Origin of the sequence: Leclercia sp. EC_58 (genome assembly GCF_019584355.1) — a bacterium.
Lineage (GTDB): Bacteria > Pseudomonadota > Gammaproteobacteria > Enterobacterales > Enterobacteriaceae > Enterobacter.
The window spans coordinates 1,666,280-1,721,840 of record NZ_VDAM01000001.1; the positions used below are offsets into that span (position 1 = coordinate 1,666,280).

Here is a 55,561-nt window from a genome sequence, read left to right on the forward strand (position 1 = left end):
AGCAGATGCCAGCCTATCCACAGCAGATACAGCCCGCCCAGGAGTTCAATGGCGTTAAACAGTAGCGTGTACTGGCGCAGCGCGCTGGCGCCAACGATCACCAGCAGGATATAGAGCCCGTTGCCCAGGGCTATCCCCACGCACAGCCCGGCGCTGCCGCGCAGGCGATGACGGGCAGCGAATCCCATCAGCAAAAAGAAGTCCGGGCCAGGGCTGAGCAGGGCGACGAAGTGCGCCAGCGCGAGCGCCAGAAAAGCGGGCGGGAAGAGAGCGGTAGTCAGTTCCATAGTGACCTCATCAATAAAACTGAGGTCAGGCTACGCCGGTGCGAGCGCTAATTATTGTCGGATATTGATCGCCCGGTGGCGTACTGGCGCGGCGTGGCGGCGGTGTAGCTGACAAAGGTTTTATGGAAGTGGCTCTGATCGGCAAAGCCGCTCTGGTAGCTGACGTCGGCGATGTTGTCCCCGGCACGCAGCCGGGCTTTGGCGAACTCTACCCTTGAGATGGCAAGGAAGGTGCCGGGCGTCAGGCCGGTATCCTGCTTAAAGGTTCTGATTAGCGTCTCTTTGCGCAGGGAAAAGCGCCGGGCTAAAACATCCAGCGAGGGCGGTTCCAGCAGGCTTTGGCGTAGGGTCTGTAACAGCGCAAGGCTGGAAGGGCGAAGAGGCTCAGGCGTCGCGCTGCTTTCAGCCAGAGCAGATAGCAGGACGTTGATCGCCCCGGGCGACAGTGTGTCAACCACAGCCAGATACTGGCGGAAAAGCGCTTCGCTGCGGATCACCTGCATGGCGGGCTGAAGGTCAGTCTCCAGATAGAGCATGTGGTAGCTGCGGGGTTGTCCCGCAACGGGGTTACAGCTGTGCGGCATATGAGCGGGGATCACAATCAGATCGCCAGGATGGAGGGTGAACGGCTCGCTGTTGCAGGTGCAGCAGGTTTGCCCCTCGAGAATGGCGCCAATAGAAAGCTGGGCATGGCTGTGACGCTTATAGGCCTGCATGCTCTGCCAGGTGCTGCGCAGTTCCACGCCGGGCTGGCGTATGAAGGTCTGATTGATTTGGCTGGTATGGGGCATAGCGGTCACCGGTGTGAGGGGTAAAGAGGTTATAGCATGAGACATTGTCAGTGTCTCCTGTAAGAATTTAGGTAAATATCATTATGAATTAAAAATAGTGATATAGTTTTGGGGATAAATAAAATAACGTACCTGCATTATGGAATTGCAAAGGAAAATTATCAAAGGAATGAATATATGGCTGTTATCCCATTGCTACCAAATGAGGGTAGGGAACTTATCCATAAGAATATGCGTGAAGCGCGTATAAATGGAATGTCGAGAGACATGGCTTTGCCGCAAACGTATTACTGGTTCTACCAAAAAGTCAGAAATGATGGCCCTTGGGATTACAAACAACAAGACAGAAAATTGGCTGATTTTGGCAATTTCAATTATGGCTCTGCAGGATTTGCAGCGGGTATTCCCGAAAAAAACACTTTATATGGGGGCTGGTTTCACCCAATCGAGAGCCAAAACCTCGCGTCCGCAGTGGGGCGCATGGTATGGAAAATTTCCTTATGGCGACGATCCACGCGACCAGTTTTGGATAAAACAAGGAATTGATTATGCGCGTCAACACGGTTATTAAATGGCTTCATCGGTTTACCACCATCCTGCTGATTATTATTGTTGGAGGATATTTATCTTATGAATATCTTATGAATAGTCGAAACGATGATCGTTTAATCCTTAAAAAGGATATTTCAAAAAACGTAACCCTTTACGTCACGCAATATGAAGGTGGTGGTGCGACGGTTTCAGATGTATGTCGTTATTATCTTGATGATAACACACAGACGATAGAGCAAATCAGGGAAAGTGTGCCTTTTCTGACTTCAGATAATTGCCGTGCGGAAATTAGCGGTTACGGTAATACCGTCAACGTTAAGCTAACTGGCCGTATTTATTCTTTCAGTAACCTGACAATGTTTTATGCTCAAGGGGAATTAATTATCCCTGTTATTAATATAAATGCTACAGGCGTACGTTAAGGTAATATGGACATGCATTCAAAAAAGTTGAGGAGATTTAAACGCGATGAAATGCCTTCGTCAGGCGTTAATGACAGTAATGAACTACAGGCTCTGGCAGAGAAATCTGATAATGAAATCGATGTCAGCGATATACCTGAAGCAATGGTCAGGCGCGGTACGCGGCAGGTTTCTCAGAAAATAATTATCTGCCCCATCTCCGGATAGCGCACGCCATATACCTATCTTTACCCCCATACCCAGCCATTTTGACTACCCTTAATACCCCAAGCGGTAAAAAAGGAGGCAACAATGGCCTATCAGACAGTGAATCCTGCCAACAACAAACTCATCAAAGAATATCCTTCTCATACTGATGCTGACGTCGAAGCGGCGCTGAATACGGCTGATGCGCTCTACCATTCCGACTGGTCAAAGGGCAGTATCGACAAGCGCCTGGCGGTGCTGCATAAGCTGGCGGATCTTATTGATTCCCGCACTGAAGAGCTGGCAAAAATCGCCAGCGAGGAGATGGGTAAACTGATTGCCCAGAGCCGTGGCGAGGTAAAACTCTGCGCGCAGATCGCCCGCTACTACGCCGACAATGCGAAGCAGTTCCTTGCGCCGGTGAAATACCCCTCGGAGCTCGGCGAGGCGTGGGTGGAGCATCACCCTATCGGCGTGGTGATGGCCGTAGAGCCGTGGAACTTCCCTTACTATCAGCTGATGCGCGTGCTGGCGCCGAATCTGGCGGCGGGTAACCCTGTTATCGCCAAACATGCCAGCATCGTGCCGCACTGTGCAGAGGCTTTCGCCCATCTGGTGCGTGAAGCCGGTGCCCCGGACGGGGCGTGGACCAACCTGTTTATCTCTTCAGATCAGGTGGCAAATATCATCGCTGACGATCGTGTGCAGGGCGCGGCGCTGACCGGGTCTGAGAAGGCCGGTAGCGTTGTGGCGGCCCAGGCGGCGAAGCACATCAAAAAATCGACCCTTGAGCTGGGCGGTAACGACGTCTTCGTGGTGCTGGATGATGCCGATCTGGAGAAGGCGGTAAAAATTGGCGTCAATGCGCGACTGGCCAATGCCGGACAGGTCTGTACCGCAGCCAAACGCTTTATTATCCACGAGAAAGTGGCGGAGGAGTTCCTGGCGAAGTACACCGAAGCCTTTAAGCAGGTGAAGATTGGCGATCCGCTGGACGAAAGCACCACGCTTGGGCCGCTCTCCTCTAAAGACGCGCTGGAAACCCTGACAAAGCAGGTCGATGAGGCGGTGAAAAATGGCGCGACCCTGCATTACGGCGGTAAACCGGTGCAGCGCGAGGGCAGCTTCTTTGAGCCGACCATCCTGACCAATATCACCCGCGATAACCCGGCGTACTTCGAAGAGTTCTTCGGCCCGGTGGCGCAGATTTATGTGGTGAAAAATGATGAGGAGGCGGTGAAGCTCGCCAACGACTCGCACTACGGTCTGGGCGGCGCGATCTTCAGTAAAGATACCGATCGTGCCAAAAAGATGGCCTCGAAGATCGAAACCGGGATGGTGTGGATCAACTGGCTCACCGATACCGCAGCAGAGTTGCCATTTGGCGGGGTGAAGCGTTCCGGTTACGGGCGTGAGCTGTCGGATCTGGGGATCAAAGAGTTTGTGAACCAGAAGCTGGTGGTGATTCGCCGGTAAAAGTCTTACCGGTACAAAGGCGGCAGCGGATGCCGCCTTTTTTATGCTTGGCCTGGCTTTATCAGAAGGTGACGCCGCCGCCAACGTAGGCGCCGTCAATCAGGGTGTGGCCCGGACGGCCATCTTTGCCGTCAACGCTGACGTGACGGTAACCCACCTTCAGGGTAACGGGGGTAACCGGCGTCCAGCTCACGCCGCCGTTGGCTTCAACGTAGTTTTTCACGCTGTTGTTCAGTCCTTCCGGCGCGACATAGCCTTCACCGTAAACGTGGATGCTGTCGGTCAGGGCCAGGTTGACGCCGCCACCGATAGGGAATGCCACGCCGTTATCGCCTTTTTTCGGCCCGAGATAGATGGCTTTCGCACCGGCATTGAGCATCACCGGCCCCACTTCCAGGTTATAACCCGCGCCAACACCGCCGGTCTGGGTGCCGTCATCGGTGTTTTTCAGCCAGTTACCTTCGGCATACAGACCTGAGGAGGATTTACCCATCTCGAGGTTCAGGTTGGTGAAGTTTTTGCTCTGCTCAATGCTGCCGCCCATGGCCATTGCGGAGCCGGAAATCGCGGTCAATGCAGCAAGGATGAAGATATTAAGCTTTTTCATGTTTTATGCCTCGTCATCTAATTTGTCTGCGCACACCCTAACAGGCGAGGTTTACGGCTGCAAATTTGCTCAGGCGCGCGGTTTTATGCTGTTTTTGTGTGGATTTCGTTCAGATGATGTGAGCGAAAGGTGTAAATGGTGCCGGGTCAATCGTTAAATTTTTCACGTTGAGCGGAGGTTTAGATTAGCGCCTAAACAGAAACTGAACGGGGCGGGAAAAGTAATTAGTTAAGTATTAATTGAGTTTCTTATAATTTCCGAAAATGTTTCTGAAGTAACAGATAAAAACGTGGATTTACATTTTCAACGGTAAGCTACTGCATTTCCCATTCCCACCAACATTAATTCCATTTCTGCCAGACGCTCAGAAAAAGTGCAAACCACCGTTTTTGTGGCTACAATGTAGCTACGAAAATTAGGAGGAGCTATGGATTCCGTTATTCGATCACGTATTGACAGTGAACTAAAAGCTCGCGCGGGCGATGTGCTTGAAAGCTGTGGCCTTAACTGGAGCACGGCGATACGCCTGTTTGCAGAACAGATTGTTAAAAATGAAGGGATTCCTTTTGAGGTAACCCGCAAACCTACTACACGGTTACGCAATGCGATGCGCGAAGCCGAAGAGATTTCCACACACCAGAATGGACGCTTCGATGGTGTTGAACAGCTCATGGAGAGCTTAAAAAATGGGAAAGAGTAAACGCGCCCCGCTACCGTTCCGATCTGATTACACCAAAACCTTTGTTAAGGCATGGGAACGCTACAACAAAGCAGGCCGGAGAGATATGCACGATACAGCAGCGATCATGTCGTTAGTGCTTTCCGGCAATCCCATTCCCGCCGAGTACAGCGACCACGCCCTGACTGGTGATATGCAAGGATTTCGGGAATTGCATATTGGGGGTGATTATCTTCTCATTTATCGCGTCGATGATAAAAAGCATTTAGTGGTGTTTACCGACCTGGGGACACATGCAGAGCTGTTTGAGTAGCCACCTCCCCGGCGGCGCTGCGCTTGCCGGGGCTACCTGTTCCGTAGGCCTGTAAGCGAAGCGCCATCAGGCTTTACTTCTTCAATCCCGCAAACCCCGCCCGAATCTCTTCTTCTGGCAGTTCAATGCCAATAAACACCATGACGCTGTGCGGCTGCTCGTCGCCCCAGGGGCGATCCCAGTCGGCGCTGTAGAGGCGCTGCACGCCCTGGAACAGCAGGCGGTTCGGTTCGCCGTCGATCCAGAGCATCCCTTTGTAGCGCAGCAGTTTGTCGGCAAATGACAGCAGCAGGTTCTCCATTACCCGGGAGACTTCGCTGATATCCACCGGGTAATCCAGCTCCACCACAATCGACGCCACGTCGTTCTGCTTGTCCGCCATAAAGTGGAAGCGCGGTTTAGTGGTGACATTCTCTTCCAGCATAAAGCCGTTGGTGTTGAACAGCTGAGACAGGTCGATATCGCCATGGGTGACGGTATAGATGGGTGCTCGGGAGTTGATGCGCATCAGGCGCTCGCGCAGTTTTTCACTCTCGCCCGCCACATCGGTTTTGGTCAGCAGGATGCGGTCGGCGTAGCCCACCTGCGACTGGGCGATAGTGAACTGGTTCATCTGCTCGTCAGCGTGGACCGCATCGACCAGGGCGATCACGCCATCCAGCAGATAGCGCTGGCAGAGGATCTCATGGGAGAAAAAGGTCTGAATAATCGGGCCGGGGTCGGCCATGCCGGTGCACTCAATCACCAGGCGGTCGAAGTCGATCTCACCGCGATCGCGGCTGTCGAGCAGGTCGAGCAGGGCATCTTCGAGTTCGTTGGAGCGGGTGCAGCAGATGCAGCCGTTGGTCAGGGTTTTGATCTGGGTGGCGCGATCGCCAATCAGCTGGTCGTCCACCGAGACTTCACCGAACTCGTTTTCGATGACGGCGATTTTAAAGCCGTGTTGTTCGTTGAGGATGTGACGCAGCAGGGTGGTTTTGCCCGCGCCGAGAAAGCCGGTGAGTAGGGTAACGGCAATCGGTGTCATGGTTTCTCCTTCAGCAGCAGCGTACGCCGCCTTCTCCTCCTCCGCCGTAGCGCGCTTCCTGACGCTCGCGGAAGAATTCGTTGTAGGTCATGTACGGCTTATCCGGATGGTTGGTCTTCATATGCTCAACGTAGTTGTCATAGTCCGGAATGCCAATCAGCATCTTCGCCGCCTGACCGAGGTATTTTTTTGCTTCGCCTAAGTTACCAAACATTGTGCCATCCAGATAGAAAAAGCCCGGTAGCGCGCAGCGATCCGGGCCTATATAGAGGTTACTGACTTAATGGTGTGAAGAGGTCTTCACGCCGCCTTCCGGCACCGGTACGTACGGCGTCTCTTTATCGGTACGACCCTCGGCGTTACGCACTTTCATCCAGGTTTTGATGCCGTAGAAGATGATGCTGTAGACCACCACCAGGAACAGAATGCTCAGACCCGCGTTGGTGTAGTTGTTCACCACGATATGGTTCATGTTGGCAATCTGCTGGGCAGTTAGCTCACTGCCGCCTGCGGCAATCTTCTCTTTGTACTGGTTAGCCATAAAGAAGAAGCCTTCCAGCTGCGGGTTGGAGCTGAACAGTTTCAGACCCAGCGCCCAGGTGGTGCAGAGCAGCAGCCACAGGGCCGGTACCACGGTCACCCAGATGTATTTGGTGCGCTTCATCTTCACCAGTACCACGGTGCCGAGCACCAGAGCGACAGCCGCCAGCATCTGGTTAGAGATACCGAACAGCGGCCACAGGCTCTTCACGCCGCCCAGCGGGTCGACTACGCCCTGATACAGCAGATAACCCCACAGACCTACGCAACCCGCGGTTCCCAGTACGCCCGCCACCAGCGAGTCGGTCTTCTTCAGGAACGGCACGAAGTTACCCAGCAGATCCTGGAGCATAAAGCGGCCTGCACGGGTACCGGCATCCAGCGCGGTAAGGATGAACAGCGCTTCGAACAGAATACCGAAGTGGTACCAGAAGCCCATGTCCGCCCACGGCAGCACTTTGTGGAACACGTGGGCGATACCGACCGCCAGGGTTGGTGCGCCACCGGCACGGTTCAGCACCGACGGTTCGCCGATGTCTTTGGCTGTCTGCATGATCTGCTCAGGGGAGATCACAAAGCCCCAGGAGCTAACGGTCGCCGCCGCGTGGGCGCTTACGTCTTTCAGCTGCGCCATGATCAGCGCTGCGTTGTCACCGCCCATCTCATGCAGGTTCGGCATGGTAATGCCAAGGCCCGCTGGTGGGGTGTTCATCGCGAAGTAGAGACCCGGCTCGATGATGGACGCCGCCACCAGGGCCATGACCGCCACGAAGGATTCCATCAGCATCGCGCCGTAACCGATAAAGCGCGCATCGGTTTCGTTCGCCAGCAGTTTTGGCGTAGTGCCGGAGGCGATCAGGGCGTGGAAGCCAGAGACCGCACCACAGGCAATGGTGATAAACAGGAACGGGAACAGCGCGCCTTTCCACAGTGGACCGGTACCGTCGATGTACTGGGTCACCGCAGGCATTTTCAGCTCAGGGTTGATGATCACGATGCCGATCGCCAGACCGACGATCACGCCGATTTTCAGGAAGGTCGCCAGGTAATCGCGCGGCGCCAGAATCAGCCATACCGGCAGCAGGGCAGAGATAAAGGCGTAACCAATCAGCGCAAAGGTGATGGTGGTGTCTTTAAAGGTCAGCGCCGGGCCCCAGTACGGGTCGTGCGCAATCACGCCGCCAAAGTAAATGGAGGCCACCAGCAGTACAATACCAATCACTGACACTTCGCCCACGCGGCCCGGACGCAGGAATCGCATGTAGATCCCCATGAACAGCGCAATCGGCACGGTAGAGCAGACGGTGAATACGCCCCACGGACTTTCCGCCAGCGCTTTCACCACGATCAGCGCCAGCACCGCAAGGATGATGATCATGATCAGGAAGCAGCCGAACAGGGCGATGGTGCCTGGGACGCGGCCCATCTCTTCTTTGATCATCTCACCCAGAGAAGCGCCGTTACGGCGAGAAGAGATAAACAGCACCATAAAGTCCTGCACCGCACCCGCCAGCACCACGCCCGCCAGCAGCCACAGGGTACCCGGCAGGTAGCCCATCTGCGCCGCCAGGACCGGCCCAACCAGCGGACCCGCGCCTGCGATAGCCGCAAAGTGGTGGCCAAACAGCACATAGCGGTTGGTTGGCACGTAGTTAAGGCCGTCATTGTTAATGACCGCCGGGGTGGCGCGCGTCGGGTCGAGCTTCATGACCTTTTGCGCGATGTAGAGGCTGTAGTAGCGGTACGCCACCAGATAGACCGACACGGAGGCCACGACGATCCACAGGGCGCTGATGTGCTCGCCGCGACGCAGGGCGACGACGGCAAGGCAACATGCCCCGAGTATCCCAAGCAGCAGCCAGGGGACGTGCTTAAGTAGTTTTTTGATATCCATAATAAGACCTGGTTTTTAGATGAAAAAAGCGTCAGGGTTCGCTGTAGAGAGAGTGATTAATGCTGCGGCGATCTTGCCAGAGCCTTGCGCGTGTAAAGGAAGGTAAATCGGTGAGTGGTTGTATGACGGGATGAGCGGTCAACTGCGAGGGCGAGTGGTTCAGGCTCGCCGTCAGAGGAGGGGATTGTGTGAAGGGGATCACGATGTCAGAAGCGGATCACTCCACGTCCGCCAGATAGTTCTCCAGAGTGGCAACGAATTTCTGCTTCAGCCATGCCGGTTCCAGCACCTCGATGTTAGGCAGCCAGTAGAAGAGCAGCGGCAGGATCTGGTTTTCATGTGCGGCATGGCAGCGCAGGGTGATGCCGTTTTTATCTTCCGCCAGAATTTCCTGGCCGGGCAGCAGATCGCGGCGTTTAAAATAGTGCGCAATGGTGGTGGGAATAAGCACATCCACTTCGAATGTCTCTTCGCTGACCCACGGGTCGGGATTTTTTTCCAGTAATTCGAGGGTGTCGTTATCTGGCGTGAAGGTTTCGCTGCGAATATCCAGCCACTGAATAAGGCTTAAAGAAAACGATTTCAATCTGCCGCCTTCGGTGGCTTGTAAATACCATATATTTTTTTTGTTAATTACTTTATAAGGGTTAACCTGCCGCGATTTTCCTTTATAGAGGATCTGGCAAATCTGCTGGCCCTTAATCGCCTTCTCAAAGGCCGCAAGCTGCGCGTGAATATCCCATTTTTCTTTTCGCTCGGCCTCGTTACCGAGGATCATAATATGGTTTTCCTCCACCCGAGACTCCAGTTTCTGCCAGAATTCACGGCCTTTGTCAGGAAAATAGTCATCCACATTCAGGAAGTTAGCAATGACGTGATGCAGCCCCGGGCCGGTGTGTCCCTGCGGGGAATGAATAAGCCGGTACAGCCCGTTTCCGGTGTACTCCACAATCGGCGAGAGTGCATTCAGATCGCGATAGACGGTGCGCTCAGTAATATTAAATTTATGCATCAATGCCTGGCGGTTAACCACGCCGTGTAAATGAAGCTCCAGCAGAATATCTACCAACCTTTCAGCCGAGCGACTCCTGGTCGGAATTGTCATATAGCTTTCCCGTGATCTAAAACATTGCTGTGAATTACGCCGGTGCGGGCTGACAAAATATGTCAGTGCAAAAAACGGCGTGAAAATTTGTCTTAGGTTATAACGGCCAGATTAGGGATAAACATTAGTTATTTTTACAACGAGGGGATAAAAGCGAGGGGCAGATCGGATCCGCCGGGGCAATCTCCCCGGCGGAGTGGTGAATTAGCGTTCGAGTTCGGAATCGGTAATAGAATCCGGCAGGGGGAGTTCGGTCGGGACGTTAAGCCAGTCGGACTTACCGTAAAACACGGCGTTGATCTGCGTGTTGTAGAGCAGGTGGGTACGAAAACGCTGGAAGAGCTGTTTGTCAGGCGCGAAATCCGTTTGCCAGAACTGGTTCAACGGCCCCTGCCAGGTTAAGCCTTCGATGTCATACAGCGCTTTGCCCATCACCTTGAGCGGCTTGTTGTGGATCAGCGCCGACAGCCCCGCGGTGCTGTTAACGGTGATCACTCCCCGGGTGTGGGTCAGCAGGGCGGGCAGGGAGAGATCGTGGATATAGATCACCCGGTCAGTCGTAATGCCGTACTTCTCGCACAGCGTATTAATCAGCACGCCATAATAGCGGTGACCACGATCCATCGGGTGATGCTTGAACACCAGATGGTGTTCTTTCGGCGCATGGCGGGCGAACGAGCGGATCACGGTTTCGATATAGTCACGCACATCTTTATACGGGCTGTGGTGAATGATCTGGCTGTCGTTGTAGACCTGCAAAATCGCCAGGTAGTACGCGTTGTCCAGCGTTTCGGTGATATGGCTCAGCATATGGCGCTGCTTCCAGCGATACCACAGCTTACGGCGGCCGGCACGGACCCAGCAGCGCATCTCATACCACGGGGAAAACGATTTATGGTGGCGGTAGCCGCGATAGCGATGGCGACCAAACCAGCCCGCCGCGTAATAAAGCATGGCGTGGGCGGCACGGTTAAAGGCGCTGGGCTTCCATGGCGTCGGGGTTTTCAGCTCCGGCAGCGGCTGCTCGCGATAGTATTTCGCATCGATGGGCATCGAGGAGAAGGCGTTCACGCCGCCTTTTTCCAGGGTGATATAAAATGGCCGGAAATACCCCTCCTCAAAGGCGAGAAAGTCGATGGCTTTACCGCGCGCCCACTTCTTCGCTTCGACATGCATCGGGCGGCAATCCCCGAAACAGACGATGGTGTCGAAGGCGTACTCTTTGTGCAGATCGCGCAGCCAGAAGGCAAAATTTTTCACCGGGCCGGTGTAGTGCAGCGACGTCTCTTTTGCGGCATACCAGGCGTCTCCGGCATTAAAGCAGACCTGCTTCACTTCGCGGTGGCTGTGCTGCAGCCAGGTCGCCAGACGTGCAAAGCAGGGGCCCATCGGTCCTTGTAATAAAAGATATCGGCGGCCATTTAATAAATGGCGTATGGCTTGCTCTTCCATTTCTTTTCCCAGATCCGTTCCGTTGATGAGACAGGTGATTAACGGCTTGATGACCGCTTTTCTTTAATACATCAGGATAAATCGTTCGCTAGCGAAGCGTCTGCGCGAGATAGCTCAGTTTTAACTGCCAGCGCTGCCAGCGGCTGGCTTTTTGCGATGAGGAGTTGCCCTGCGTGGCCAACTGGCGGATCAACTGCTCCGGGCTCATCCACAGCCCGCTCTGCCAGTCGATATAGCGCGGATAGGCCACCAGGGTCAGGTAGACCAGCGCCGCCAGTGGCAGAGGGCGCTGACGACGCGGGGCAGGATGTCTGTCTTCGGTCAGTCCCCAGCCGCTGTAGAACGGCTGGCCCCAGGTGGTGACGTTCACCCCCTGCACCAGCGCTTCAAAGCCGCTCAGCGACGTCATGGTGTGCAGCTCATCCACATGGGGATAAAGACTGGTCAGGCCGAGATCCAGCACCTGGCTGTCGACGCAGTGGGCCAGACATTCGGCAGAGATAGCCCCGGCCCGGTTGCCCGCCACCACGTCCGGGTGCGGTTTAAAGAGGATGTGCGCCTCCGGTCTGGCGTCACGTACCGCCCATAGCAGCGCTTCGTTGCTGCGGATAACCGGACTGCCGGTGAGGATCGAGGCATCGCCATCCACCTGGCCCACCACCAGCACCAGCGAACGGCCATCAGCAGGTGGGGTGAACGGTTTGACGGTGCCAACGTTATATTTGCTCACCCCGTGCTGGCGGAGTAGATCCACCAGCGTCTCGCCGCGAGCCAGCTCCTGGTCGGTAAGCTCATGCTGATTTAGCAACTGCTCCAGCCCGCTTGGACGGCGACTGTCGAAGTAGATCCCTACCGGGTCGATGGAGAGCGACGAAGGGCGGCACAGGTTCGAGCCCAGCCCCCGGGAGCGGATAAAACCATCTTCCACCCGGATGGCGCTTTTAAGTTCAGGATGGCGGCTGCCCCACACCAGCACCTGCTCGTCGGGGGCCAGCGTTTCAGGCAGCTTGCGCACAAAGCGCAGCTCTTCGGCCAGCGGCTGGCAGAAGGCGCGCATAAAGGCGCGCTTCCACAGCGAGAAGCCCACCATATAGAGGCGGCGATAGCGCGGGGCTGGGCTCTGCTGACCGGCAATAATCTCGAGCACCTGTTCCACTTCGCAGCGCTGGCCCAGGATCGGGTCCAGATAGCGCGGGTAGAGGATCAGCGCCGCTGCCACCAGCTGGGGCAGGGCGATCGGCCCCTGACGGCGCGGGCAGGTTTTGCTGTCGTGGGTCAGCCCCCAGCCCGCGTAAAACGGCATGCCGAAGCAGTAGACCGCTTTCCCAAGCAGCAGCGCTTCAAAGCCCATCTGGGAAGAGACGGTGTAGACCGCCTCTACGCTGTTCAGCAGGGCATGGGGATGGCAGTGTTCGGCCACTACCTCCACGTCGTCCAGCGCCAGCCGCGCCAGCACGCCGCTTTTTTTACCCAGCCGGGTATCCGGGTGAGTGCGCAGCAGCAGGCGGGCATCGGGGTGATTACGTCGGGCCGCCGCCACCATTGCGACAAAATCGTCTTCGCTTGCCAGCGCACCCGGGATGGAGAGATCCCCCGCCACCTGGTCAATCAGCAGCACTTTCGGGCGCGGGTCGCTATGCAGACGGGCCGCCAGCGTATCCGGCAGGCCGCTGCCTGCGGCATAGCAGTTGTACTTGGTGATACCAAGACGCAGCAGTTCAGCTATGAGCGCTTCGGCACGCGCCAGCATGCTGTCATCGCAGGGGGTCGCGATCAGCTCTTCAAGGCGGCTCGGCTGGCGGGCATCGTAGTAAATTCCCACAGGATCGGCGATCAGGGAGACGGACTTGCCCCCCCGGGCGGGATGGCCAATATACCCGATAAAGCCATCCTCAAGCTGCCAGTACGGCAGGCCGAGATCGTGGGCTTTTTGTTTGATTTGGCGGGTATTGGCTTTTTGGCCCCAGCCGACCAGGACATCGTCTTGCGCCAGTTCTGTGTTGGTTTTAAAGGCGTGTAACGGGCGGCCCAGCATCGGCTCAAGCTGCGCTTTTCGGGCCAGGATCCCGGCTGAACCTGTATAGAATTTCATGTGCGCTCTGTGCATCAGAAAACGCCCCGCGTCACTGCGGGGCGTGGGACTCAGAAGTACTCTGCGTCAGGGAAGGATTTGGCAACGCTGTCTTTGGCGGAGGTGAGGATCTCGCTGTCGATTTCTGGCCAGGTAATACCAATGGTTTCATCGTTCCAGCGGATGCCGCGGTCGCTCTCCGGCGCGTAGTAGTTGGTGGTTTTGTAAAGGAATTCTGCGGTGTCGCTCAGGGTCATAAAGCCGTGGGCGAAACCTTCCGGGATCCACAGTTGGCGCTTGTTTTCGCCAGACAGATGCACGCCCACCCACTGACCAAAGGTCGGGGAGCTTTTACGGATATCCACCGCCACGTCGAACACTTCACCAGCCACACAGCGCACCAGTTTGCCCTGCGCATGCGGCGCCAGCTGGTAGTGCAGGCCACGCAGAACGCCTTTTGAGGATTTGGAGTGGTTGTCCTGCACGAAGTTTACGCTGCGGCCAATGGCGGCTTCGAACTGCTTGTGGTTAAAGCTTTCGAAGAAGAAGCCACGGTCATCGCCAAACACTTTTGGCTCAAAGATAAAGACGTCGGGGATTGCGGTCTGAATTACGTTCATGATTACGGCCTGATTGATAAATGGGGCATGACGCCCCAGGTGTTAATGGTGACTACTTGAGCATTTTCAGCAGATATTGCCCGTAAGCATTCTTCGCCAGTGGCGCGGCTAACTTGCGCACCTGGTCGGCATCGATAAACTTCAGACGGTAAGCAATCTCTTCAGGACAGGCCACTTTCAGCCCCTGACGGGTTTCGATGGTCTGGATGAAGTTGCTGGCCTCAATCAGGCTCTCATGGGTGCCGGTATCAAGCCAGGCATAACCACGGCCCATCATGGCGACCGACAGATCGCCCTGCTCAAGGTAGATGCGGTTCACGTCAGTGATTTCCAGCTCGCCGCGCGGGGACGGTTTCAGGCTTTTGGCAATCTCAACCACGCGGTTGTCATAGAAGTAGAGACCAGTTACCGCATAGTTGCTCTTCGGTTGCAGCGGTTTCTCTTCCAGGGAGATCGCGGTGCCTTCACGGTCGAACTCCACCACGCCATAACGCTCAGGATCGTGTACATGATAGGCAAAGACGGTAGCGCCCGCAGGTTTGGCTGCGGCGGCTTCCAGCTGTTTTTGCAGGTCGTGGCCGTAGAAGATGTTGTCGCCCAGCACCAGCGCACAGTCGTCGTCGCCGATAAACTCTTCGCCGAGGATAAAGGCCTGCGCCAGGCCGTCCGGGCTTGGCTGCACTTTATACTGCAGGTTCAGGCCCCACTGGCTGCCGTCGCCCAGCAGTTGCTCAAAGCGCGGCGTATCCTGCGGGGTGCTGATGATCAGGATGTCGCGGATACCGGCCAGCATCAGGGTGCTCAGCGGGTAGTAGATCATCGGCTTGTCGTAGATTGGCAGCAGCTGTTTGCTCACCGCCATGGTGACCGGATAGAGACGAGTCCCTGACCCACCGGCCAGAATAATACCTTTACGCTTGTTCATAATCCTTCATTTCTTCTGTTTTGCTCCGGATGACGGCGAACCGCCACCCGGCATCTGTTTGATTGCTGTAGAGGGAGCTAAACGTGCCGCTCCCTGACAAAGGTCCGTGTCGATAAAACAAGGCATGCATAGCATACCCTGATGCATTTACTTTCCAAGGATTTCGGCAAGCATGCGATCGACGCCGAGGGTCCAGTCTGGCAGCGTCAGCCCGAAGGTGCGCTGGAACTTGCTGGTATCGAGGCGTGAGTTATGCGGACGTTTCGCCGGCGTTGGGAACGCGCTGGTCGGCACTGCATTCACCTGGGTGACCGCCAGCTCAACGCCTGCCGCGCGTGCAGTCGCGAAGACCCGCTGGGCATACTCGAACCAGGTGGTGGTGCCGGAGGCGATCAGATGATAAAGGCCGGCGACTTCCGGCTTATCCTGGGCGATACGGATCGCATGCGCCGTGCAGTCGGCCAGCAGCTCTGCTCCGGTCGGCGCGCCAAACTGATCGTTGATCACCGACATTTCGCTGCGCTCTTTGCCAAAGCGCAGCATGGTTTTGGCGAAGTTAGCGCCACGGGCGGCATAGACCCAGCTGGTGCGGAACACCAGATGACGGGAGCAGAGCGCGGCAGCCTGCTCGCCCGCCAGCTTGGTTTCGCCGTAGACGTTCAGCGGTGCAGTCTGGTCTGTCTCGACCCAGGGTTTTTCACCGCTGCCATCGAAGACGTAGTCGGTGGAGTAGTGCGCCAGCCAGGCGCCTAGCGCCTCGGCTTCTTTAGCGATGGCGGCTACGCTGGTGGCGTTGAGCAGCTCGGCAAAGTCGCGCTCGCTCTCAGCTTTATCCACCGCGGTATGGGCGGCGGCATTGACGATCACGTCCGGCTTTAGCAGACGCACGGTCTCAGCCACGCCTTCCGGGTTGCTGAAATCACCACAGTAGTCGGTGGAGTCAAAATCCACCGCCGTAATACGACCTAGCGGCAACAGCGCGCGCTGCAGCTCCCAGCCCACCTGGCCATTTTTGCCGAACAGCAGAATATGCATCAGTTACGCTCCTGATAGTTCTTTGCGATCCAGTCCTGATAACTGCCGCTTTTCACGTTGTTAACCCACTGCTGGTTATCCAGATACCACTGCACGGTTTTGCGGATACCGGACTCGAAAGTCTCCTGCGGCTGCCAGTTCAGCTCGTGGCTCATTTTGCTGGCATCGATCGCGTAGCGACGGTCGTGGCCCGGGCGGTCAGTCACGTAGGTGATCTGGTCGCGGTAGGAACCGGCCTTCGGCACCATCTCGTCGAGCAGGTCGCAGATGGTGTGGACCACCTCCAGGTTCTGCTTCTCGTTGTGCCCGCCGATGTTGTAAGTCTCGCCCACCACGCCGGTAGTAACCACGGTGTAGAGCGCACGGGCGTGATCTTCCACGTAGAGCCAGTCGCGGATCTGATCGCCTTTGCCGTAGATGGGCAGCGCTTTGCCGTCCAGCGCATTGAGGATCACCAGCGGGATCAGCTTCTCAGGGAAGTGATACGGGCCGTAGTTGTTGGAGCAGTTGGTGACGATGGTCGGTAGACCATAGGTACGACGCCACGCGCGCACCAGTTGATCGCTGGAGGCTTTCGACGCGGAGTACGGGCTGCTTGGCGCGTACGGCGTGGTCTCGGTAAAGAGCGGCAGCTCACTACCCTCACTCACTTCATCCGGGTGCGGCAGGTCGCCATACACTTCGTCGGTGGAGATGTGGTGGAAACGGAACGCCTGCTTGCGGGATTCATCCAGCTCGCTCCAGTAAGCGCGAGCCGCTTCCAGCAGCGTGTAAGTGCCGACGATATTGGTTTCGATAAAATCAGCCGGGCCGGTAATGGAGCGATCCACATGGCTCTCGGCGGCCAGATGCATCACCGCATCCGGTTGATGGGTGGCAAAGACCCGATCCAGCTCTGCACGATTGCAGATATCCACCTGTTCGAAGGCGTAACGGTCGCTCGCTGCGACCTCGGCCAGCGATTCCAGATTGCCCGCGTAGGTAAGCTTATCAAGGTTGATCACCGCATCCTGCGTATCCCGGATGATATGGCGAACAACAGCAGAACCGATAAAACCGGCTCCACCGGTTACAAGGATTTTCATAAGCGATTTTTTTTGATAGGTGAAAAGTCACAAAATGATAATTAAATATCTTATTTAACGAAAGGGAATGCGATGGGGCAAAACTGTAAAAGTGTAGCTTTCTCATTCTCGTTCGCTGTGCGTTAACCATTCATAACGTGCTTTTTGTCGCTTATTGGGTAAGGACAACCGCTTTTTCTAATCCTTATAAGTCAGGCTCTACATTTATCTTGCATCTATGGAGAGATTTTAATAATTACAAAATTGGGACAATTCGGTCTTTAAGGTAGGGGTATATACCTTTGAAATTTGATGTTAGTAGGTATATATCCCCTTGTTTGAGGCGCTCTATTATCAGTACGTTGTTTGAATCTCAGACTCAAAATGTTGCTGGATACGCGCCAAATCTTCTGAAGTATCAACCCCATGTGGAGGCGCTTGCTCGACACGAGCAACGGCAATCTTAATGCCATGCCAGAGTGCTCTAAGTTGCTCCAGTGACTCCAGTTGTTCTACAGGAGAGACTGGCAGATCGCTGAGAGACATGAGGGTACTGACTTTATAAGCATATAAACCGATGTGACGTAACCAGCTCGTGGTTGTGCTGGTAAAGGCGACTTCTGCATTAGTGCTTTGCAACTGGGCGAATTTGTCCCGATCCCATGGAATTGGTGCGCGAGAAAAATAGAGTGCCTGGCCTGCAGCGTTTGTTACTACTTTGACGCATTGGGGAGCCATGACTTGTTCGAAATCCACAATAGGGCATGCCAGTGTGGCAATCCCACTTTCCCTGTCAGCCGCTAAAGTATCAGCCGCCAACTGGATTAGATGAGCGGGAAGCAAGGGTTCGTCGCCCTGAACATTGACCACAATCTCTTTGTCAGCCCAACCTTGCAGCTTAGCGACTTCAGCAAGCCTGTCTGTACCACAACTGTGATTAACATCAGTCATTACCACATTGGCACCGAAAGCCGTAGCTGCGTCATAGATGCGTTGGTCATCGGTTGCAACCCAGATATCCACGGACGGAATTCCGGTTTCCAGTGCTCGTTGCCAGACATGCCAAACCATAGGACGACCATTAATCAGGGCCAGGGGCTTACCCGGTAAACGACTAGAACCATAACGGGCTGGAATCACGATTTTGTAAGACATAAAAAAGTCCATAAATTTATCGGCAGGGCGGATAAAGCAAAGGCGTATTACTTAATACGCCTTTTTCCTAGATTTCGAAGGGAAGGTAATTAAACCAATGTATCTTCGAGGAAACGGTGGGAGCGAGTAACGTGATCGATTTCTGCTAATACGGTCAGCATCTCTTCCATGACAGTCAGAGGCAGCATGTTTGGACCATCACTCAATGCTTTTGCTGGCTCTGGATGCGTTTCCATAAAGAGGCCATCAACACCGACCGCCACGGCAGCACGAGCCAGAACCGGGACAAATTCACGCTGGCCGCCACTGGTAGCACCCTGTCCACCTGGTTGCTGTACAGAGTGCGTTGCATCAAAGACCACTTTACAGCCGGTACGACGCATAACCGGCAGGCCGCGCATATCAGAGATCAGGGTGTTGTAACCGAAGGACGTGCCACGGTCGCACAGCCAGATGTCCTGGTTGCCAACTTCATGGCATTTCTTAACGACCTGCTCCATATCCCATGGTGCCTGGAACTGACCTTTTTTAATATTTACAGGCTTGCCACAACGAGCGACACGCTGGATAAAGTTAGTCTGACGAACCAGGAAGGCTGGAGTTTGCAGAACATCAACCACTGAAGCCACTTCTTCTACTGGCGTGTCTTCGTGTACATCGGTTAGTACACGTAAGCCATAGGTCTCCTTCACCTTTTGCAAAATTTGCAGACCGCGTTCCATACCAGGGCCACGGAAGCTGTCGGTGGAGCTACGGTTAGCTTTGTCAAAACTGGATTTGAAGATGTAATCCATACCCAATTTGTCGGTGATTTCTTTAATGCGTCCGGCAACGTCCATTACGAGTTGTTCGGATTCGATGACGCAAGGTCCTGCGATTAAAAACATATATGTTGTCCTTTATATAACTTAAGATAGCTAAATGTTTTACTAAATACTCGTATCAGCAAGATCTGCGTTCTTTTCTGCCTCGTGAATACTTATTGAGTCCGATTCAAAAAAATTAATCAATGTATCGACTTGTTCTTTGCTTGGGCTAATAGTTACATGCTTTTTTGAATTGTGTGGGTTTAAAAGCAATAGGTTATTGTTTCGAGCGGAATTAATGATTATATCATTAAGGTCAAAAATATCAGCTGGATAAGTTCCACATTCTAAATAAAGTTTCGTACCTTGATTGTTTTTTATTATTTCTGAAGCTGATATGAATCGCTCATCGCATTTTGTTATACAGTCATACCAAGAAGTATCATTATGGAGTCTGGCTGCTTCTTTAGATGTCTGAGGGTTGATAGAAATAATTCCTCTCAGGTTCATTTCATAACCTAATCGTAATGCGCCATATCCCCCCATAGAACCGCCGATAATAAAGGTGTTATGGGTTTCTAAATTAAATTCAATTTGAACCGATTTAATTATTTCTTTATATTGAGAAATTTTATCTAACTCATGGCCGCAATACCATGTATTTTCTACATCATTCATAAATAAACAAACATTGTCGCTTTCCCATAGTTCATTTTCATCCCAATACCAAGAATATCGGTTATAAGTTTTACGTTGAGAGTAGCCGCTTAGTAAAATAATTAATCGCTTAGGGTTTTTAGATGGATAGACAAGATGTTCTAAATCATTTTTTGTACGTTCATAATGTTTGAGAATATAGTCTCTATCAAAAGGCATCTTATGGCAAATTTTTTTGTAAATTAATTTTACAATTGGTTCTCGTAGAGGAACTAATTTTAAAATTTGCTCTTCTGTAATAATTTTATTGTTTACTTCCCAAGTGCGGTAAATAGCTAACCATTTTTGATATGGTAGGTCAAAATCACCATTATCTTGCTTGAAGTATTTTGCTATGAGCTCAATTATTTCTTGCGTATTCATAGATCGCATATACCACTTTAATATAAATTATAAGGTTATAATTTTTTTGGAATATTAGTATGTTTTTATTATAGCCATGGGTTAGCGCTATTTGTTTTGCTAAAGAATAATCTAATTTATTATGAAATAAAATTATTCTAAATTTTTCATAATGTAAAGTTCTATATATATTTTCTATCAGGATCGATAAGTTGTAATTAGTAAAGGAATCATTACCCTCGTTAGAGTATTTTTTTAATTGTATAGTCCTATAAGAGGTGTTCTGCATTGAATGAAGGGGGATTACAATTTTATTACCATCTTCATCGTTAGAAAATCTCTTTAATCCATATATTATTATATTGCGAAGTATGGAATATAGGGTTTTAATAATGATTGATTTGAACAATTGTAAAGGTTCACTCCACGTTTTCTTAGTTGATGATATGCATCCCGTATATTTTTTATCTGTACACAAGTAAAATTATCAATCGGAGCCGGATTTTTCTCTTTATAAAATCTTGGTTTGTCTTTTGGGTAGCTCAAGTCGACACCTAATAGATAAATGTTTTTTGCCCCTAGATAAGCAGCCAATTGAATCGAGAACATCGTGGTTGTGCAACCAAAATAGAAGCCTTGGCTAAGATTAAAGCTGAAACCGTCGCGACCAATAGCATTTATATAATAAGTTTCATCTATCAAAACAGGCGAGTCATGTTTTTTTAATTCACTACGGAAGACTCGCACTGTAGATTTTGAAATGATTTCAGTAGCTATTTTATACTTTTCAACATCTTTAATAAAACGCTCGTCACTTACAGTATAATACTTCAAATCGAAAGAGTATTCATGGCAAAGGAGAGGAGTTGCATTCATACCTATAACGATTTTGTCAGATAACAGATTCAGCGTCTTTTTATTAAGTACGGAAGGGCCATTTGCAACAATATAAATATCTTTACCATTTTCAATGTTTTTTAAATTGCTGATCTTCATAATTTTCCCTTATAGATATCAATTAAACGGTTTGCTGTTTTTTGCGGGGAAAGATATTTTTTATAGAATTTTGCGGATTGCTTTTGCATAGAGTAGATTTCTTCAGGTCTGGATAAAAGCTCAGGAAGTTTTCTGGACACGTTTTTATTGTTCATTCTGACGAAAGGAACATGTTCGGATGAGCTTGATAATGTTTCAAGAAAAATGTTGCTGAAAAAATCACTATTATTTATAACTACATTTCCAGCAGCTAAACCTTCTAATGAAATCTGATGATATGAGCCTGTAGTTATTTCATCAATAGTAATATTACATGTTTTGCGTAATTCAAACAGGGCTGAGGGCGAAATCTTACTAGGAGTAATTATTTCAAAACGTTTATCTTTAGCTATTAACTTTAATGTTCTATCAAGCTCAGCGGATACTTTATCATTCCATCTTCCACCCGTACGTGTATGGCTTGGACTGAATAATATACGGATTTTATCATCAACATTTTTAACACTAGAAGTCGCTTTAAAAGGTACTATATTTAATAGTGGAATAAAATCAGAGTAATGTCTAGGATGATACTGGCCTACTACTATTTTTTTATAGAAATCTATCCCTAATGTCTTATAAACTTCGAAAAATAATGGACCCTCACGGAGAGGTGAATGAACATGATAAACAAATTTTGATGTAGGGTTTTGATTCAAGATCAAGTGCAAACATTCTGTACTAACATCATTATGAATGTGGATAATATCAGCCGATTTAACAGAATATTTTAAAAGATCCCATGAACTTAAGCAGTCTAGCACAACACTGTTATAAATAAATTTACCCGATAGTTCACCTGGATAATCTTTTTCGATGAAGGCCAGCGAGGAAATTTCATTCTGTTTGTTTATTTCATCTGATAGGCGACCTGGACTTCCAGCTAATGGTGTCTTGCTAATATGTACTATATTCATTGCTCACTCACCTCAACGCGTAAACCATCTTTAGTTGTCGCCAAAATAAACTGTTGCAAGTCCCCCCTAATAATCACGTCTTCATACCTCTGGTATACAGACTCTCGACATAAAACAAAAGATGTACTTTGAGATAGCGCCATTGCGATTTCTTCAAAAGTACATGTTTTGGAAATAGCATTCATTTTTTTATTGATTTTGATATAAATATCATGCGTTTCTTCATTAAGTTCGTCGATATTTTCTAAAAATGGAGTATCTCCAAAACAAGGTATTAAAAGATCGTAAGGTTTTGAGCCATTGATTAATATTAAATCAGCGATTCCTTTAAGTAATTGTATGGTAGATGAGAAAACATGAGAACGGTTAAATGCGTATGCAAAATTATCGTGGCTCGAATGCAATATTGCGCTATCTATTTTGCCACTCCATTTTATGCATCGTTCTATACTATCTTTGGACGATTTCTCAGTAAAAATACAATGTACAAATACAAAGGGTGAAGTGGATTTTATTAACTGCGGAAGGTTGTTTTTAGGATCAACTATAAAAATATTTTTATAAGAAGAAAATGGTGCTGAAATCCAGTTTTTATTTTGAAATGCTTCTCTTACATCAATAAATTTGTCTAAGATAAGATTACCTGCATCGCAAAGGAAAATATTATTTTCTCTGAACCCAATAAAATTATTAGGGTTTTTTAATATGTTAGCATAAATTGGTTCATTTTTAGGTAAGCTACTTTTCCTTTCTTTAATTATAACAGATGAAAATGAAAAATTGTTTGGTTTTATGTTACCTAAAATATCATAATTTATTACACTGTTTTCATTGAAAAAAACTTTCCCAATGGAATGGTTATTCATTTCACGAATGATTTTATTGGTTTGATTTATTTCTTTTGTAGCTATTCGAGACATTACTTTTGAATCTTTAAAAAAATTCTTAGGATCTCTAAACAGTTTTTTGCATTTTCGCTGTAGTGTATTAATACTCATAAAATCATTCCATAAATATGATGATAAGAAGAAGCAATTTCTTCCCAAAGTTGTGGTTTTTTTCTAAATGATTGTTTGATATCGCCATTAATATGGGAAATATGACTAAGTATAAGATTTATGTCTTTTTCTAAATCAAAAGAAAGCATATCTTTTTCATAAATGAATTCGTTAACCATGCCACAATTAGAGGATATCACTCTACATCCAGCGGAGATTGCTTCCGGAAGTGACGCTGGTCCCCCTTCGTATGGGCTGCAGATTAAGACCACGTCAATAATGCTATATATACGCACGAGAGATTTATAATTTTTAGGATTCAGTATTGTGACATTATTAAAACTATTAAGTGAGGAATGTTCCCAATCTCGGCCAATCAAGAAAAAATGCACCTTTTCAGAGGGCATTTTGTCAATTAATTTTCTAAGATAAACATTTCCTTTTCGACCATCTTGATAGTTCTTTGAGAAAATGGCTATGTTCGATTTATTATGTGGATACTTTTGTTTTCTTAGTAAAAGTGAAGCATCGTACCCGTGATTGATTAAATGTTTTTCTGCATGTTTGAATTCCCATCTTAAATATTCGTTTTTATTTATAAACACTAAATGGTTAAAGCAATCCAATCGCTCTAAAGTAGTGTTTATATCATCATGCTGCCTAAGATCTAATAAATCAAAATGTATCGTGCAAAGGGAATTTTTACGAACTTCGTTACATTTATTTGGGCGATGATAATGATAAATATGACTATCATTAATTGGATCGATAGAAACAATATGTTTATAATTTATCGGATCAAACATTGAGAGTCTACTTATAAAATCTTCGAATATTGAGGATTTTGTATCAACACTCATTACGTGGTTAATTGTGATCATTTTTATAATCAAAAATTATTAGGACAAATGATTTTATAAAACGTTATGTTTACTATATAAAAAATGGGTTTTAAGTTATCGACCATAAAACCCATGAATTGATATTAATAACTATTAAAGTATAATAAGGTTTTATTTCACAAATAAAAAATGACCTGTTAAGATTTTGTTTGAAGCAAAAGTTTTTTATGATTGAGTGAATCATAAATTAATGTATTTATCTTTTATTTTAGCGTATGGTAAACTTTGGTTTTGTGGATATAAATTGCCATATGTTTATTGGAGAAAATTTTTAATGAGATTGCCCAAAATGCAATTAATCATAAAAATCGATTATCCCAACTGGATAATTAATATCATTCAATACTAACAGTTGTTTAATTTGATGTTCGCGCATTAATTCTTCAGCATCGTTTAACATTGAATGCTGAGAGGCTGTGATAGGACTATGGGTCATAATATCTTTAGCCTTAAATGTATTCAAATCAAAATCATCTAATGTCATTGCCCGGCGTAAATCCCCGTCAGTAATTACCCCTAGCAAAACATCATCATTCATCACCAATGCTATGCCATGCTGATCTTGAGTCATATCAACTATAACCTCTTTCAAGGCTGCATCAGGAACCACCCTTGTTAGTCGTTCACTCATTACATCTTTTAAACGAGTTAGCAAACGACGACCCAAACTACCACCGGGATGGAATCTTGCAAAATCATTGGGCATAAAGCGGCGTTTACTTATCAGTGCTGATGCCAACGCATCACCAATCGCCATAGTCAAGGTAGTTGAAGTAGTAGGGGCTAAGTTGTTGGGGCAGGATTCACTTTGCATTTTTATTTCTAGTACTGCATCAGCGTTCTTAGCAAGTGTGGATTGTAATCCGCCCGTGATAGCGATAATACGGTTACCAAAATTTTTCAGTGAAGGGATGAGTTTTAAAATCTCATCAGTTTCGCCACTATTTGATATTAAAATAACCACATCATCACAAGTGATCATTCCCAGATCACCATGAAACGCTTCCGCAGGATGTACAAAAAAACTAGGCGTACCGGTGGAAGCAAGCGTTGCAGACATTTTACGCCCTACGTGGCCGGATTTTCCCATACCACAGATAATGACATGGCCCTTGCATTGAAGCATCAACGAAAGGGCTAGCTTATATTGCGCTTTGTTAAAATGTTCCGACAACGTCAGCAACGTCTCACCCTGTTGCTTTAATGTCTGTTTAATGCTTTCAGTAATGTCCCCATCAAATGGAACTTCATCATAAAAACTGCGAACATCCACTGTCTGTTGGTTTTTCATAATGTTAATTTCTCGGATAAGCTACATTAAAATAAGGATATAAATTTTTTTCTAAAGATGGGTTAGTCCTGGTGCTCACGCAGCGTAGCAAGGCCCATCACAATCAGCCCATACATTAAACACAGTAGTACTCCGATGGTTGCGAGGTTATAAAGACGTCGAGGGTACTCTGCATCTTGAGCAAGGGTAGGCTGGCTCACCACAAGCAAGTGTTTAAGCTTGCGGTACGCCTCAACCCGAGCTTGTTCCAAGCTGATAAGACCACTTTTATAAAGGTCCGCCGCTAAAGTTGCCTGCGTTTGAACATCCATATAGCGAGCGGTTACTTCGTTCATTGCATCTTGATCGGTACCAGTAAGTCTGGCTTTTTCCTGCGCCAGCTGCTCAGTTAAGGCTTCCGCTCTGGCCTTAACAGAAATGACAGCGGGGGCCGTATCCTTCATATAACTCTGCAATTGTTTCAGCTGCGCCTGTTGGCTTGCCAGTTCGCTTTCGATCTGGCTGACCACCCCCAGACGGGCAGTACTGGTTGATTCAGGACTAATCAGGTTATGTTTATTCTGGAAATCAAGAACCTTCGCTTTTTCATCCTGAACACGCTGATAGGCACGATCGACTTCCTTTTCAACAAAGGCCAGTTGTTCCAGCGCTACCTGATGGCCGAGTTTATTGATAAAGCCCTCTGATTCTTTAAGCATCAGGTTTACTACGCGTTGACCATAAGCAGGATCAAATGCTTGCAGTTCAACCGTTAGCACCCCCGAAAGATCATCGAGACGTAATGACAGATGATCCCGATAATATTTAAGGAAATCCTCCTGGCTTACATCACCTGATAAGCGAGAAAAATAATCAATGTCATGGCTTTGATAATGTGCTTTCAGACCTAACTCTTTATCCAGTTTTGCAAGCATATCTGGAGAGTTAAGATAATCTTGAACCAGCAATACATCTTCATGATTGCTTCCACCGAGGCCCAGCATTGACAGTGTGTCAGGCAACATTTTTATTTGATCTGCTTGTTTAATGACTAATTGCGCCCGGCTCACATACCGATCTGACGCAATTAAACCAAAATAGAGAACAGCGATTGCAAAACAGGCGACAACCCACATAAAACTGCCGAGCTTAAGGCTCTGTTTCCATGATTGCTGAGCAAGACGGAACCCGCTGGAGTCGACAATAAAATGTTTTGGTTTGGTTTTTAACTTGCGCAGCTTACGCATCATTCCTGATGCTTTATTGGAACGAATTGGTTGGGTCATGATTTTATCGGTTGATTACAAATTCTGATAAATGCGGATGGCGTCGTCAATTTTATCAAACACCTCGAGAGCGCTGTTGCGCAGTAAAATTCCCATATCGCATTGTTGGCGTAAGTTATTCATATCGTGCGATACCATGATTAAGCTGGCGGTCTCGCGTTTTTGATTAAATATATCAATACATTTCTGCTTGAAGCGGGCATCACCCACCGACATGATTTCGTCGGTCAGGTAGATTTCGAAATCAAAGGCCATGCTTACGGCAAAAGAGAATTTCGATTTCATACCGCTGGAGTAGCCCTTAATCGGCAGTTCAAAATGCTGACCGATTTCAGAGAACTCTTTTACCCACTCCTCGATAGCCTGAGTGTCACGTACGCCATGAATACGGCAAACAAAGCGGGTATTTTCCCGCCCGGTCATACTGCCCTGAAATCCCCCGTTCAGAGCAAGAGGCCACGAGACGCGACAATGGCGGGTCACTTTGCCCTTATTAGGCATATCCATGCCGCCCAGCAGACGTAAGAGGGTGGATTTACCCGCGCCGTTGACGCCCAAAATACCGATATTGCGATCGCGTGGAAGCGTAATACTTACGTCTCGCAAAACATAATTTCGGCCAAACTTAGTGGGGTAATACTTGGAAACGTTATCCAGAACAATCATGCTATCCCCTTAGCTGGCAATCAGGCGGCGATGGCTCAGGCGATAGCTGCTCATAGCAAACGTCAGCAGTATCAATGTCACCCCGAAAAGATACGTCCAGCTGACATTCGGGCTGGCGTAGCCAGCGATCCAGCCAGATCGTATCAACTCAAGGGCGTGTACCAGCGGGTTCCATAAAAACCAATGCTGATATTGTGCCGGGATGCTTGCGAGGGGATACATAACGCAGGAGATAAACATTAACGGCATCATCAACAAACCGAGGAATTTTTCAGCCTCATTCACTAAGTTGCCCGTAATGCAAAAGACGATGCCCAATGAAAACGAAAAAATCATCAACATCATATAAACCAGAATAACTTGCAATGGGTCAGCTGGTACGGCATCAAACCCAAACCACAATAATCCCAGTATCAGGATGCCGCCGACCATCATGCCAACAATGGTTTCGAGGATAAACCGGGCGATAAAGGTAGAGAACGGCGTCACCTGGCGGTAGCAGAACAAACCTTTGTTAGCATTGACCGCTGACTGGAGTTTGCTCACTACATTTTTAAAAAAGATGAACGGTAAATAGCCGGCTGTAATGAAGAGGGGGGCAGGTGCGCCACCAAAACCGCTGTGCCCACGCATCCCAAAAATCGCGCTAAACAGAGCGATCATCAACAACGGATCCAACAACGCCCAGGCATACCCCAGCCGATAACTCCCAAATCTCGTTTTCAGTTCACGAATAAGCAGGCCAAACGTCACATCCCTCAGCACCTGGAACGAGCTGCGGGGCGTCTGGTTGATAACAGGTTTAAGCATAAGAAGGCCGATATCACAGAACGGGCCCGCGATGGGGCGAGCCCGCATTGAGGTTTAGTTCAGGACCACGTTGGCCGCCACGGCAACTTGATAGATGACCTGGGTGATGTCCTTGATGGACTGCATCATTTTGCTGTCCACTTTCGGCATGACCAGAATCTGATCGCCTGGCATAACATCACCGCCGTCTTTAAACTCCATCAGCCCGTTAGCATGTACCACGGCAATGCGCTTGTCGTTCGCACGGTCGGTATAGCCGCCCGCCCAGGCTACGTAGTCTTCCAGACTGGCGCTTTTGTTGTAGACCACCGCCTGCGGCATCATCACTTCGCCACCCACCTGAATCAGGTCGGTTTTGTTCGGGATCACAATCTGGTCGCCCTGTTCCAGCAGGATGTTGGCGATCACGCCCTTATCCGCCACCACCACTTTACCCAGCGGCTGAACCTTGCGGGCTTTTTCCACAAAGCGCATCACCAGCTCGGCTTCTTTGGTCCGGATAGAGGCTTCACCGTCAGAATTGGCTGGCGCGGTAAACACGCTGCGCTCCAGGCGGTTGAGGGAATCTTCCAGCATCTCTTTCTGCCGCGCGGCCACGCTCTTACGCATGATGTAGATCGAGCCGTAATCCGCCATGTTCGGATCAATCGGGATGTGGTTCAGCAGATCGTGCAGACGGGTCTCTTTACGCACGGTGAAGTAAGATGGCCCGCGATAGCTGCCCATCACCTGCACATCGTACACCTGCGCATGCATATCGTCGTTGAACAACACCTTGTCGCCGTCGCTCAGCTGAACGCGGTCGAAATCTTTATATGGCATATAGACCGAGAACGGGCCGTTGGAGCGATCGCCAATCACGCCCACGTGGCTCACTTTGGCGAGGGGCAGGGCGTAATCGATCAGTTCCGAGCCGAGCGCGGTGCTGTTCTTCAGCTCAAAGCGGAACGGGTTACGCACTTTACCGGCCACGTTGATCATCGGCCCCTGCGGTTCCACCAGGATCACGTCCTGATCTTTGAGGGACAGCTTCGGCATTTTTCCCTGCTGCATAAACTCATACAGGTCGATCTGCTGGATCACACGGTTCTGACGTAACACCTTAATGTGACGATAGCTTCCGCGGTCGGAGTCGATGCCGCCAGCGCGTTTCAGGAAATATAAAACGCTGTCGGAAGATTGTCCGGCATATTGTCCAGGGCGGATCACTGGCCCGGTGACATATACACTGACCGGCGTCGCGGTAAGTAAATTAACGTAAACATTTACGTTATTGGTGAAGACTTCGCTGATATGGCTGGTGACTAAGTTATTGACTTTACTCGCCGCCACATTTTTGACATTAATCGGCCCGACATCGGGAATAAAAATATTCCCCTGATTATCAACAGTTACCACGTTGGAGAAATTAACCGCGCCCCAGATCCAGATATTCAGCTTATCGCCGGGAGCGATCAGATAATTATCGTTTAAGCCGTCACTGCGCTCGGTTTCATAACCACCGGCAAACAGGTTGGCACCGTACGGAGGGGGAAGGCCGGACTCGGACTGCGGCAGTAATTTACGCACGTCGGACTCGCCCGGCAGTAACATGCCCTGGCGGTTTTGCTGCGCGAAAGTACCGGTAGTGGAGGAGGTATTGGCCTGGCCGCTCATCGCTTGCTCACCGCCAAGCTGCAGTCGGCCATCGCCGTTATCTGCCGGGGCGTTCATCCCAAATGCCTGGGCTTCTTGCTGAGTGGGGGCGGCTAAAGATGCGCAGGAGACGCAGGCCAGTAACAGGACGGCACTCAATTGCCGTAAATTCGTTATCTTCACAACATTTCTCTTCAAAATTATTGCACTGCAAGCAGGTTACTGGCGGAAGCCTGTTCCAGCTGCGGTACCAGATACCAGGTATCACCGTTCTTGCAGGTCACACCGCGCTGGGACTGGTTGTAGTTGCGGTTACGCAGCAGTTCAATGCATTCCAGCCCAAGGGCAGAGACATAGCGCTGGCCTAACGTGTACGTATTGCCATTGGCGCTGAGCGATGCGCCCTGCGGCAGCGTGTTCAGAGGTTGTTGCAGGTTAGCTGCCATAGCATGCAGGTCGGTAGAAGCGTTCTGATTCACAAGCGGTCGGGATGCTTCAACCTGCTTCGGAGAATATGCGCAGCCACTCAGCATGAGGGCGAGCGAAATCACCACAAGGCGAGTTACGTTCTTCATAAATCAATATTTTCCAACAAATCAATAACTGGCATGTGAAATAAAATGTTGATGGCATACAACCGCTTCTAATAGCTAAGCAGTTGATAAATCTTGCAGGTGCAGGAGCAGCAAAAAAACGCAGGCGTTAAGTCAGAACAGCCAAAAAAAGGGTAGGCTACCGCACGGAAAAGTACCATTCCGGTTAAAAAACGTGCAGATTTTGTTGTGGTGACGCAGGTGTACTATTCAGTAAACAACTAATTTGAACTTTATTATTCACGAAAATGTTTCCGTGTCGGAGATTACATAATTAGGAACATTCTGTCATTTGAATTTCATTCAAACTGGACACGAGACACGCAAAAATAGCAAAAGACTATTAACTCTGGTGGGGGCAGGAAAATTATTTATCGACTATATGAATGTATTGCGGTGAACTATTTCTAAGGTAAATCAAATTGACTAAAAAACAGCCAGTCACGGAGGCGGCTGGCTGTTGAAAAGAGTGTTAAATTGTTACTTCTTGTTCAATTAACACCGGATGAAATCTGCGCTTAAAGTAAATCAGCCCGTGTCCCTCCTGGCTCAGGTGGATGTTTTTGACCTCCACCAGGTAGACCAGATGGGTGCCGATGGTCTGCACCTGGCTAATCTCACCTTCCAGACTTGCCAGCGCCCCCTTTAATACCGGCTGGGCCAGCACGCCTTTCTGCCAGCAGGAGAGGGTGAACCGCTCCTCCATGGTCATGCCGGTCATCCCGGCAAAATGGCGCGCCATCAGCTCCTGTTCATGGTTGAGCACGTTAATGCACAGCTTGCCGTTACCCTGAAAAACCGGGTTCATGGCGCTGCTGGTATTCAGGCACACCATCACCGAGGGGGGCGTATCCGTTACCGAGCAGACGGCGGTAGCGGTGATGCCGCAGCGTCCGGCTTCGCCATCGGTGGTAATCACATTGACCGCCGCAGAGAGGCTGGCCATCGCGTCACGAAAACGCAGGCGTTGTTCATCATGTTGCATATTGACCTCCCGCTGCCTTATTTCAGCAGCTTGTCCAGCAGGTTGATATCGGTGTTGTTGTGCAGGTGCGGAACCGTCCAGCCGTTCTGGTCGTACTCAGACAGGCAGCGATCGACCATCGCCATCATTTTGTCCATGTTGCCGGAGGTCTGCGCCTGGCGCAGGCACTGCAGGCGGATTTCATCCTGGCTACCGGAGTAGTTGATCTCGTACAGCTCATGACGACCGCCAAACTCGCTGCCGATGGCATCCCACATCAGTTTTAAAATCTTGATGCGCTCCACGTGGTCCATGCCGTTGGAGCCACGCACATATTTCGCCAGGTATTTGTCGATCTGCGGATTGTTCAAGTCGCGGGCGCTGGACGGCAGGTAGATCAGGCCGCTGGTGACGTTGCGCTCGATGATGTTTTTGATCTTCGCGTAGGCCATCGGGGCCATCACGCGGTAGGTTTGCAGCGCCGCGTGGTCCGGCAGGTAGGCGCCGTTTACCCACGGTGTGGCTTCTGAGCACATGGAGTCGCTGAGCGCCCAGAACATGTTGCGCCAGGCCACCACTTCACCAAGATCGGCCTGCACGCCGCGGAACTCAGAAGTGCCGGTACATTCCAGCGATTTTTTCAGCAGAGCGGTAATGAAGTCGAGCTTCACTGCCAGACGCACACACGCCTGTAGCGGATACATGCGGGCGAAACCGCCTTCCATGGTCCAGCGGCGGCAGCGGTCGAAATCGCGGTAGATCAGCACGTTCTCCCACGGGATCAGCACATTATCCATCACTAGAATGGCATCGTTTTCGTCGAAGCGGCTGGTGAGCGGGTAGTCGTAAGGGGAGCCGGTCGCGCCAGCCACCAGCTCGTAGGAGGCGCGGGAGATCAGCTTCACCCCTTCGGCGTCCATCGGGGCGACAAACATCAGGGCGAAGTCGGGGTTATCCCCCATCACCTGTGCCGAGCCAAAACCGATCATGTTGTAGTGGGTCAGCGCCGAGTTGGTAGCAACCACTTTCGCGCCGCTGACGATGATCCCGGCGTCGGTCTCTTTCTCCAGCTTGATGTAGACATCTTTCACTTCGTCAGCCGGTTTATGGCGATCGATCGGTGGGTTGACGATGGCGTGGTTAAAGTACAGGCCGGTTTCCTGGATACGGGTGTACCAGTTGCGGGCGTTCTGCTCGAACTGACCATAAAAGGCCGGATTCGCCCCCAGCGCGCAGCCGAAGGCCGCTTTGTAATCCGGGGTGCGCCCCATCCAGCCGTAGCTCAGACGTGACCACTCGGCGATGGCATCGCGCTGCTGACGCAGATCGTCGGCACTTTTCGCCACGCGGAAGAACTTATGGGTGTATCCGCCGTTGCCGGTATCGGTGTTCCAGCAGAGCGTGTCCTGCATGTCAGGTTTGTGCAGCGCATCGTAGAGCTGCGCGACCGAGGCGGCCGCATTGCGAAACGCCGGATGGGTGGTCACATCTTTCACGCGCTCGCCGTAGATATAGATCTCACGGCCATCTTGCAGGCTTTTCAGATACTCTTCGCCGGTTAACGGGCGGGTGGTGCTCGCGCGGAAATCTTCAGGTTTCATAGGGACCTCGTATCGGAATAGGTTTGTTAAATTTATGTTTTGTTTTTGTTGTTTAATTGAAGCGTGAGAGCGGCAGGACGTGAAGGGACGAATAGGTCAACGACGGGTACTTTTCAGGCGGGTGCAAGATTTGTGATCGGGGTGGGTTTCGCCGGGTGGCGCTAACACTTACCCGGCCTACAATCCGTAGCCCCGGTAAGCGCAGCGCCACCGGGGAAATTCACGACACTGGCACTTTCTGTGCCCGATACTTGCTTGGCGAACACCCTACTAAGCGGTTAAAAAACCGGGCGAAATAGGCCGGGTCTTTGAATCCCAGCTGCCAGGCAATCTCATTCACGGCGCTGTCGGAGAAGACCAGCAGCCGCCTTGCTTCGCGCAACTGTCGGTCGAAGATGAGCCGTTTCGGCGGCCGGTTGGCGAAACGGCGGCAGATGTCAGTCAGTCGCGATTCGGTGAGGTGCAGTTCGCTGGCATATTCCGGCACTGTCCAGTGCTGGTGGAAGTGCGCGTCAACCAGCTGAGTAAAGCGCTGGAACAGTTTCAGTTCGCCGCGCATGCCGTAGGCCTCGTGATCGTCGAGCTTTGCGTTGCGCAGCAGCAGGGTGAATACCGCCTGCGCCAGCAGTGCCAGGGTGTGCTCCCGTGCGGGAAGCTGGGCGATGGATTCGCGTTCAATCAGCCGCCAGTAATGAGAAAGCGCCGCCAGCTCATCGGGTTTATCGGCCAGCGACAGGCAAATCCCCGGCAGCCCGAAGGTCTCCCGGGTGCCGGGGTAGAGCACTTCCAGCAGCGGCCAGATCAGATCCTCATGCACCGTCAGCACGTGCCCGTCGCTGTCCGATTCGGTGAAAAATGCGTGCGGCACCGAGGGCGGGGTGAGGACAAACAGCGGGGCCTGCACCGAGTAACGGTGATCGTCCAGCTGCAGCTCAATCTGCCCGGTATCAAGAAAGTGCATCTGAAAATAGCGGTCGTGGCGATGGGCCTGCATATCGCGGCCAAAAAAGGCCGCCATACGCGCAAAGGACTGGTAATGCACATCGTCCGTCCCCAGGCTCTCGTCGTACTCTTTGCTGATGTCGATATTGGTAATCGGGCTCTGGCACATAACCTCTCCTCAGTGGATCTTCTGCGTCGCCATGTCCGGCACGTTTGCACGGCTCTCCTGCCGGGACATCGGAATACGCGTCAGCACCAGCGCACCCACCACCAGCAGCCCGGCCACGAACCACAGCCCGGAGCTGAAGCTGCCGGTGGCATCGCGCAAAATGCCGATCAACAGCGGGCTGACGGCGGAGCCGACGTTGCCGATAGCATTGATCACCGCCAGCGCCACCGCCCGGGATTGCAGGCTAATAACCTGATCTGGCGTGGTCCAGAAGATCGCCATGGCGGTAAACGATCCGGTTGAGGCCATGATGATGCCAAGCAGCTGGATCAGGCTGTGATCGGTCGCCGACGCCAGCAGCCATCCCGCCGCCGCAAAAAGGTACGGCAGGATGGTGTGCTTTTTTCGTTCTTTCAGCCTGTCGGAGCGACGGCTCCACCAGATCATCCCGAGGATGGTGCAAAACTGCGGGATCGCCGCCAGCAGGCCGATCACGATATTGCTGCTGCCGGTGTTGAAGCTTTGCAGGATCTGCGGCGTCCAGATGTTGATGGCGCTGAGCGTGTTGGTCAGGCAGAAGTAGGCCAGGGTGTAGAGCAGCACCGCCGGGGTCAGCACTTCACGCAGCGTCGAGCGCGGCGTGGCGGCATGTGCCACGGCGTTCTCCTGCTCGCGGGCGATCATCGTTTTCAGGGTCTGCTTCTCTTCGTCGTCCAGCCAGGTGGCCTGATCCGGCGTGTCGTTCAGGAAGAACCAGGTCACCACCCCAAGCACCACCGACGGCAGACCTTCCAGCAGGAACAGCCACTGCCAGCCCTTCAGGTTCCACAGCCCGTCCAGCGCCAGAATGTAGCCGGAGAGGATCGAGCCCAGCATCATGGTCACCGGCATGGCGATCATAAAGAGCGCGTTGGCGCGGGCGCGGTGATAGGCGGGGAACCACCAGGTGAGATAGACCAGAATGCCCGGCAGGAAACCGGCTTCGGCAATGCCCACCAGCATACGCAGCACGTAGAGGGTTTCGGGGCTGGTGGCGAACATGGTGCAGGTCGAGGCGATGCCCCACACCACCATGATTCCGGCGATCCAGCGGCGCGCGCCAATCTTCGCCAGCATGATATTGCTGGGGATCCCGCACAGCACGTAGGTGACGTAAAAGAGCGTTGCGGCCAGGCCAAACATGGTGGAGGTGAGGCCCAGATCTTTGCCCATCGTCAGCCCGGCAAAGCCGATATTGATGCGGTCAAGGAACGAGAAGACAAAGAGAATAAAGAGAAACACGATCAAACGACGAAACAGCTTATTGATGACGCGATGTTCAACGGCTTTTTTATTATCAGGGTGCAGGGTAGAGGTCGTGATGTTGCGCTCCACAGTGTCCGTTCAATAGACGGATTTATTGTTATTAACTGACGTAACCGGTTTATCGATAAAGCGTGCCGCCAGCGCTTCGGCGCCGCGGGCGAGCAGGGTGGTGTCCACGCCGACGGCGACAAACAGCGCCCCGAGTTCGAGATAGCGTTTCGCCAGCTGCTCGTTCGCCATCAGGATGCCGGGCGCTTTGCCCGCAGCCCGGATCTGCGCGATCGCCTGTTCGATGGCGGCCTGCACCTCCGGATGCTGTGGATTACCAGCAAAGCCCATATCGGCGCTGAGGTCCGCCGGGCCGATAAACACCCCGTCGACGCCCTCCACATCCAGGATCTGCGGCAGGTTTTTCAGCGCCTCGCGGGTTTCAATCTGTACCAGCACGCACATGGCGTCGTTGGCCTGATGCAGGTAATCGGGAATGCGATTCCAGCGTGACGCGCGGGCCAGCGCACTGCCGACGCCACGAATACCCGCCGGCGGGTAGCGGGTTGCGCGTACCGCCAGCCGGGCCTCGTCGGCGTTCTGCACCATCGGCACCAGCAAGGTTTGCGCGCCCACGTCCAGCAGCTGTTTGATCTGCACCGGATCGTTCCACGACGGGCGCACCACCGGCTGGCTGGGGTAGGGGGCGATGGCCTGGAGTTGGGTCAGAACGGTCTGCACGTTGTTAGGGGCGTGCTCGCCGTCGATCAGCAGCCAGTCGAAGCCGGCCCCCGCCAGCAGTTCGGCGCTGTAGCTGCTGGTCAGCCCCAGCCATAAGCCGATCTGGGGTTTGCCCGCTTGCAGTGCCGCTTTGAATGCGTTTTCCATGGTCGTCTCCTTACACAAAGCGGCAGCTGATAGAGCCCATGTTGCCGTAGTCCACATGGAAGGTATCGCCCTTGCTCGCCGCGACCGGGCGGGTAAAGGAGCCGCCGAGAATGATCTGGCCGGGTTCCAGCTGCACGTCGTAGGGCGCCAGCTTGTTCGCCAGCCACGCCACGCCGTTGGCCGGGTGGTTGAGCACGCCAGCGGCAACGCCGGTCTCTTCGATCACGCCGTTGCGGTAGAGCAGGGCAGAGATCCAGCGCAGATCCAGCTCGTCCGGGCGGATCGGGCGGCCACCGAGGATCACCCCGGCGTTGGCGGCGTTATCGGAGATGGTGTCGAACACTTTGCGCGGGCGCTGGGTTTCCGGATCGATGTTGTGGCAGCGGGCGTCGATCAGCTCCAGCGCGGGGATGACGTAGTCTGTGGCGTTGTAGACGTCGAACATCGTGCAGTTCGGGCCCCGCAGCGGTTTCGCCAGCACGAAGGCCAGCTCCACCTCAATGCGTGGGACGATAAAGCGGTCGGTAGGGATATCGCTGCCGTCGTGGAAGAACATGTCGTCCAGCAGGGCGCCGTAGTCCGGCTCGCTGATCTGCGAGCTGGCCTGCATTGCTTTTGAGGTGAGGCCGATCTTGTGGCCTTTCAGCACGCGGCCTTCGGCGATTTTCAGGCTCACCCATTCGCGCTGGACGGCGTAGGCGTCGTCGATGGTGATCTGCGGGTAATCCAGCGAGATCGCACGGATCTGCTCCCGGGTCTGTTCCGCCTGATGCAGGCGATGGGCAATCAGGGTATGGGTCTGTTTGTCGAGCATGGCGATATCCTGTTTTGCCGGGTGGCGCTACGCTTACCCGGCCTACGGTTGATGCTGCTGTTTGCCGGGTGGCGCAGCGCCACCGGGCATGAGGGCGCGCTACTTAAACAAGGCGTGCACGTTGTTCTGTTTGAAGTTCAGCGTCGGGTGCAGCTCGTCGATTTCAAACGACAGCGCCAGGTAACGAGCGTCCATCAGCCCGGCGAAGTGGTCTTTAATCAACGTAAATAGCATCTCCCCCACCTGCTGACGGCTCTCAAGGCTGCGGCCCGCGCCGATCTTCAGCGTCATATGCACAAAGGCGTAGTCGTGCTTACCGTCGGCCATCTGCCAGGTGTCCAGCCAGTGCGCGCGGCTGCGGATGCCGCCGAGGGGGAAGATACCCGTGGCGGCCAGCGCCTCGTTGACTTTGGCGAACAGGCCCGGCAGGTCGGCCTGGTCGCGGATGTTGTCGGTGCATTCAGCAATAAAGTGCGGCATGGGACATCCTTATGCGGGCAGAGGGAAAACGGCGTTAACCTGACCGGTGCCGGAGCTGGGGAACAGCTCGGTGAGAAACTCCACCTTGCCGTCGTATTTGTCCCAGCCGAGCATGCCCAGCAGCATCACCGTGTCGTGCATGTTGCCTTCGCCGTAGCAGCAGTCGGCGTACTCCGGCAGCATGCTGCAAAACTCTTTGAACTGACCTTCACGCCACAGCTTTACCACCCGCTCGTCCATCTGGCGATCAAACTCGCGGGTGTAGCTGTTCATCCCCTCTTCGGCGCGCTGGTCGTCAATAAAGCGGTGTGAGAGCGAGCCGCTGGCGAGCACCGCCACGGTGCCGTCATATTTCTCGATGGCGCTCAGGATGGCCTCGCCCAGCCTGCGGCTGTCGGCGAAATCATGCACCGTACAGAAGGCCGAGATGGAGACCACCTTGAAATGCTTGTCGACGTTCATGTAGCGCATCGGCACCAGGGTGCCGTACTCCAGCTTCAGGCTCGGAATGTTGTGCGCTTTAGCGCGCACGCCAAGCTTCACCGCCTCGTCGGCAATCAGCTGGCCCAGCGCCGGGTTGCCGTTGTAGTCGTAGGTCATGTCGCGGATAAAGTGCGGCAGCTCATTGCTGGTGTAGACGCCCGAAAAATGGTCCGCACAGTTGATGTGATAGGCGCTGTTCACCAGCCAGTGGGTGTCGAAGACGATAATGGTGTCCACACCCATCTCGCGGCAGCGTCTACCGATCTCTTTATGCCCGTCGATGGCCCCCTGACGGCAGCCAAAGTTTTTACCCGGGATCTCAGAGAGATACATCGACGGAACGTGGGTGATTTTTGCTGCTAACGCTAACTTGCCCATTTCATACCCCCCATTTCGGGATCGGATGGTCGCCCATGGAGATGCAGACGTTCTTCATCTCGGCGAAGACTTCAAAGCTGTACTCGCCGCCTTCGCGTCCGGTGCCGGAGGCCTTCACGCCGCCAAACGGCTGGCGCAGATCGCGCACGTTCTGGGTGTTCACAAACACCATGCCCGCTTCGATATTGCGCGCCAGACGCAGCACCTTGCTGACATCCTGGGTCCAGATGTAGGACGCCAGGCCGTACTCCACGTCGTTGGCCAGGCGCAGCCCTTCCGCTTCGTCCTTAAACGGCAGCAGGCAGGCCACTGGCCCAAAGATCTCCTCTTGGGCCACGCGCATGCGGTTGTCGACATCCGCCAGCACTGTTGGGCGCAGGAAGTTGCCGCCTTTCAGATGGGCAGGCAGATCGGTTGGTTTGTCCGGGCCGCCCGCCAGCAGGGTCGCCCCCTCCTCAATGCCGAGGCGGATATAGCCGGAGACTTTCTCCCAGTGCTGCTGGCTGATGAGCGCCCCAATCTGGGTGTTCGGATCGGTCGGGTCACCCACCCGCAGGCGGTTGGCGCGCTCGGCGAAGCGTTTGACGAATTCCGGGTAGATGCTCTGCTGGATGAAGATGCGCGAGCCCGCGGTGCAGCGTTCGCCGTTGATAGAGAAGATGGTGAACAGGGCGGCGTCCAGCGCGCGTTCGATATCGGCATCTTCAAAAATCAGTACCGGCGATTTACCCCCCAGCTCCATGGAGTATTTTTTCAGCCCGGCGCTCTGCATGATGCGCCGTCCGGTGGCGGTACCGCCGGTGAACGACACGGCCCGCACGTCCTGATGGCGTACCAGCGCATCGCCAGCCGTGGCACCATAGCCCTGCACCACATTCAGCACCCCCGCCGGAATACCCGCCTCCAGCGCCAGCTCGCCCAGACGGTCGGCGGTCAGCGGGGAGAGTTCAGACATCTTCAGTACCGCGGTGTTACCCAGCGCCAGGCAAGGCGCAACCTTCCAGGTGGCGGTCATAAAGGGTACGTTCCACGGCGAGACCAGGGCGCAAACCCCCACCGGCTGTACCAGGGTGTAATTGAGCATCTTGTCGTCGACCGGGTAGGTTTTGCCGTTCATCTGCTGGCACACCTCGGCGAAGAATTCGAAGTTGTGCGAGGCGCGCGGGATCAGCACGTTTTTAGTCTGGTGGATCGGCAGGCCGGTGTCGGCAGTCTCCATCGCGGCAATTTCCGGCACGTTCTGGTCGATCAGATCGCCCAGGCGACGCATCAGGCGCGCGCGCTCCTTCATCGGCAGGTTGGCCCATTTCGGGAAGGCTTCTTTGGCGGCGGCGACGGCCTGATGAATTTCCGCTTCTCCGCCGGAGGCGACTTCTGCCAGCACCTCGCCGGAGGCCGGGTTGGTGGTGTGGAAATAGTCGTTACCCGCGACGTTCTTACCGTTGATCCAGTGGTTAATCTTTTTCATTATTTGGCCTCCTCGCTGACAATCCGGTTGACCAGACGGCCAACGCCTTCCACTTCCACCACCACTTCATCCCCCGGGCGCACGTCGGCGAGCCCTTTCGGCGTGCCGGTAGCGATCATGTCCCCCGGCTGCAGGGTCATAAATTCACTTAAGTACGCAATCAGGAACGGGATGCTGAAGATCAGATCGGCCGTGGTCCCTTGCTGGCGCAGCTCGCCATTGACGAAGGTGCGCAGGGTTAAGTTATGCGGGTCAGGAATGGCCGCTTTTGGCACGATGTTGGGGCTGATGGGGGTTAACCCGTCGCGGCTTTTGACCCGCAGGTTGGGGCGATAGTAGTTTTCCAGGTAGTCGCGGATGGCGTAGTCGTTGCAGACCGTATAGCCCGCGACATAGTCCATCGCCTCGGCTTCGCTGACCTTACGCGCGGTTTTGCCGATCACCACCACCAGCTCCGCTTCGTAGTGCATGTACTCAACGTTGTCCGGACGCACCGAAGTCTGGTTGTCACCGTTAAAGGTGTTCGGCGCTTTGATAAACACCAGCGGCTCGGTCGGCGGCTTGAAGTCCAGCTCGCTGGCGTGATCGGCGTAGTTCAGGCCGAGGGCAAACAGCGTGGGGTGAGGGTTTGCACCCTGAGCGATGGCGACGTCGCGTTCATTGACAACCGGGTTTTCCAGCGTCGGGAAGCCTTCCGCCAGAATGCGCACGCGGTCGCCTGGCTGGAGCGGCACGCGCGAGTGCGGAGTGCCGAGCAGAATCGCGTCGCCGGGGTTGAGCGTTGCAAACTCACTCAGGGCGCTCAGCAGTTCAGCGGCGTTACGCTGCAAATCGGCGGTATTCCAGTGGTCTGCTTCGCGGCCGTTGATCTCGGTGATGATGGTCAGGTTATCCACGTTGTCGACGGCGGCGAGTTCACCCAGCGGGCAAAAGCCGTCCCGGCATTTGGCTTTGATCGCCGGGCGGTAGAAGCTCTTTTCCGGCAGGCTTACCTCGTTTGCCAGCGCGTACCCGGCAATGTAGTCGGCGGCCTCTTCCGGGCTGACTTTGCTCGCGGTCTTGCCGACAATCAGCGCCACCGTGGCACCGCTCAGTACCTGTTCCCCTTCAGGATGCGGGATGGCATCACCGGCGCGGATCAGGGTATTGCGCGGTTTAATAAACCAGACGGCGGTTTTCGGTGGCGTGTTGTATGGGGGCTGGTTAAATGCGTCACGCCAGGCATCAAGCTGGCTACGGTGATTGAGTGCCACCGCGAAAACAGTACCTTTCATCACTTTCTCCTCTGGCCCGGGTTACGGGTTTTGAGTTCATTAATATGTTAATGATTAGGTTTTAGCCCCTCACTGTGTGTTTGGCAAACAGAAGTGAATATTTTGTGATATTGATAACAATAAATTTACATTTACGATATATTAGTCATATATATCAGTTAGTTAATATTTTAATGTGATATCTGTTAGACTTTTCAGTCGCGCCGCTGGTGCGCAGAGAGAGCGTTATGCATTGATTGTTTCGTTATTAATGATGTTGAGGTGGGAGCGCCATGCACGATTCGTTAACTATCGCACTACTCCAGGCGCGGGAAACCGCGATGACCTTTTTTCGCCCGATTATCAAGCAGCAGAATCTGACGGAGCAGCAGTGGCGGATCGTGCGCGTACTGGCGGAACATCCGTCGATGGATTTTCATGACCTGGCCTTCCGCACCTGTATTCTGCGCCCAAGCCTGACCGGGATCCTGACGCGTATGGAGCGTGACGGGCTGGTGCTGCGCTTAAAGCCGCTCAACGACCAGCGCAAGCTCTATGTTTCGCTCACCAAAGAGGGGAACGCCCTGTATGAACGCGCCCAGGCGCAGGTGGAAGAGGCCTATCAGCAGATTGAGGCGCGGTACACGCCGGAGAAAATGCAGCAGCTGACGGCCCTGCTACAGGAGTTTATTGCGCTGGGCGATGGGCAGGTTAACAGCCAGGAAGAGGAGTAGATCGCTGCGGTCATCAACACAATTTCCGTAAAGTTTTCCCATTCCAGGCCGAAAATTCTGTACCTGTCTGGTGGAATGAGAAATCATGTTAAATCGTATCAAGATTGTTACTAGCTTATTGCTGGTATTAGTTATTTTTGGCTTATTACAGCTCACATCCGGTGGCCTTTTCTTTAATGCCCTGAAGCATGACAAAGAAAACTTCACCGTCCTGCAAACCATTCGTCAGCAACAGTCCACGCTTAACAGCAGCTGGGTAGCGTTGCTGCAAACCCGTAACACCCTGAACCGCGCGGGCATCCGCTACATGATGGATCAGAACAACATCGGTAGCGGTGCCACCGTGAACGATCTGATGCAGATTGCGGCTGCTTCACTGAAGCAGGCGGAAAAAAGCTGGGCGGAGTACGAAGCCCTGCCGCGTGACCCGCGTCAGAGTGAAGGCGCCGCGCTGGAAATCAAACGTAACTACGATATCTATCATGGTGCGCTGGCCGAACTGATCCAGCTGCTGGGCGCAGGCAAGATCAATGAGTTCTTCGATCAGCCGACCCAGAGCTACCAGGATGGCTTTGAGAAGCAGTACGTTAACTATCTGCAGCAGAACGATCATCTGTATCAGACCGCCGTGGACGACAGCAACAGCTCTTACAGCCAGGCCCTCTGGATCCTGCTCAGCGTGCTGATCCTGGTGCTGGTGGTAATTGTCGGCGTGTGGCTGGGTATCCGTCACGCCCTGATCTCTCCGCTGAACCGTCTGACTGACAGCATTCGTCATATCGCCAGCGGCGATCTGGTGAAACGCATCGAAGTGGAAGGTTCTAACGAGATGGGCCAGCTGGCCGATACGCTGCGTCACATGCAGGCTGAACTGATGCGTACCGTCGGCGACGTACGTAATGGCGCTAACGCCATCTACAGCGGCGCGAGCGAAATCTCCATGGGCAACAACGATCTCTCCTCCCGTACCGAGCAGCAGGCGGCCTCGCTGGAAGAGACCGCAGCCAGCATGGAAGAGCTGACCGCCACCGTGAAGCAGAACGCCGAGAACGCCCGTCAGGCGAGCCATCTGGCGCTGAGCGCATCCGAAACCGCGCAGAAAGGCGGCAAAGTGGTGGATAACGTGGTGCAAACCATGCGTGACATCGCCGGAAGTTCCCAGAAGATTGCTGACATCATCAGCGTGATCGACGGTATTGCCTTCCAGACCAACATCCTGGCGCTGAACGCGGCGGTAGAAGCGGCGCGTGCCGGTGAGCAGGGTCGTGGCTTTGCGGTGGTAGCGGGTGAAGTCCGTAACCTGGCCCAGCGCAGCGCCCAGGCGGCACGTGAGATCAAGAGCCTGATTGAAGACTCCGTGGGTCGCGTCGAAGTGGGTTCCACGCTGGTGGAAAGCGCCGGTGAGACCATGGGTGAAATCGTCAGCGCGGTGACCCGCGTGACCGACATCATGGGTGAGATCGCCTCTGCCTCTGACGAGCAGAGCCGCGGGATCGACCAGGTGGGTCTGGCGGTGGCCGAGATGGATCGCGTCACCCAGCAGAACGCCTCGCTGGTGCAGGAATCTGCGGCGGCAGCGGCGGCACTGGAAGAGCAGGCGAGCCGTCTGACTCAGGCAGTGGCGGTGTTCCGCATTCAGCAGGAGCAGCAGAAAGCCCATTCACACGCGGCGGTGAAAACCGTGATGTCGCCGGTGACGACGCGCAAAGCGGCCGTTACCGACAGCGGTGACAACTGGGAAACCTTCTGATGTAAAAAAGCGCCCTGTTCAGGCAGGGCGCTTTTTATGCCCGGCGGCGCCTGGCTTGCACGGGCCTACGGTTTCCCATGCCGGGTAAGCGCAGCGCTACCCGGCACTCTCCTTCGATTACCCTTCCGCGTTCACCACTTTGATCTCCACCATACCGATCCCCAGCTGGCGCGGAGAGTGGCCGAGAATATTCCCCTCGTTGGTGGATTCCGGTGCAGGCGGAACAATCACCAGCGTGCTGCTGTGCGACGGGTTGTCGAAATGCAGCGTCGTGGTAGTAACCTCATTCCCCAGCGTCAGGGTCTGCTCTTTATCACCAATGCGTACCGGAATCGGTTTGTTGGCGTTCGGCCCCCAGGCTTTGGCGGTGATCACCAGATCGAATTTCGCCGGCAGCGGCTGGTTGTATTCGATCTTCACTTCATCACCCAGTTGGGCGTTGGACCAGCGTCCCCAGGATTCCGGGCGCGAAATGCCACTGAACTTCTTCACCTCTTCGGGCGCACCGGCCACGTTAAAGACGAAGCTGTCAGCCTTGTAGCGAATGTCGTTGTCGGACACCTTGAGCATATCGACGTTGCGCTGGTAGCGATCGGTGCTGATCACCGTATCTTTAAAGGCCGTTTTGCCCTTCCACTGCGCTTTATCGACATGCTGCACGGTCTGCTCGCCGCCTAACTGGCCCTGAGAAACACACCAGTCAGTGGAGAGCGCCAGCGGTTGCGACCAGAGCTGACCCATCTTGTAGCAGCGGTCAACCCAGACGAAGTTATCCCGCGGGGCAAAGTCCGCCAGCTGGTAGCGCAGCGGAGCGGAGTATTCGCTTTCCGGCAGCGGTTCGACCCGCTTATCGGAAACGCGCAGCAGCAGCGGCAGGCGGAAGTGGCTGCCGGAGAAGGCCATCATATTTTTCTGGCTGTCGATGGTGAACTCTTTCAGCTCTTTCGGGAAATTCCACAGGCGAATGACGTCCGGTTTCCACGCCAGCACTTTTTCCTTCATGTTGAGGAACACTTCAGACAGCGACTGCCCGGAGAGGCTGCTGCGGCCCAGGCCGATAAAGTTATCCCCGCCGAGAATATCCAGCACCGTCGCGCCGTTATCCATGGTGTTGCGCTTCACGGCCATCACCTCCTGCTGCGGCTTATCGCCACGCAGGATAAAGAACAGGTTGCTGCGGTCGTGCTTGTTCAGCGCATCCCAGGCGGTGTTTTTCATCGCCAGATGATCGGAGGAAACCACGATCACCGTGTTTTTGAAGTACGGCGAGGCTTTGATTTTTTCGATCAGCGCCGCAATGTGCTCCTGGCTACAGCCCACCGCGCTGAAGGATTGATTGGGTTTGCCCTCAAGGGCATAGCTCTTGCGCTGGCAGGTACGGGAGATAAAGCCATCCGGGTGGTGGGTGTCCACCGTCAGGGCAAACAGTGAGAAACGTTTGCCGGACTGTGACAGCGCCTCGAACTTTTTCCAGGTTTCATCCAGCACCGTATCGTCATAGAAGCCCCAGTCGTTACGGTAGGTCGGATCCGCGACGGTGGTTTTTAACTCTTCTGCACCGTACAGATGGTCAAAACCGTGGGACTTCAGGAACACATCTTTCCCGGCAAAACGCAGGTTGGCACCCTGCATGAAATAGTTCTCGTACCCGGAGTTTTTCAGGATATCGCCGAGACAGATATTCTGCGGGAAGAAGCTCGACACCGATGCCGAGGCGTTGCCTTCAAACGGGGCGAACAGCGGAATGCCACACTGGGAGGCGACCATGCCGGCGATGGTGTAATCGGTGCCGGGCAGCTGCGCGGTGTGGCTGAAATCGATCCCTTCGTTTTTGATAGCACCCAGCTCCGGCGCGAGATCCGGGAAGGCGTCATTATCAAAGTAGGTGCGCTCCAGGCTTTCGCCATAGATATAGACCAGGTTGAGTTTCGGGTTCGGAATGGTTTTACCCGGCTCTTTGTAATAAGCCGTAAAGTCGGGATCGCCATCGCGAGATTGCGATTTCACCAGCTCGGTGATCTGGTGAAACGCCGGGCTGGCATCCACCGAGGCGAGGGCCAACACCAGCGCCAGCAGGCTGTAGCCGAGGTGATGCGGATGATGACGGCGGCGGCGCAGGATCCAGCCCAGCAGGCCAAATACCGCCACCAGCGCAACCACCACGCCAATACCAGGAAGTATGTACTTACTAACCCCGGCGCCGGTCAGACTGTTGGTCAGGGTATAGAGGACGGCATCGTTAATGCCATCGCCGGTAAAGTAGTCACTGGCGTAGAGAGTAATGTTCAGTACGACAAAAAGCCCCAGCACCAGAAGGGTGACGGCAAACCACCAGGGGTTACGACCCGCTTTGCGGGAATAGATAACAACCGAGGCGATAAACAGGGCAATAGAAATGAACTCTGACAACAGCTTATCCTCAACAAAGGCATCCGCCGATCGGCGGATTAACTGTTTAATTTTTGGGTGATCCAATGTAATGGCGATGCCATCAAGCTGCAATTGTAGTGTCACGCAATTGTGCTGTTGTTAGGATTTGGTTTAGAAAATCGAATGTTTGACGGGCGTCGCTTTCTGCGGGGAAGGGGAGAAACGCCGCGGCAGTCGTCGCGGCGTATCGGGGATTAAGAGATAAAGCTCATGCCCTGTTTCAGGACAAAATCACAGGCCTGGGCTTTGACCTTCTTCGCCAGCGGCGAGTTGCCGATGGTTTCCAGGTTCAGCTGCTCACCGTTATTGGCATTCAGCAGACCCTGGATCCCTTCCAGATAGTTGGTGTCCTGCTGCTGCTCTTCCTGGGTGTCGAGACCCAGCTTACCCAGCACCTGATTTTTAATGTTGGTCGCGTCGGTCATCGAGGCCAGCTTCTCTTTCGCGCAGTACTCGAGGATCCCGGCTGCGTTATTCATGTTGCTGGCAGAGAGCGACTGGCCGCCATTGTTGAGCAGACCGGTGAGCGAGGAGAGGGAGAGGCCACCGTTCTGGGAGGTTGTGGTGGTGCTGTTGCTGCTACTGCCCGCGCTGAGCTGGCTGGCGGCGCTGTTGAGCGTATCCTGCCAGGAGGAGGCCGCCTGGGCTGCACCCGTCATCAGGAGGGCGCTGACTGCGGCGCTAAGAAGAAAATGTGTTTTCATAAGACCTACTCTGTCGATTGCCCGCCGGGGCGGAGTGGCAGCCAGTATAAACCTCGCGACAGCGCAGGACTTGGGTAAATATCCTAATACTCTTTACCGGTAACGCGGCTGCGATAGCTTTCCCAGTCAAAAATCACATACAGGCTGTTACCGAGTTTCATGCGATCCATCACCCGCTCGCCCAGCAGACGGGTCATCTCTTCAACGTTATGGTTGGTCAGCATACCGGTCGGGCGCTTGGAGGAGGAGCGGCGATCAACAATCTGGTTGATGATCACTTTTTCATAGCGTGATTCGGTCTGCACGCCGATTTCGTCGATCACCAGCAGATCGACATTACTCAGATCGTTCAAAAGCTGTTCTTCGCTGGTCTCCCGGTTGCTGAAGGTATCTTTCATCGCCGACATGATGTCAGCCACGGTGATGATCAGCACCGATTTACCGCGCAGCAGCAGTTCGTTGCAGATGGCCGCCGCGAGATGGTTTTTGCCGGTGCCCGGCTTGCCGCTGAAGATAAAGCTGGCGATGTTGCCGTCGAACTCTTCTACGTACTGGCGCGCCTGTTGCAGCGCCTGGAGTTGTCCCTGGGTCTCGACGTTATAATTGTCGAAGGAGCAGTTCTGATGCAGAGGACGAATGCCGGAGCGGTTAAAGGTGCGCTGCATCTTCATGGCGCGGTTCTCCCGTGCCAGCGCCGCCGCGCGGATCTTACCCTGCTCTTTTTGCCACGCCAGCAGCTCTTCACCGGTGGTAAAGGCCGGTTTGACGTTAGCGGGCATGATCTTCTGCAGACGTTTCATCAGTTCGCCGAACTCTTTCATTTGGCACCTCGGAATCCGTGGGGGATCTGTTTATCCGGTTCTGAAAAGGTATTCACATCGCGTCTGGCCTGGTTGCCGCTGCTGGCCCGGTTGATCTGTACGCTGCGCGCCAGCTTCTGCTGCCACTGAATATGGTGAAAGACTTTCCCTTCCGCCTGCCAGTACGCGGTAAAGGCGGCCAGCTCTTCCGGGGCGACGGGCTGGGTGAGGGCAATGCCCCACAGCGCCGCCTGACGCTGGAAGTCGGGATCCGGCTGCCAGCCGTTATACATGGCGAATTTGCCCATCGGCACCGCCACCGGCGCGCTGGTGGGTTCCTCGAAGAATTGGGTATCCAGAGTGACGTCACTGGCCGGGCGCGACAGGCGCGCTTCCAGCTCCAGCAGCTCGGCCAGACGCTGCGGCGTGATGGCGTAAAAAGCCGGTGCATTGTCGGCGAAAACGGCGACAGTACCGCCTTGCGCCCTGGACAGCACGCCGCGGGGATCGTGCATAAAGGCATCAATGCCAGTGACGCTGGTGGTCAGGATTCTGGAGGACATAATACTTCTCTACTGAGTTACTGCGGACGAGATATGGGCTTATGGTAGCACAGAGAGGAGGGGGCAGGCAGGGGTCTGAAACCCGCTCCCTGACCCCCTGAAAAATCAGGAGATAATATTCAGCGTCACATCGATATTGTTGCGGGTGGCGTTAGAGTACGGGCAGACAATGTGCGCCGCATCCACCAGCTTTTTCGCCTCATCGGCGTCCATTCCCGGCAGGTGAATATTCAGTTTCGCTTCGATGCCAAACCCGGTTGGCAGCGGACCGATCCCCACTTCGCCCTCAATAAAGGCGTCCTGCGGCATAGTGATTTTGTCGCGGTTAGCCACAAATTTCATGGCGCCGAGAAAACAGGCTGAGTAGCCCGCCGCGAACAGTTGTTCCGGGTTGGTCACTTCACCGCCCGCGCCGCCCATCTCTTTGGGGACGCCCAGTTTGACATCCAGTACGCCGTCGGACGAAGTGGCGCGGCCATCACGGCCTCCGGTGGCTTTGGCTTTGGCGGTATAGACAACTTTTTCTAAAGACATGGTGGGTTCCTTATCTCAGGGTTGTTTGCGCTAAGGACAGGTATAACGCAAGGCAACCTGAACCGCCATTTTTCGATAGTGTTGCCGCTGGGCCTGCTCATCGGCGCCATCCTCAAACAGCAGGGTGAAGGTGTAACTGTTAGCCACATAGTGAAAGCTGAAACTGCTGATGAGGCGGTGCAGATCCCGGGCGTTCACCGTCTGGTTAAAGAGTTGCTTCTCTTTGCCGCGTTTGAGGATGGTTTCCAGCAGATCCAGCGCGCTGCGGTTCACCTGTCGCAGCAAGGCCGACTGCTGCATAAACCGGCCCCGCTGCATGTTCTCCATGCAGATAATGCGAATGTAGTCCGGATGGTCGGCATGATAGTCAAAGGTGGTTTCCACCAGCTGCACCAGCGCTTCTACCGGCGGCATCGCATCCAGACTGAGCTGTTTTTCACTGGCGCGGATCTGGGTGTAGACATATTCCAGCACCAGCAGGTAGAGGTTCTCTTTGGTCTTAAAGTGATACACCACCATCCGTTTGGTGGTGCCCGCTTTCTCGGCGATCTGCTCCATGCGTGCGCCGTTAAGCCCGTACTCGGCAAACAGCGAGAGGGCGCTGAGGAAGATTTTGTCTTTCAGGCGGGAGCCGTCGCCGTTTTCCGCGTTTTCGCTGCCGGGGTTAGACACATCTGCTCCTTACTTAGCCACATGAGAGCAGAGGATTATCACCACGGCAGCGGGAGAACACAACTCTCAAACCCGGGGGCGTTTGCGGTAGAGCCACAGGCCGGGGATCGACAGCCCGATTGAGAGGGCGCCGACGATGGACGAGGCTTTCAGGAAGTTGGTCAGCAGCATAATCATCTGCGCTTCGCTGTAGCCAAAGTGGCTAATTTTCACTGCCGAAATCATCGCGGTATAGGCAGAGATGCCCGGAAACATCGGAATCACCGCCGCAACGGTAAAGACCTTCGGATGGGCCAGATACCAGCGCGACCACTGGATCCCAATGCTGCCCACCAGCATCGAGGCCATAAAGGTCGACCATTCGATATTCAGCCCGGCGGTCATCATCGTCATGCGCGAGCCGTGGCCAATGGCCCCCAGCAGCGCGCACCACGGCAGGGCGCGATGGGGAACGTTAAACACCATGGCAAAGCCCACTGCCGGAATGGCCGACAGCATCATGTCCTGGGCCAGCGCCCAGAGAAAATCGATTACGCCCATCCGCGAAGCCCCCATAACGTCATGGCCATCACCACCCCAATACAGGTGGCGAGGGTGAGTAAACTGGCTATCGCCCAGCGGGCAAGGCCGGTATTGATGTGACCTTTGAACATATCGGCCACGGCATTAATCAGTGGAAACCCCGGCACCAGCAGCAGTACGCTGGCGGCCATGGCGATGGTCGGGGTGGTGGCAAAGCCCGGCAGCCGCAGCAGCAGGCCGGAGACCGTGGTGGCGACAAAGGCGGTGATGCAGAAGTTAATTTGTGGGTGCAGATGCCGGCCTGTCAGCACCTGACGCACGTACATGGCGAGGGTGCTGGCGATAAAGGTCACCATCGCGCCGTCCCAGCCGCCGTTGTTAAGTTTGCAGAAGCAGGCGCAGGAGAGGCCCACCATCAGCGCCACCAGCCAGCGTGGATAGCGCAGCGGCTTGATCTGGCTGAACCGTTTTTCGACGCCCTGCGCATCCAGCAGCTTGTGTTCCGCCATGATCACAATGTGTTGCACCTCGGTGACGACGTGCATGTTGATCCCACGATCGTGGTTTTTACGCGTTGAGGTCAGACACTGGCCCGCTTTAATGGTGGTCAACACAATTGCGTTAGAGGAGATGGAGCTCTCTACGCTGTCCATACCCAGGGCCAGCCCCAGTCGGGTAGAAAGCTCCTCGACCAGGGCGCTTTCGGCGCCATGTTGCAATAAAAAAAGGCCGCACTGAATACACAGTCGCGTGACGGCGCGTTGTGAGGATTGATCTGCCTGCATCTGTTGCCCTGAGGAGAGAGTGACGAGTGGATAGCCGGAATGTCTACTTTTAGCACACAACCCGGTGGCGTTTGCTCTGGGCCAGATCAAGGTTTAAGCAGATTAGGGCTGTAAACAGGCGTTACGTTCAGCCAATTAATTATTAATTTCTATGCATTTTATATTTACATATTTATTTAATTTATATTTAGAATATCTAATTTGCTCTTTTTAAAAATATCGCGCGCCAGGGGTTAACATTGCGGCGTTATTTTGCGATATTAATGCCGTTTTGGCGGTGTATACATTTGTGATGCTGATTCTTATCGCAATCTCATTTCGTTCAGCTAATAGAAAAGGAAAGACATTACATTTTTACGTCGCCCTGTTAGACAAACAGGTATTTCAATTGGATGAAAGACGTGGAATGAACGTATGAATGGATTCGGAGCGAAAATGCCGTCATTGATCTGTAAGAGTGTAATAATAATTGGAAAGTCACCCATAATGCAGACCGGCCTCGGCAGCATTATGTCTCGCTATTTCCCGGACTACGATCGTTCATACTGTCGGACCCATGAAGAGCTGACGCTTCTTCAATTGCGTCGTGCAGGCGTGGTCATCGTTGATATTTCAGATGAACAGCGTAATTCGCGTAATATTTGCAATCAGTATCACGTATTACAAAATCAGTATCGGGATATTCACTGGATATTTTTGGTTTCTCGGGCAATTTACCCCCTCTCTGTTGAGCACTTAATGCGTCCAGAAAGCACTTTGCTATCCAACATGGAGCCCATCGAAAGCGTGGTTAAAGCTATCCGGGCGGGTAGTGAAAACGCTGAACGTATTAGCCAGACGCTATTAATCCCCGATCCAGATGATTTATATGACAATCAGGACGAAGTCATGTTGACCTTCTCAGAGCGTAAAGTATTACGCTTACTGGGAAAAGGTTGGGGTATTAATCAAATCGCCGCATTGCTGAAAAAGAGTAATAAAACGGTAAGCGCGCAAAAAAACAGTGCCATGAGAAGACTTGCTTTAACGAGTAATGCCGAAATGTACGCGTGGATTAACAGCACTAAGGGAATGAAAGAGCTGAGTTTATTCTCTGCCTATGGAGAGCAAGACGAATGGAAAAGAGCGCGCCAAAAAGACATATCGCTATCGTCGAAAAGTGCATGATGAGTGCTATGGGGCTGAAGCATCTTTTTGCCAGTCCCTCACTTAAAGGTTATGAAGTCCACCTTTTTAATAATATTAATAGTTTCCAGTCATCACTTAGTTTTGTTCCATACACGTCGTTAATTTATTCACTCTCGGATGAGCGGGAAGAACGGCGTAATTGCCTGGTCTGTATTAAGGAAGTGGCCACCACGTACGGCATGATTCAGCGAATTGTGCTCGCATCAGATGAGGCAGAAGCGAGCCTGATTAATCAGCTTTCGCCGTCACGCCTGCATGGCGTCATTCTCAAATCTGAGCCACTCGCCGAACTGCAGGAGCAACTCAGCAAAATATTGAGTGAGAACCGACGGGTCAATGACAGTCATAATAACCACTGGAATATCCATCGTGGGAGACTGCTGAGCCCAACCGAGCGCGCCATTTTGCAGTTTATGTCGTGCGGCTTCTCCATCCCGGAAATCGCCACCCGGCTCGATCGCAACATCAAAACCATTCGTGCGCATAAATTTAATGCCATGATTAAGCTCGGTGTGCGTTCCGACGTGGGATTACTGCACGCGGCGGACATCCTGACGCATTTTCCCGTCCCGGATCCCCGCAACTCGCGCTTCATGTCCCAGCACTTTTCATAGCCCATGCGAAAGTCTGCGCCAGAACGGTTTCTGGCGCGGGACTTACAGGCAAACGTCTACCCATGTTGCCTGAGTAAGTTCGGCCATTCTTTCCGGAGAAATACGGACCGCGCTGTGGATCGCACCGGCAGCGGGCAGCACTTCCGCATACTGTTTTAGCGAGATGTCACAATAGACCGCCAGCGGCGTTTCCAGTCCGAAAGGGCAGACGCCACCCACAGGATGCCCTGTGATTGTCACCACCTCGTCACTGCTTAGCATCCTGGCCTTTGCGCCAAACGTCTGCTTCAGCTTTTTGTTATCAAGACGCGCATCGCCTTTGGCAACCACGAGGATCACCTCATCTTTAATTTTTAGCGACAGCGTTTTCGCTATCTGACCCGGCGCGACATTGTGGGCCTCGGCAGCCAGCGCAACGGTAGCGGTACTCTGACCCAGTTCGATGACTTCAACATCCGGGGCGTGGTCAGCAAAAAACTGGCGCACAGACTGCAAACTCATTGTTTCCTCCAGAAAATACTCTGTGTAGTCGGTCATAAGAAATTATGCTCTGTAAATATTTACCAGGTCACACACTTCTTATATCAGCGATTTCTGGATCCTCTTCACAATCACGGAAACCGGTTACAGTAACCGGTTGCAGACCATGATGTGGAGATTAATACTGATTACGTCACTTCCCCTGTATCCAATAATAAGAGTCGATTATGAAACCTATCCGTTTGAGCAGTACCGCTGGTAAGCGAACCAGCAAGGTGGTGAAAGTGGTATATGGAACACCGTGCGGCGTCACAGCGCCCGAAACGATCGTCTGACAGGAGAGCCGTTATGTCTGCCAACCATGCTGCGTTTAACCTGATATTCCGATTTGTTGAAAACTATGTCAGCCCCATTGCCGGACGCATCTCCTCCCAGCGTCACGTGATGGCGATCCGCGACGGCTTTATCTCCGCAATGCCGTTTATGATTGTTGGCTCGTTCTTATTAGTGTTTGCTTACCCGCCGTTTTCGCCGGACACCACATGGGGCTTTGCCCGCGCCTGGCTGGATATGGCAAAACAGTTTGAAGGCCAGATCCTCACCCCCTTCGATATGACGATGGGCGTGATGTCCCTCTATATCTGTGCCGCTATCGCCTACAACCTCGGCAAGCACTACGTTAAGTCGCATCAGCTCGACCCCTTCATGTGCGCCATGCTGTCGCTGATGGCCTTCCTGCTGATCGCCGCGCCAAAAACTAAAGGCGCATTGCCGGTGGATAGCCTCGGTGGGACGGGGATCTTCACCGCCATTCTGGTGGCAATCTACTGTGTGGAGATGATGCGTTTTCTGAAGGCGCACAACATCGGTATTCGCCTGCCCGACCAGGTGCCGCCGATGATCAAGAACTCCTTCGATCTGCTGATCCCGGTGCTGGTGGTGGTGTTAACCCTCTATCCGCTGAGCCTGTTCATTCAGTCTGAGTTTGGCATGCTGATCCCGCAGGCGATCATGGCCATCTTTAAGCCGCTGGTCTCCGCGGCGGACTCGCTGCCGGCGATCCTGTTGGCGGTGCTGATTGGTCATCTGCTGTGGTTTGCGGGCATCCACGGGGCGGCGATTGTCTCCGGTATGCTGCAGATGTTCTGGCTCACCAACCTGGGGATGAACCAGACCGCGCTGGCGCAAAGCGCGCCGCTGCCGCACATCTTTATGGAGGCGTTCTGGACCTTCTTCATTGTGATTGGCGGCTCCGGGGCGACGATGGGGCTGGTGTTCTGCTATCTGCGTAGCCGTTCGGCGCACCTGCGTTCCATTGGCCGTCTGAGCGTGGTGCCGAGTATTTTCAACATCAACGAACCGGTGATCTTCGGGACGCCTATCGTGATGAACCCGGTGTTCTTTATCCCGTTCCTGCTGGCGCCAATGGTCAACGCGGTGCTGGCGTGGGCGGCGATGAAGCTGGATCTGATTGGTCGCGTGATTTCGGTGGTTCCCTGGACCGCTCCTGCGCCGGTGGGGGCTGCCTGGGCGCTGGGCTGGGATTTCCGTGCGGCGATCCTGGTCCTGCTGTTAGCGATGGTCTCCGCCATCATCTACTACCCGTTCTTTAAGGTCTACGAGAAGCAGCTGCTGGCGCAGGAAGCCGAAGAGGCCCTGCGTGCAGAAGAAGAAAGTCAGCAGATCGCGTAATAGAAGCAAAACGGCAACCCGAGGGTTGCCGTTTTCATCTATTGGGCCTGACAAACTACTTCAGCGTGCAATCGCCGCACTGCTGAACGTCCGGCAGGCGATAGCGCTGACAGCAGGTACGACGCCCCAGCAGGCCGTCGCGCGGGACGACGGTGCGATAAAGCGGGTTGTCACGCCCATCGGAGAGCTGGCGGGCAAAGAAAATCGCCTGACGCAGCGCATCCACTTTCTCATCCCCCAGCAGGGGTTTCATTTCGGTCAGATACCAGTGAATTAAATAGCCGGTATTGCTCCAGATAAGTTTGCCGTTGATCTCACCCGTCGCTTCCAGCACGTCAACCACCGGGACCAGGGCGCGCGTCACCAGCATTTCCATACGCTGCTGGGGCGAAAGCGAGGTTGCCTGGCTGTCTTCCTGAACGTCGATCCAGAAGCAGGCTGCGCGTCCGGTTTCGTGAAACTCAACGTGGAAATGTTCCGGGGAAATATCCAGCGCCACATCCTGGGTCAGCAGGGCCAGCATCATCGGTGGGACCATCAGCCCAATATACCACTGTGCCCACAGCGACAGCAGCGGCTTGTTTTCCCGCGCCATCGTGGGCTGGTTGCGGTAGATATGATCGGAGTAGGTCGCCAGTAATGACTGCAGTTCGGCAGGACGCTGCCACTGCGCCAGCGTCATGGCGTGATGAGGATGGGGTTCGTCCAGCTTGATGACATCCAGCAGATAGGCACGCGTCTGACCGATAGCGTCACGCATCGCGTCCGCAAGCCCTGAAGGCCTGGCCGACAGCGGCGTTTGCCAGATAATATTCTCAACAGCGTGTGCGGAACGTGTGGCCATAAGTTAGCTGGATAAAAATCTAAATGATAATGATTGCCAATCCTAACTATAGATAAAACCGTGCGCAAGGCTTTTTACACATCCAGCCTTAACGCTGACAAATGAGAAAATATATCATATGATATTGGTTATCATTATCGATTTGAGAGACGAATCATGTTGAGCAGAGCGTTGGGAAGTGGATGGGGCGTGATACTGCCGGGGATGGTCATGGCCGGGCTGGCGTGTACCGATCTGTCGTTAGCGGTCTGGAAAGTGATTATCGCGTCGGGCTTGCTGATTTCATCCGCCATGATCTGGCATAAACAACTGCGGCATTTCGTGCTGCTGCCATCATG

The 55,561-nt window shown here is 53.0% G+C and carries 57 protein-coding genes (2 of these 57 cut by a window edge); 11 read left to right on the forward strand and 46 right to left on the reverse strand.

Translation table 11 applies throughout. The features are described 5' to 3' along the window. Both FHC51_RS08135 and FHC51_RS08140 read right to left on the reverse strand, forming a co-directional pair. Positions 1-287, reverse strand: the 5' end (the start) of a protein-coding gene (locus FHC51_RS08135; protein ID WP_220435290.1) for a LysE family translocator. Its footprint begins 376 nt before the window's first position; only the first 287 of its 663 coding nucleotides appear in the window; the start codon lies at positions 285-287; the stop codon falls past the left edge of the window. Between the two features lie 47 nt (positions 288-334). Further along, positions 335-1,078 carry an AraC family transcriptional regulator gene (locus FHC51_RS08140; protein WP_220436667.1) on the reverse strand — a complete coding sequence of 248 codons (744 nt, stop codon included), beginning with the start codon at positions 1,076-1,078 and terminating at the stop codon, positions 335-337. A gap of 250 nt (positions 1,079-1,328) precedes the next feature. On the opposite strand from FHC51_RS08140, the gene FHC51_RS08145 reads away from it, so the two are divergent. The 3 genes from FHC51_RS08145 (at position 1,329) to FHC51_RS08155 (ending at position 3,714) form a co-directional block, all read left to right on the forward strand. Further along, a complete protein-coding gene (locus FHC51_RS08145) occupies positions 1,329-1,649 on the forward strand; it encodes a polymorphic toxin type 44 domain-containing protein (RefSeq protein ID WP_255584782.1) in 321 nt (106 codons plus the stop codon). Then, complete coding sequence (locus FHC51_RS08150) at positions 1,627-2,052, forward strand: hypothetical protein (protein ID WP_220435291.1); 426 nt, start codon at positions 1,627-1,629, stop codon at positions 2,050-2,052. The genes FHC51_RS08145 and FHC51_RS08150 overlap by 23 nt, the downstream gene beginning before the upstream one ends. A gap of 291 nt (positions 2,053-2,343) precedes the next feature. Continuing rightward, on the forward strand, positions 2,344-3,714 hold the full coding sequence (locus tag FHC51_RS08155) for an NAD-dependent succinate-semialdehyde dehydrogenase (protein ID WP_159340119.1): 1,371 nt from the start codon (positions 2,344-2,346) through the stop codon (positions 3,712-3,714). 61 nt (positions 3,715-3,775) lie between these two features. On the opposite strand, the gene FHC51_RS08160 is transcribed toward FHC51_RS08155, so the two are convergent. Beyond that, positions 3,776-4,321 (reverse strand): YfaZ family outer membrane protein, encoded by a 546-nt coding sequence (locus tag FHC51_RS08160; protein ID WP_103823123.1) that lies wholly within the window; start codon positions 4,319-4,321, stop codon positions 3,776-3,778. A 427-nt stretch (positions 4,322-4,748) separates the two neighbouring features. Between FHC51_RS08160 and FHC51_RS08165 the strand changes: the two genes are divergently transcribed. Both FHC51_RS08165 and FHC51_RS08170 read left to right on the forward strand, forming a co-directional pair. After that, a complete protein-coding gene (locus tag FHC51_RS08165; protein ID WP_114315982.1) occupies positions 4,749-5,021 on the forward strand; it encodes a type II toxin-antitoxin system RelB/DinJ family antitoxin in 273 nt (90 codons plus the stop codon). Continuing rightward, positions 5,008-5,313 (forward strand): type II toxin-antitoxin system YafQ family toxin, encoded by a 306-nt coding sequence (locus tag FHC51_RS08170; RefSeq protein ID WP_114315981.1) that lies wholly within the window; start codon positions 5,008-5,010, stop codon positions 5,311-5,313. The genes FHC51_RS08165 and FHC51_RS08170 overlap by 14 nt, the downstream gene beginning before the upstream one ends. A gap of 73 nt (positions 5,314-5,386) precedes the next feature. Here the strand turns inward: FHC51_RS08170 and yjiA are convergent, their stop codons facing one another. The 33 genes from yjiA to hpaG form a co-directional block, all read right to left on the reverse strand. Next, the gene (gene yjiA / locus FHC51_RS08175) at positions 5,387-6,340 is read right to left on the reverse strand and encodes a GTPase (RefSeq protein WP_220435292.1); all 954 of its coding nucleotides are present in this window, start codon (positions 6,338-6,340) and stop codon (positions 5,387-5,389) included. 10 nt (positions 6,341-6,350) lie between these two features. Next, the gene (locus tag FHC51_RS08180; RefSeq protein ID WP_032616354.1) at positions 6,351-6,554 is read right to left on the reverse strand and encodes a YbdD/YjiX family protein; all 204 of its coding nucleotides are present in this window, start codon (positions 6,552-6,554) and stop codon (positions 6,351-6,353) included. 66 nt (positions 6,555-6,620) lie between these two features. Further along, entirely contained in the window at positions 6,621-8,774 is a 2,154-nt protein-coding gene (locus FHC51_RS08185) for a carbon starvation CstA family protein (RefSeq protein ID WP_220435293.1), read from the reverse strand. 217 nt (positions 8,775-8,991) lie between these two features. Next, positions 8,992-9,879, reverse strand: a complete 888-nt coding sequence (locus tag FHC51_RS08190; protein WP_114388026.1) for a YafY family protein — start codon at positions 9,877-9,879, stop codon at positions 8,992-8,994. A 204-nt stretch (positions 9,880-10,083) separates the two neighbouring features. Next, positions 10,084-11,331 carry a capsule biosynthesis protein gene (locus tag FHC51_RS08195; protein WP_103823131.1) on the reverse strand — a complete coding sequence of 416 codons (1,248 nt, stop codon included), beginning with the start codon at positions 11,329-11,331 and terminating at the stop codon, positions 10,084-10,086. Between the two features lie 88 nt (positions 11,332-11,419). Next, positions 11,420-13,423 carry a capsular polysaccharide biosynthesis protein gene (locus FHC51_RS08200; protein ID WP_220435294.1) on the reverse strand — a complete coding sequence of 668 codons (2,004 nt, stop codon included), beginning with the start codon at positions 13,421-13,423 and terminating at the stop codon, positions 11,420-11,422. Positions 13,424-13,473: 50 nt separating this feature from the next. Then, a complete protein-coding gene (gene rfbC, locus FHC51_RS08205; RefSeq protein ID WP_103823133.1) occupies positions 13,474-14,022 on the reverse strand; it encodes a dTDP-4-dehydrorhamnose 3,5-epimerase in 549 nt (182 codons plus the stop codon). Between the two features lie 52 nt (positions 14,023-14,074). Next, on the reverse strand, positions 14,075-14,947 hold the full coding sequence (gene rfbA, locus FHC51_RS08210; RefSeq protein WP_156237703.1) for a glucose-1-phosphate thymidylyltransferase RfbA: 873 nt from the start codon (positions 14,945-14,947) through the stop codon (positions 14,075-14,077). 147 nt (positions 14,948-15,094) lie between these two features. After that, a complete protein-coding gene (gene rfbD / locus FHC51_RS08215; protein WP_220435295.1) occupies positions 15,095-15,982 on the reverse strand; it encodes a dTDP-4-dehydrorhamnose reductase in 888 nt (295 codons plus the stop codon). After that, positions 15,982-17,067, reverse strand: a complete 1,086-nt coding sequence (gene rfbB / locus FHC51_RS08220) for a dTDP-glucose 4,6-dehydratase (protein WP_220435296.1) — start codon at positions 17,065-17,067, stop codon at positions 15,982-15,984. Before rfbB ends, rfbD begins: the two co-directional genes overlap by 1 nt. Before the next feature lie 333 nt (positions 17,068-17,400). Further along, a complete protein-coding gene (gene kdsB / locus FHC51_RS08225; protein WP_220435297.1) occupies positions 17,401-18,201 on the reverse strand; it encodes a 3-deoxy-manno-octulosonate cytidylyltransferase in 801 nt (266 codons plus the stop codon). A gap of 89 nt (positions 18,202-18,290) precedes the next feature. Beyond that, positions 18,291-19,088: a 3-deoxy-8-phosphooctulonate synthase gene (gene kdsA / locus FHC51_RS08230; protein ID WP_220435298.1), complete on the reverse strand. Its 798-nt coding sequence runs from the start codon at positions 19,086-19,088 to the stop codon at positions 18,291-18,293. Between the two features lie 42 nt (positions 19,089-19,130). Next, positions 19,131-20,087, reverse strand: a complete 957-nt coding sequence (locus FHC51_RS08235) for an alpha/beta hydrolase (RefSeq protein WP_255584784.1) — start codon at positions 20,085-20,087, stop codon at positions 19,131-19,133. 336 nt (positions 20,088-20,423) lie between these two features. Next, positions 20,424-21,062: a 6-hydroxymethylpterin diphosphokinase MptE-like protein gene (locus FHC51_RS08240; RefSeq protein ID WP_220435300.1), complete on the reverse strand. Its 639-nt coding sequence runs from the start codon at positions 21,060-21,062 to the stop codon at positions 20,424-20,426. Then, the gene (locus tag FHC51_RS08245; protein ID WP_220435301.1) at positions 21,059-22,018 is read right to left on the reverse strand and encodes a hypothetical protein; all 960 of its coding nucleotides are present in this window, start codon (positions 22,016-22,018) and stop codon (positions 21,059-21,061) included. The genes FHC51_RS08240 and FHC51_RS08245 overlap by 4 nt, the downstream gene beginning before the upstream one ends. Beyond that, positions 22,015-23,016, reverse strand: a complete 1,002-nt coding sequence (locus tag FHC51_RS08250; RefSeq protein ID WP_220435302.1) for a hypothetical protein — start codon at positions 23,014-23,016, stop codon at positions 22,015-22,017. Before FHC51_RS08250 ends, FHC51_RS08245 begins: the two co-directional genes overlap by 4 nt. Further along, on the reverse strand, positions 23,013-23,822 hold the full coding sequence (locus FHC51_RS08255) for a glycosyltransferase (RefSeq protein ID WP_220435303.1): 810 nt from the start codon (positions 23,820-23,822) through the stop codon (positions 23,013-23,015). The genes FHC51_RS08250 and FHC51_RS08255 overlap by 4 nt, the downstream gene beginning before the upstream one ends. A 391-nt stretch (positions 23,823-24,213) precedes the next feature. Then, a complete protein-coding gene (locus FHC51_RS08260; protein WP_220435304.1) occupies positions 24,214-25,209 on the reverse strand; it encodes an SIS domain-containing protein in 996 nt (331 codons plus the stop codon). A gap of 62 nt (positions 25,210-25,271) precedes the next feature. Then, positions 25,272-26,474 (reverse strand): sugar transporter, encoded by a 1,203-nt coding sequence (locus FHC51_RS08265; RefSeq protein ID WP_220435305.1) that lies wholly within the window; start codon positions 26,472-26,474, stop codon positions 25,272-25,274. 15 nt (positions 26,475-26,489) lie between these two features. After that, positions 26,490-27,140 (reverse strand): ABC transporter ATP-binding protein, encoded by a 651-nt coding sequence (locus FHC51_RS08270; protein ID WP_220435306.1) that lies wholly within the window; start codon positions 27,138-27,140, stop codon positions 26,490-26,492. A 9-nt stretch (positions 27,141-27,149) separates the two neighbouring features. Next, complete coding sequence (locus FHC51_RS08275) at positions 27,150-27,950, reverse strand: ABC transporter permease (RefSeq protein WP_220435307.1); 801 nt, start codon at positions 27,948-27,950, stop codon at positions 27,150-27,152. A gap of 54 nt (positions 27,951-28,004) precedes the next feature. After that, positions 28,005-29,768, reverse strand: a complete 1,764-nt coding sequence (locus FHC51_RS08280) for a polysaccharide biosynthesis/export family protein (protein WP_114388015.1) — start codon at positions 29,766-29,768, stop codon at positions 28,005-28,007. Between the two features lie 17 nt (positions 29,769-29,785). Then, positions 29,786-30,160: a hypothetical protein gene (locus FHC51_RS08285; protein ID WP_220435308.1), complete on the reverse strand. Its 375-nt coding sequence runs from the start codon at positions 30,158-30,160 to the stop codon at positions 29,786-29,788. Positions 30,161-30,650: 490 nt separating this feature from the next. Next, positions 30,651-31,163, reverse strand: a complete 513-nt coding sequence (locus FHC51_RS08290) for a 4-hydroxyphenylacetate 3-monooxygenase reductase subunit (protein ID WP_220435309.1) — start codon at positions 31,161-31,163, stop codon at positions 30,651-30,653. A 17-nt stretch (positions 31,164-31,180) separates the two neighbouring features. Next, complete coding sequence (hpaB, locus tag FHC51_RS08295) at positions 31,181-32,743, reverse strand: 4-hydroxyphenylacetate 3-monooxygenase, oxygenase component (protein ID WP_220435310.1); 1,563 nt, start codon at positions 32,741-32,743, stop codon at positions 31,181-31,183. Between the two features lie 220 nt (positions 32,744-32,963). After that, the gene (hpaA, locus tag FHC51_RS08300; RefSeq protein ID WP_220435311.1) at positions 32,964-33,854 is read right to left on the reverse strand and encodes a 4-hydroxyphenylacetate catabolism regulatory protein HpaA; all 891 of its coding nucleotides are present in this window, start codon (positions 33,852-33,854) and stop codon (positions 32,964-32,966) included. A gap of 9 nt (positions 33,855-33,863) precedes the next feature. Next, positions 33,864-35,216: a 4-hydroxyphenylacetate permease gene (hpaX, locus tag FHC51_RS08305; protein WP_220436668.1), complete on the reverse strand. Its 1,353-nt coding sequence runs from the start codon at positions 35,214-35,216 to the stop codon at positions 33,864-33,866. Between the two features lie 21 nt (positions 35,217-35,237). Continuing rightward, positions 35,238-36,035, reverse strand: a complete 798-nt coding sequence (gene hpaI / locus FHC51_RS08310) for a 4-hydroxy-2-oxoheptanedioate aldolase (protein WP_220435312.1) — start codon at positions 36,033-36,035, stop codon at positions 35,238-35,240. Positions 36,036-36,045: 10 nt separating this feature from the next. Further along, positions 36,046-36,849, reverse strand: coding sequence for a 2-oxo-hept-4-ene-1,7-dioate hydratase (gene hpaH / locus FHC51_RS08315; protein WP_220435313.1), 804 nt, complete (start codon positions 36,847-36,849; stop codon positions 36,046-36,048). A gap of 99 nt (positions 36,850-36,948) precedes the next feature. Next, positions 36,949-37,329, reverse strand: coding sequence for a 5-carboxymethyl-2-hydroxymuconate Delta-isomerase (locus tag FHC51_RS08320; RefSeq protein WP_156237721.1), 381 nt, complete (start codon positions 37,327-37,329; stop codon positions 36,949-36,951). Positions 37,330-37,338: 9 nt separating this feature from the next. Then, the gene (hpaD, locus tag FHC51_RS08325) at positions 37,339-38,190 is read right to left on the reverse strand and encodes a 3,4-dihydroxyphenylacetate 2,3-dioxygenase (RefSeq protein WP_220435314.1); all 852 of its coding nucleotides are present in this window, start codon (positions 38,188-38,190) and stop codon (positions 37,339-37,341) included. Between the two features lies 1 nt (position 38,191). Beyond that, positions 38,192-39,658 (reverse strand): 5-carboxymethyl-2-hydroxymuconate semialdehyde dehydrogenase, encoded by a 1,467-nt coding sequence (hpaE, locus tag FHC51_RS08330; protein ID WP_220435315.1) that lies wholly within the window; start codon positions 39,656-39,658, stop codon positions 38,192-38,194. Then, a complete protein-coding gene (gene hpaG, locus FHC51_RS08335) occupies positions 39,658-40,932 on the reverse strand; it encodes a 4-hydroxyphenylacetate degradation bifunctional isomerase/decarboxylase (protein WP_220435316.1) in 1,275 nt (424 codons plus the stop codon). Before hpaG ends, hpaE begins: the two co-directional genes overlap by 1 nt. 272 nt (positions 40,933-41,204) lie before the next feature. Here hpaG and hpaR point away from each other — a divergent pair, with 272 nt between their 5' ends. Next, positions 41,205-41,645, forward strand: a complete 441-nt coding sequence (gene hpaR / locus FHC51_RS08340) for a homoprotocatechuate degradation operon regulator HpaR (RefSeq protein ID WP_103178148.1) — start codon at positions 41,205-41,207, stop codon at positions 41,643-41,645. A gap of 85 nt (positions 41,646-41,730) precedes the next feature. Further along, on the forward strand, positions 41,731-43,395 hold the full coding sequence (gene tsr, locus FHC51_RS08345) for a methyl-accepting chemotaxis protein (RefSeq protein ID WP_114388004.1): 1,665 nt from the start codon (positions 41,731-41,733) through the stop codon (positions 43,393-43,395). A gap of 117 nt (positions 43,396-43,512) precedes the next feature. On the opposite strand, the gene opgB is transcribed toward tsr, so the two are convergent. From opgB to FHC51_RS08385, 8 genes are all read right to left on the reverse strand, one after another. Further along, positions 43,513-45,804: a phosphatidylglycerol--membrane-oligosaccharide glycerophosphotransferase gene (gene opgB, locus FHC51_RS08350; RefSeq protein ID WP_220435317.1), complete on the reverse strand. Its 2,292-nt coding sequence runs from the start codon at positions 45,802-45,804 to the stop codon at positions 43,513-43,515. Positions 45,805-46,019: 215 nt separating this feature from the next. After that, on the reverse strand, positions 46,020-46,529 hold the full coding sequence (locus FHC51_RS08355) for a DUF2501 domain-containing protein (protein WP_156237731.1): 510 nt from the start codon (positions 46,527-46,529) through the stop codon (positions 46,020-46,022). An 83-nt stretch (positions 46,530-46,612) separates the two neighbouring features. Next, a complete protein-coding gene (gene dnaC, locus FHC51_RS08360) occupies positions 46,613-47,350 on the reverse strand; it encodes a DNA replication protein DnaC (protein WP_103823160.1) in 738 nt (245 codons plus the stop codon). Further along, positions 47,347-47,892 carry a primosomal protein DnaT gene (dnaT, locus tag FHC51_RS08365; protein WP_103823161.1) on the reverse strand — a complete coding sequence of 182 codons (546 nt, stop codon included), beginning with the start codon at positions 47,890-47,892 and terminating at the stop codon, positions 47,347-47,349. The genes dnaC and dnaT overlap by 4 nt, the downstream gene beginning before the upstream one ends. A gap of 105 nt (positions 47,893-47,997) precedes the next feature. Continuing rightward, the gene (locus FHC51_RS08370) at positions 47,998-48,426 is read right to left on the reverse strand and encodes an organic hydroperoxide resistance protein (RefSeq protein WP_103823162.1); all 429 of its coding nucleotides are present in this window, start codon (positions 48,424-48,426) and stop codon (positions 47,998-48,000) included. A gap of 30 nt (positions 48,427-48,456) precedes the next feature. After that, positions 48,457-49,098 carry a TetR family transcriptional regulator gene (locus FHC51_RS08375; RefSeq protein WP_114315952.1) on the reverse strand — a complete coding sequence of 214 codons (642 nt, stop codon included), beginning with the start codon at positions 49,096-49,098 and terminating at the stop codon, positions 48,457-48,459. Positions 49,099-49,164: 66 nt separating this feature from the next. Then, complete coding sequence (locus FHC51_RS08380; protein WP_103823164.1) at positions 49,165-49,638, reverse strand: threonine/serine exporter; 474 nt, start codon at positions 49,636-49,638, stop codon at positions 49,165-49,167. Further along, entirely contained in the window at positions 49,629-50,405 is a 777-nt protein-coding gene (locus tag FHC51_RS08385) for a threonine/serine exporter ThrE family protein (protein ID WP_103823165.1), read from the reverse strand. The genes FHC51_RS08380 and FHC51_RS08385 overlap by 10 nt, the downstream gene beginning before the upstream one ends. 435 nt (positions 50,406-50,840) lie before the next feature. On the opposite strand from FHC51_RS08385, the gene FHC51_RS08390 reads away from it, so the two are divergent. Both FHC51_RS08390 and bglJ read left to right on the forward strand, forming a co-directional pair. Beyond that, positions 50,841-51,572, forward strand: a complete 732-nt coding sequence (locus FHC51_RS08390) for a response regulator transcription factor (RefSeq protein ID WP_220436669.1) — start codon at positions 50,841-50,843, stop codon at positions 51,570-51,572. Next, a complete protein-coding gene (bglJ, locus tag FHC51_RS08395) occupies positions 51,572-52,207 on the forward strand; it encodes a DNA-binding transcriptional activator BglJ (RefSeq protein ID WP_103823166.1) in 636 nt (211 codons plus the stop codon). Before FHC51_RS08390 ends, bglJ begins: the two co-directional genes overlap by 1 nt. Before the next feature lie 42 nt (positions 52,208-52,249). Here bglJ and FHC51_RS08400 read toward each other — a convergent pair whose 3' ends face one another. Continuing rightward, the gene (locus FHC51_RS08400; protein WP_103823167.1) at positions 52,250-52,708 is read right to left on the reverse strand and encodes a YbaK/EbsC family protein; all 459 of its coding nucleotides are present in this window, start codon (positions 52,706-52,708) and stop codon (positions 52,250-52,252) included. 327 nt (positions 52,709-53,035) lie between these two features. Here FHC51_RS08400 and FHC51_RS08405 point away from each other — a divergent pair, with 327 nt between their 5' ends. Next, on the forward strand, positions 53,036-54,379 hold the full coding sequence (locus FHC51_RS08405) for a PTS sugar transporter subunit IIC (protein ID WP_220435318.1): 1,344 nt from the start codon (positions 53,036-53,038) through the stop codon (positions 54,377-54,379). Positions 54,380-54,434: 55 nt separating this feature from the next. Here the strand turns inward: FHC51_RS08405 and fhuF are convergent, their stop codons facing one another. Continuing rightward, positions 54,435-55,223: a siderophore-iron reductase FhuF gene (gene fhuF / locus FHC51_RS08410; RefSeq protein WP_220435319.1), complete on the reverse strand. Its 789-nt coding sequence runs from the start codon at positions 55,221-55,223 to the stop codon at positions 54,435-54,437. Between the two features lie 156 nt (positions 55,224-55,379). Here fhuF and FHC51_RS08415 point away from each other — a divergent pair, with 156 nt between their 5' ends. After that, positions 55,380-55,561 carry the 5' portion of a DUF1435 domain-containing protein gene (locus tag FHC51_RS08415; RefSeq protein ID WP_103178163.1) on the forward strand. Its footprint extends 49 nt past the window's final position, so 182 of the gene's 231 nt are visible here — the first part of the coding sequence; its start codon is at positions 55,380-55,382; the stop codon falls past the right edge of the window.

Excerpts from the sequence above, each read along its gene's own strand:
- FHC51_RS08140 (WP_220436667.1), bottom strand. The coding sequence starts at position 1,078 with ATGCCCCATACCAGCCAAATCAATCAGACCTTCATACGCCAGCCCGGC.
- FHC51_RS08145 (WP_255584782.1), top strand. The coding sequence starts at position 1,329 with ATGGAATGTCGAGAGACATGGCTTTGCCGCAAACGTATTACTGGTTCT.
- FHC51_RS08150 (WP_220435291.1), top strand. The coding sequence starts at position 1,627 with ATGCGCGTCAACACGGTTATTAAATGGCTTCATCGGTTTACCACCATC.
- FHC51_RS08155 (WP_159340119.1), top strand. The coding sequence starts at position 2,344 with ATGGCCTATCAGACAGTGAATCCTGCCAACAACAAACTCATCAAAGAA.
- FHC51_RS08160 (WP_103823123.1), bottom strand. The coding sequence starts at position 4,321 with ATGAAAAAGCTTAATATCTTCATCCTTGCTGCATTGACCGCGATTTCC.
- FHC51_RS08165 (WP_114315982.1), top strand. The coding sequence starts at position 4,749 with ATGGATTCCGTTATTCGATCACGTATTGACAGTGAACTAAAAGCTCGC.
- FHC51_RS08170 (WP_114315981.1), top strand. The coding sequence starts at position 5,008 with ATGGGAAAGAGTAAACGCGCCCCGCTACCGTTCCGATCTGATTACACC.
- yjiA (WP_220435292.1), bottom strand. The coding sequence starts at position 6,340 with ATGACACCGATTGCCGTTACCCTACTCACCGGCTTTCTCGGCGCGGGC.
- FHC51_RS08180 (WP_032616354.1), bottom strand. The coding sequence starts at position 6,554 with ATGTTTGGTAACTTAGGCGAAGCAAAAAAATACCTCGGTCAGGCGGCG.
- FHC51_RS08185 (WP_220435293.1), bottom strand. The coding sequence starts at position 8,774 with ATGGATATCAAAAAACTACTTAAGCACGTCCCCTGGCTGCTGCTTGGG.
- FHC51_RS08190 (WP_114388026.1), bottom strand. The coding sequence starts at position 9,879 with ATGACAATTCCGACCAGGAGTCGCTCGGCTGAAAGGTTGGTAGATATT.
- FHC51_RS08195 (WP_103823131.1), bottom strand. The coding sequence starts at position 11,331 with ATGGAAGAGCAAGCCATACGCCATTTATTAAATGGCCGCCGATATCTT.
- FHC51_RS08200 (WP_220435294.1), bottom strand. The coding sequence starts at position 13,423 with ATGAAATTCTATACAGGTTCAGCCGGGATCCTGGCCCGAAAAGCGCAG.
- rfbC (WP_103823133.1), bottom strand. The coding sequence starts at position 14,022 with ATGAACGTAATTCAGACCGCAATCCCCGACGTCTTTATCTTTGAGCCA.
- rfbA (WP_156237703.1), bottom strand. The coding sequence starts at position 14,947 with ATGAACAAGCGTAAAGGTATTATTCTGGCCGGTGGGTCAGGGACTCGT.
- rfbD (WP_220435295.1), bottom strand. The coding sequence starts at position 15,982 with ATGCATATTCTGCTGTTCGGCAAAAATGGCCAGGTGGGCTGGGAGCTG.
- rfbB (WP_220435296.1), bottom strand. The coding sequence starts at position 17,067 with ATGAAAATCCTTGTAACCGGTGGAGCCGGTTTTATCGGTTCTGCTGTT.
- kdsB (WP_220435297.1), bottom strand. The coding sequence starts at position 18,201 with ATGTCTTACAAAATCGTGATTCCAGCCCGTTATGGTTCTAGTCGTTTA.
- kdsA (WP_220435298.1), bottom strand. The coding sequence starts at position 19,088 with ATGTTTTTAATCGCAGGACCTTGCGTCATCGAATCCGAACAACTCGTA.
- FHC51_RS08235 (WP_255584784.1), bottom strand. The coding sequence starts at position 20,087 with ATGAATACGCAAGAAATAATTGAGCTCATAGCAAAATACTTCAAGCAA.
- FHC51_RS08240 (WP_220435300.1), bottom strand. The coding sequence starts at position 21,062 with ATGAAGATCAGCAATTTAAAAAACATTGAAAATGGTAAAGATATTTAT.
- FHC51_RS08245 (WP_220435301.1), bottom strand. The coding sequence starts at position 22,018 with ATGAATATAGTACATATTAGCAAGACACCATTAGCTGGAAGTCCAGGT.
- FHC51_RS08250 (WP_220435302.1), bottom strand. The coding sequence starts at position 23,016 with ATGAGTATTAATACACTACAGCGAAAATGCAAAAAACTGTTTAGAGAT.
- FHC51_RS08255 (WP_220435303.1), bottom strand. The coding sequence starts at position 23,822 with ATGTTTGATCCGATAAATTATAAACATATTGTTTCTATCGATCCAATT.
- FHC51_RS08260 (WP_220435304.1), bottom strand. The coding sequence starts at position 25,209 with ATGAAAAACCAACAGACAGTGGATGTTCGCAGTTTTTATGATGAAGTT.
- FHC51_RS08265 (WP_220435305.1), bottom strand. The coding sequence starts at position 26,474 with ATGACCCAACCAATTCGTTCCAATAAAGCATCAGGAATGATGCGTAAG.
- FHC51_RS08270 (WP_220435306.1), bottom strand. The coding sequence starts at position 27,140 with ATGATTGTTCTGGATAACGTTTCCAAGTATTACCCCACTAAGTTTGGC.
- FHC51_RS08275 (WP_220435307.1), bottom strand. The coding sequence starts at position 27,950 with ATGCTTAAACCTGTTATCAACCAGACGCCCCGCAGCTCGTTCCAGGTG.
- FHC51_RS08285 (WP_220435308.1), bottom strand. The coding sequence starts at position 30,160 with ATGAAGAACGTAACTCGCCTTGTGGTGATTTCGCTCGCCCTCATGCTG.
- FHC51_RS08290 (WP_220435309.1), bottom strand. The coding sequence starts at position 31,163 with ATGCAACATGATGAACAACGCCTGCGTTTTCGTGACGCGATGGCCAGC.
- hpaB (WP_220435310.1), bottom strand. The coding sequence starts at position 32,743 with ATGAAACCTGAAGATTTCCGCGCGAGCACCACCCGCCCGTTAACCGGC.
- hpaA (WP_220435311.1), bottom strand. The coding sequence starts at position 33,854 with ATGTGCCAGAGCCCGATTACCAATATCGACATCAGCAAAGAGTACGAC.
- hpaI (WP_220435312.1), bottom strand. The coding sequence starts at position 36,035 with ATGGAAAACGCATTCAAAGCGGCACTGCAAGCGGGCAAACCCCAGATC.
- hpaH (WP_220435313.1), bottom strand. The coding sequence starts at position 36,849 with ATGCTCGACAAACAGACCCATACCCTGATTGCCCATCGCCTGCATCAG.
- FHC51_RS08320 (WP_156237721.1), bottom strand. The coding sequence starts at position 37,329 with ATGCCGCACTTTATTGCTGAATGCACCGACAACATCCGCGACCAGGCC.
- hpaD (WP_220435314.1), bottom strand. The coding sequence starts at position 38,190 with ATGGGCAAGTTAGCGTTAGCAGCAAAAATCACCCACGTTCCGTCGATG.
- hpaE (WP_220435315.1), bottom strand. The coding sequence starts at position 39,658 with ATGAAAAAGATTAACCACTGGATCAACGGTAAGAACGTCGCGGGTAAC.
- hpaG (WP_220435316.1), bottom strand. The coding sequence starts at position 40,932 with ATGAAAGGTACTGTTTTCGCGGTGGCACTCAATCACCGTAGCCAGCTT.
- hpaR (WP_103178148.1), top strand. The coding sequence starts at position 41,205 with ATGCACGATTCGTTAACTATCGCACTACTCCAGGCGCGGGAAACCGCG.
- tsr (WP_114388004.1), top strand. The coding sequence starts at position 41,731 with ATGTTAAATCGTATCAAGATTGTTACTAGCTTATTGCTGGTATTAGTT.
- FHC51_RS08355 (WP_156237731.1), bottom strand. The coding sequence starts at position 46,529 with ATGAAAACACATTTTCTTCTTAGCGCCGCAGTCAGCGCCCTCCTGATG.
- dnaC (WP_103823160.1), bottom strand. The coding sequence starts at position 47,350 with ATGAAAGAGTTCGGCGAACTGATGAAACGTCTGCAGAAGATCATGCCC.
- dnaT (WP_103823161.1), bottom strand. The coding sequence starts at position 47,892 with ATGTCCTCCAGAATCCTGACCACCAGCGTCACTGGCATTGATGCCTTT.
- FHC51_RS08370 (WP_103823162.1), bottom strand. The coding sequence starts at position 48,426 with ATGTCTTTAGAAAAAGTTGTCTATACCGCCAAAGCCAAAGCCACCGGA.
- FHC51_RS08380 (WP_103823164.1), bottom strand. The coding sequence starts at position 49,638 with ATGGGCGTAATCGATTTTCTCTGGGCGCTGGCCCAGGACATGATGCTG.
- FHC51_RS08385 (WP_103823165.1), bottom strand. The coding sequence starts at position 50,405 with ATGCAGGCAGATCAATCCTCACAACGCGCCGTCACGCGACTGTGTATT.
- FHC51_RS08390 (WP_220436669.1), top strand. The coding sequence starts at position 50,841 with ATGCCGTCATTGATCTGTAAGAGTGTAATAATAATTGGAAAGTCACCC.
- bglJ (WP_103823166.1), top strand. The coding sequence starts at position 51,572 with ATGAGTGCTATGGGGCTGAAGCATCTTTTTGCCAGTCCCTCACTTAAA.
- FHC51_RS08400 (WP_103823167.1), bottom strand. The coding sequence starts at position 52,708 with ATGAGTTTGCAGTCTGTGCGCCAGTTTTTTGCTGACCACGCCCCGGAT.
- FHC51_RS08405 (WP_220435318.1), top strand. The coding sequence starts at position 53,036 with ATGTCTGCCAACCATGCTGCGTTTAACCTGATATTCCGATTTGTTGAA.
- fhuF (WP_220435319.1), bottom strand. The coding sequence starts at position 55,223 with ATGGCCACACGTTCCGCACACGCTGTTGAGAATATTATCTGGCAAACG.